Raw genomic sequence first — 57671 nt, forward strand, 5'->3', positions numbered from 1 at the left:
GGCGATGTTCGTCTACGGCCAGCGCCTGGACCCCGCGGCCCTCCTCGGTATCGGCCTGATCATCGCCGGCGTGCTGGTGATCCAGTTGTTCTCCCGCGCTTCGGGGCACTGAACGACCGTCGCGGGCGCAGGTTGTATACTGCGCCCTTTCCGTTCCCGATAAGGCAGCCCCATGCCCCAAGCCCTTTCCACCGACATCCTCATCGTTGGCGGCGGTATCGCCGGCCTCTGGCTGAACGCCCGCTTGCGCCGGGCCGGCTACGCCACCGTGCTGGTGGAAAGCGCCAGCCTCGGCGGCGGACAGAGCGTGAAGTCGCAGGGGATCATCCACGGCGGCGCCAAGTACGCCCTGCATGGCGCCCTGACCGGCGCCTCCGAAGCCATCGCCGACATGCCGCGGCGCTGGCGCGCCTGTCTCGGCAGCGACGGCGAACTCGACCTGCGGGGCGTACGCCTGCTTTCCGAGGCGCACTACCTGTGGTCGCCGGGCGGCCTGGCCGGCAGCCTTACCAGCTTCTTCGCCAGCAAGGCGGTGCGCAGCCGGGTCGAGCAGGCCAAGGGCGAGGATTTGCCTCCGGCGCTGCGCGACAAGGGGTTCAAGGGCAAGGCCTACCGCCTCACGGAAATCGTCTTCGACGTCCCCGACCTGATTCGCCGCCTGGCGGAACTGGCCGGCGACAGCCTGCTCGCCGGCGAGCGCATCGAACCGCTGCGCGAAGGCCGGGAACTGGCCGGCCTGTGCGTCGACGGCCGGGAGATCCGTGCCCAGCGCGTGGTGCTCAGCGCCGGTGCCGGCAACGAGGCGCTGCTCCGCGAACTGGGCCTGGAACAACCGGCCATGCAGCGGCGGCCGCTGCACATGGTGATGGTCAAGGCGGCGACCCTGAAACCGCTGTACGCCCACTGCCTGGGGGCCGGGCCGAAGCCACGGATCACCGTGACCACCCATCCGACCCGCGACGGCCAGTCGGTCTGGTACCTCGGCGGCGACATCGCCGAAGCCGATGGCGTGGCCCGCGACGAAGCCGCGCAGATCGCCGAAGCACGTCGCGAACTGGCAAAGCTGCTGCCCTGGATCGACCTCGGCCAGGCGCAGTGGGCCACCTTGCGGGTGGATCGCGCCGAGCCGGCACAGTCCAACCTGTTGCGCCCGGACAACGCCTTCCTCGCCGAACAGGGACGCCTGCTGGTCGGCTGGCCGACCAAGCTGGCGCTGGCCCCTGACTTCGCCGACCGGGTCTGCGCCCGCCTGGAAGAAGACGGCATCCGCCCCAGCGAACATGCCGCGCTGCCGCAACTGCCGCGTCCGCCGCTCGCCGAACCGGCCTGGGAGGTAGCCTTCGCATGATCAGGGATACCCTCCACGACCTGCACCGCCCGCTGGGCGACACCGGCCTGGCCGTTTCGCCGCTGGGCCTGGGCACCGTCAAGTTCGGCCGCGACCAGGGAGTGAAGTACCCTTCCGGCTTCACCATCCCCGACGACCGCGAAGCCGCCGACCTGCTGGCCCTGGCCCGCGACCTCGGCATCAACCTGATCGACACCGCCCCGGCCTACGGCCGCAGCGAGGAACGCCTCGGCCCGCTGCTGCGCGGCCAGCGCGAGCATTGGGTGATCGTCAGCAAGGTCGGCGAAGAGTTCGTCGACGGCCAGTCAGTCTTCGACTTCTCCGCCACGCATACCCGGCGCTCCGTCGAACGCAGCCTGAAGCGCCTGGAGACCGAGCGGATCGAGCTGGTGCTGGTGCATTCCGATGGCAACGACCTGGATATCCTCGAGAACAGCGAGGTCTACCCGACTCTCGCCGCGCTCAAGCGCGAGGGCCTGATCGGCGCCTACGGACTCTCCGGCAAGACCGTCGAAGGTGGCCTGCGCGCCCTGCGCGAGGGCGATTGCGCGATGGTCACCTACAACCTGAACGAGCGCGCCGAGCGCCCGGTCATCGAGTACGCCGCGGCCCATGCCAAGGGCATCCTGGTGAAGAAGGCGCTGGCCAGCGGGCATGCCTGCCTGGGCGCCGGACAGGACCCGGTGCGCGCCAGCTTCGAACTGGTCTTCGACCAGCCGGGCGTCGCCGCCGCCATCGTCGGCACCATCAATCCGCTGCACCTGGCCCATAATGTCGCGATGGCCGCGCAAGCCCTGAAAAAGGCCTGAACCATACATCGGCTGCAACATCCGCGGGTTGACACCCGCGGTGCATTCCGCTGCCATGTTCCTCCCGAACGAGCCGTATCCCGCCTGCCGCCCTCGCCTCCGGTGGCCGGTGCATCGAACGTGAGCCTCCGTCCCGCCCCGGCGCGATGACCCGACAAGGAGCCCCGTATGCCCCGCATGCTCGCCCGCAAGGATCCGTCCGCCTTCAAGACCCTGCCGCTGCTGGTGGAGGCCTCCCCGGACGGGCTGGTCTACCAGGCCCTCGGCCTGCCGCTGAACTTCCAGCAGATGCTCGTACGCCGCCGCCGCATGGAGGTAGCCGACCCGCAGCGCTTCGTCGCCGAGCTGGCCAACCTGGGGGTCTCGGTGCGCTTGACCCTGAACTGGCAGGGCCGCGACTACTGGGTGCTGGTCCGTCAGCGCCGGCTGGACCGCGGCGATACCGTGCTCAAGCTGATCTCCGGCTACGTACCGGCCCACGAACTGAACCTGCCGCTGCTCACGGCGATCCAGGAAGTCGCCGAGGAATGCCTGGTGGAGACCGCCGGCGGCTGGCTCGGCGGGCGCTTCGGCGACACCTGGCTGCCGACGCCCTACCAGGGTTCGCTACGCTACCGGGAGAACAGCCACTTCGTCCTCACCCCGCTGTCCGGCGCCGCCCGTCCGGTGCAAGCCGGCAGCCTGCGCTTGCTGGAGCGCCCACGCGCCTACGTACACCTGCCCACGGCCTCGCTGCAACTGGTCTACGACATGCGCCTGGAGCTGCCGCGCGATGCGCGCGAGCCGAGCCTCTACCATGTCGACGAGCGGCTCGAGAGCGGTCCGCTGGTGGCGCGCCTGGACCGTCGGCGCCCCGATCTCTACCTGCTGCCGCTGGACCAGGGGCGCCCCACCGGCGACCTGTTCACCCTGCGCAAGGGCCAGTTGCGCCCTGCGGCCACCCGCGGTCTGTGGTTGGCCGAGAGCTTTGCCGTACAGGACGGCTGGCTGGTGCATGAGGAACGCATCCGTTTCCGCGACTGGCTGGCACTGTGGCCATCCAGCAACGGCGACCAGGCCGGCGGTGGGCGCGACCGCGCCAGCGCCTGAACCGGGCGGGCTTTGCCGCCCTTTCTACTTCAACTGGCTGGAAGACTTGCCGAGCAGGCGGCGAGCGACGATGAGCAGCTGGATCTGCTGGGTGCCCTCGAAGATGTCGAGGATCTTCGAGTCCCGCGCCCACTTCTCCAACAGCTCATCCTCGGCGTAGCCGAGGGCACCAGCCAGCTCCACGCACTTCAGGGTGATCTCGTTGGCCACCCGTCCAGCCTTGGCCTTGGCGATGGACGCTTCCTTCGAGTTGGGCAGCTTGTTGTCGGCCATCCATGCCGCCTTCAAGGTCAACAGGCGCGCTGCCTCCCACTCCGCCTCCAGGCGATAGAGAGTGGCCTCGGCGTGGCTGACGGTGAGCAGCGGTTTCCTGTAGTCGAACTTGCAGCCAGCCTTCTTCAGCAATTCGCGGGTCCGGTCCAGCGCCGCCTTGGCCACCCCGACGGCCATGCCGGCCACCAGCGGGCGGGTATTGTCGAAGGTCTCCATGACCCCGGCGAAACCCTTCTGCACGTCGACCTCGGCGTTGCCCAGCAGGTTCGCGGCCGGCACCCGGCAATCATTGAAACTGATCGAAGCGGTATCCGAAGCCTTGATCCCGAGCTTCTTCTCCAGGCGCGTCACGGTCATCCCCGGCGTGCCCTTCTCGACCACGAAGGACTTGATCGCCGCCCGCCCCAGGTTGCGGTTCAGGGTGGCCCAGACCACCACGGCATCGGCCCGCTCGCCGGAAGTGACGAAAATCTTCTCGCCGTTCAGTACATAGTGGTCGCCATCCTGGGTCGCGGTGGTGCGAATCGCCGCCGAGTCCGAGCCGCAGCCCGGCTCGGTGATCGCCATCGCCGCCCAGGTGCCGCCGAAGCGCTGCAACTGCTCCTCGTTGGCCACCGCGGCGATCGCCGCGTTGCCCAGCCCCTGGCGCGGCATGGCCAGGAGCAGGCCGACGTCGCCCCAGCACAGTTCCATCACGCCGAGCAATGCCGACAGGTTGCCGCCGTTCTTGATGCCCTCCTCTACCTGCTTGCCGGCGCGCTTGCTCGCCGAGGTCGCGCCGACAGCCTCGGGCGAGCCGCTGTTCATGCCGTCCAGCAAGGCCGCGAGCAGGTCCAGCTCCTTCGGATAGGCGTGTTCGGCCTTGTCGTACTTGCGCGAGATCGGCCGGAAATAGTTTTCCGCGACCTGATGCGCCTGGTTAGCCAGGCTGCGGAATTTCTTCGGGGTTTCCAGGTACATGTCGATTCCTCGTTCACTCGTCGCGGCGGACCGCGCACTCGCTCGGGTTCACAGGTGCAGGCCGCCGGCCATCAGCGCTACCGCGCGCAGGTCGCGGTACCAGCGCTCGGCCGGATGCTCCTTGGTGAAGCCGTGGCCGCCGAGCAGTTGCACGGCGTCGGTGCCGATCTTCATCGCCTTCTCGGCGCACAGCAGACGCGCCAGGTAAGCCTCGCGCTGGAACGGCTGGCCGCGCTCGGCCAGGGCGCAGGCGCGCCAGACCATCAGGCGCATGGCGTCCAGTTCGATGGCGATGTCGGCGACCATGAAGGCGACCCCCTGGCGATGGCTGATCGGCTCGCCGAAGGCCTCGCGCTCGTTGCAGTAGGCGATCACGTAGTCCAGCGCCGCCTGCCCGGTGCCCAGCGCCAGGGCACACCAGGCCAGGGCCGCGTGATCGAGGAAGGCCCGGTAGTCGAAATGCTCGGCGGCCAGGCGGTTGTCCGCCGGCACCTTGACGCTCTTCAGGCGCAACCGAGCGGTGCCGCCGGCCTTCAGTCCCATCGCCGGCTCGGCACGTCGCTCGACGCCCTTGGCGGAGGCTTCCACCAGGAACAACGCAGGCCCCTCGTCGGTCTTCGCCGCGACGATCAGGCGGCTGGCCTCCAGGCCGCGCAGGACCAGGCATTTCTCTCCGGAAAGCAGGTAGTGACTGCCCTTGCGCCGGGCGCGGGTCGCCAGTTTCTGCGGGTCGAACAGCAGACTCGGCTCGTTGACCGCGATGGCGGTGAGCGGCGCCCCCTCTTCGCTGACGAACGCCGGCAGCCACTGCGCCTGCTGCGAGGGGCTGCCCCAGCGGCGGATGCAGTTGGCCGCCGACAACGGCACCAGCAGGGCCGCCGCCAGCGACAGATCGCCCTTGGCCAGGGCCTCGGCGATAAGGGCAGTGGTCACCGTGGTGCGCTCACCGGCCATGCCGCCGTGCACCTCGCCGACCCCATAGTGGGTCAGGCCCAGCTCCAGCGCCTGGTTGAGCAGTTCCGCCGGCAGGCTGGCCTCGGCATCCGCGTCATGAGCCAGCGGACGCAACACCTCCAGGGCGAAGCCTTCGAGCATGTCCACCAGCATCTGCTGGTCGTCGGAGAACGACAGGTCGAACAACCCGTCCGGATCGGCCTTGCGCGGTCCCTTCGCCTGCTTCGCCGAACGCTCGCTGGCCAGGCGGAAGCCGGTACGGCTGCCGCTGTAGAGCAGTTTCTCGAAGGGTTTGCGAAGATTGAAGCGATCCGGCCAGTCGGCCTGGGCGACACGGTTCAGTACAGCCAGGGCACGGCCCTGTACATCGGTGCTCATGGGCATCTTGCTCCACGCAGGATGGGATGCCCGGATCATGCGCCGCCGCATGGGCAGCGCCTATGACCGTCTCGCCGAAGGGAGTTGTCAGGCCAGCCAGTCATCCGCCAGGGGCGACCGGCCGGGGAAAGGCTCAGCCTTTCTGGCGGATCTTCTCGACGATGGCGGTGGTGGAGCTGTTCTCCACCAGGCCGAGCACCCGTACCTCGCCGCCGTAGGCCTTGACGATCTGCGCGCCGACCACCTGCTCGACGCCGTAATCGCCGCCCTTGACCAGCACGTCCGGACGCACCTGCTCGAGCAGGCGCTCGGGAGTGTCTTCGGCGAAGCTCACCACCCAGTCCACCGCGCCGAGCCCGGCGAGTACCGCCATGCGCCGGTCCACCGAGTTGATCGGCCGGCCAACGCCCTTCAGGCGAGTGACCGAGGCGTCGTCGTTGACCCCGACGATCAGGCGGTCGCCCTGGGCGCGCGCCTGTTCAAGGTAGGTCACGTGGCCGGCGTGAAGGATGTCGAAGCAGCCATTGGTGAAGACGATCTTCTCGCCGTGGGCGCGGGCGTCTTCGATTGCCAGCAGCAGTTGCTCCAGGCCCAGCACGCCACGCTCGGAACCCTGCTCGCGCTGCACCGCGCGACGCAGTTCGGGCGCGCTGATCGCCGCAGTACCCAGCTTGCCGACCACGATGCCGGCGGCCAGGTTGGCCAGGCCCACCGCGGACGGCAGCTCCTCGCCGGCGGCAAGCGCCGCGGCCAGGGTGGAGATGACCGTATCGCCGGCACCGGTGACGTCGAACACTTCCCGCGCCCGCGCCGGCAGGTGCATGGCCGGCTGGCCATGGCGGAGCAGGGTCATGCCATGCTCGCCGCGGGTCACCAGCAAGGCGCCGAGGTCGAGTTCGCTCATCAGCGCCTGGCCCTTGGCGACCAGTTCGGCTTCGTCGGCGCAACGGCCGACGATGGTCTCGAATTCGGACAGGTTCGGGGTGATCAGGCTGGCGCCGCGATAGATGGCGAAGTCCTTGCCCTTGGGATCGGCCAGTACCGGAATGTTGCGCGCCCGCGCCGCCTGGATCAGCACCTGGTGGTTCTGTAGCGCGCCCTTGCCGTAGTCGGACAGCACCAGCACCTTGACCTTGGCCAGCAGCGACTCGACGTCCACGGCCAGGGCCGCCGCGTCGGTGCGGAACGGTTCCTCGAAGTCGACCCGCAGCAGTTGCTGGTGACGACTCATGACCCGCAGCTTGACGATGGTCGGCTGGCTATCGATGCGCTGGAAGCGCGCGTCCACTCCAGCGGCCTTGAGGCTGTTGGCCAGGCTGTCGGCGGCCTCGTCGCGGCCGGTGACGCCGACCAGCAAGGCCTGTGCGCCCAGCGCGGCGATGTTCAGCGCGACGTTGGCGGCGCCGCCGGGGCGGTCCTCGTGCTGTTCGACGCGGACCACCGGCACCGGGGCCTCCGGCGAAATGCGCGAAGTCGCGCCATGCCAGTAGCGGTCAAGCATCACATCACCGACCACCAACACCGGGGCCTGGTCGAAACGGGGCATGGACAACTTCATGGGAACTCCAAACAACCTCTCGGGGCAGACGCCCAGTTTATCAGCCGACAGGCGCCGGCGCCTGCTCATCCAGTCCCATCGCGTGCAGCCGCGCATAGTGGCCGTTCTGCGCCAGCAGCTCGGCGTGGCTGCCGCGCTCGACGATCTGCCCCTGGTCCATCACCAGGATCAGGTCGGCCTTCTCGATGGTCGACAGGCGGTGGGCGATCACCAGGGTGGTGCGCCCTTTCATCACTTCGTCCAGCGCCGCCTGGATATGCCGCTCCGACTCGGTGTCCAGCGCCGAGGTCGCCTCGTCGAGGATCAGCAGGGGCGCGTCCTTGAGCAGCGCCCGGGCGATCGCCAGACGCTGGCGCTGGCCGCCGGAAAGCAGCACGCCATTCTCGCCGACCTCGGTGTCGAAGCCTTGCGGCAGGTTGTCGATGAATTCCTTGGCGTTGGCAGCCTTCGCCGCCCGCTCGATTTCCTCGCGCGGCGCGCCAGCCAGGTCGCCGTAGGCGATGTTGTTGGCCACGCTGTCGTTGAACAGCGTGACCTGCTGGGTCACCAGGGCGATGTGGCGGCGCAGGTTACGCAGGCGATAATCCTCGACCTCAACGCCATCAAGCATGATCTTGCCGTCATTGTGCTGATAAAAGCGCGGAACCAGGTTGGCCAGGGTCGACTTGCCGCTACCGGAACGGCCGACCAGGGCGATCATCTGCCCGGGTTCGGCGACGAAACTGATGTCATCCAGCACCTGCTTGTCGGTTCCGGGATAACGGAAGCTCAGGTTGCGCACTTCCAGGCGCCCGCTGACCCGCTCCTTCTCGACGCTCCCCTGGTCTTCCTCCGCCGCTTCGTCGAGCTGCTCGAAGATGCTCTCGGCGCCGGCGACGCCGCGCTGGACCGTGGAACTGACCTCGGAAAGCTGGCGGATCGGTTTGGGCAAAAGGCCCGCCGCGGTGATATAGGCCACCAGGTCGCCGGCCGAGGCGTCCCCGCGCAGCCACAGCACGAGGAACATCAGTATCGCCATGGCGACGTAGATCACCAATTGCAGCATCGGCGTGTAGACCGCGCCGGTCTTGGTCATCCGCAACTGCTTGTCGGTATTGCTCTGGCTGGCGTCGTGGAAGCGCTTCTCTTCATAGGCTTCGCCGCCGAAGCTGCGCACCACCCGGTAGCCCTGGATAGTTTCCGAGGCGACGTGGGTGACGTCGCCCATGGCCACCTGGATCTTCTTGCTCTGCTTGCGGAACTTGCGGCTGGCAGTAGTCACCATCACCGCGATGACCGGCAGGATCGCCAGCATCACCAGGGTCAGCTTCCAGTTCATCCACAGCAGGTAGAGGAACAGGAAGACCACGGTCAGGCCTTCACGGATCACCACCTTGATGGCATCCGTGGCCGCTCCGGTAACCATGGTCACGTTGAAGGTGATGCGCGAGATCAGGTGGCCGGAGCTGTGCGTGTCGAAATAGCGGTTCGGCAGCACCAGCAGCTTGTTGAACAGGGCGACCCGCAGGTCATGCACCAGCCCCAGGGAAACCTTGGCCAGGAAGAAGTTGCCGAGGAACGAGCCCAGCCCCTGCCAGGCAGCGATCAGGATGATCAGCAACGGCACCGCGTAGACCAGGTGCAGGTCGCGCAACCAGGGCCACTGCACATTCGGAAACAATGCCGCGTCAGGATTGGAGAGGCCGTCGACGAAATACTTGAGGATGCCCGCCAGCATCGGCTGGGTCGACGCGAAGATCAGGAAACCGACGATGCTGAGTAGGAACATTCCGATGTAGGGCTTCACGTAGCCCAACAGGCGGAAATAGATCTTGAGACTGGAAGGTCCGGGATTCTGAGGACTATCGCTCATGGTTTCTTACATGCTGAAAAGGTCCCGGAGTGTAGCACAGGACCTCCATCACTCTGCCTGGAAGGCGTGTTGGGGTAAGATGGCGGGCCGTTCGTTCAGGAGCTCGCATGCGAGTCATAGACTACCCCTCCTACTTGCAGTTGCGTGACAACGCAGAAGTGCTGGAAGCCGATGGTCATGGGGACAAGGTACTGCGTCTGCGCGACGGGTCCTTCCTCAAGCTGTTTCGCCGCAAGCGCCTGATTTCCTCCGCAGCCCTGTTCCCCTATGCGGAGCGCTTCGCCCGCAATGCCAGCGAACTGGCGCGGCGCGGCATCGTCTGCCCGAAGGTGCTGGACGTACTGCGGATCCCACATATCCAGCGCGACGCGGTGCACTACGAGCCGCTACCGGGGCAGACCCTCCGCCAACTCGACCGCAACGACCCGGAGTGCGGCGATACAGTCCGGACGCAACTGGGCGAGCTGATCGCCGCGCTGCACGCCAAGGGGGTGTACTTCCGCTCGCTGCACCTGGGCAACGTGGTGCGCACGCCGGAAGGCCGGATGGGCCTGATCGACATCGCCGACCTGCGGGTCCAGCGCTCGGCGCTCAGCGCCGCCCAACGCATTCGCAATTTCAAGCACCTGCTGCGCTACGAACAGGATCGAACCTGGTTCCTCGACGACAGCGAGCACCTGGTGCTCAAGGCCTATCTCCGCAGCAGCCAGGTCCACTGGACACTCGAGCAGCTCCTCAAGCAACTGCAACTGGATTGAGCAAGGAATGTTCGCAGCTACCCGACTGACCCGTCTTCGCCACGATACCAGCCGCATCCTCAGCCACTGGATCCTGCCGCTGGGCTGGCTGGCCCTGCTCACCGGAATGTTCTGGGTCGGCGACCGCTCCGACTACCACCGCCTCTTCTATATCCTCCTGGCGGCACCGACGCTACTGTACGTGATACTGCAACCGCGTCTGCTTCGCCCGCTAACGGGCTCGCCGCTGTTCATCGCCTTCCTCGCCTTCAGCAGCTATATGATGCTGAGCCTGTCCTGGTCGGCCCCCGAGAACTCCACCGGCTCGCTGCTCAAGCGCCCCCTGTACATCGCTCTCCTGTTCTTCTGCGCCGCCATCCTGGCGCTCGAAGCCCCCCTCCGCCTCAAGACCGCGACCTGGCTGGCAGCCCTTGGCGCGGTGATCTCCGCGGCAGCCACCTTGCTGCAATACTACTGGGACGCCAACCCGCTGCGCCTTACCGGTTATGGCGCTCTCTATAACCCATTACTGAGTGCCCATGTCTATGGCGCCTTCACGGCATTCTGGCTGGCTTATTGGATGCAGTCGCGCCCTATCCTGGCCCCCTTGCCACTGATTTCTCTGGCGCTGCTCGGTGGCCTTCTCATCGCGACCGGTTCGCGTACTCCCCTGGTAGGGCTCACAGCAGCCCTTATGTGGCTGGTCCTGGCCGGAGACAGGAAAAAGGCCCTCATCGCCCTGGCACTCGCTCTGGCTGGAGCGCTACTGGGCTACATCCTGTACCCGGAAGTGATCACCCAGAGAGGGGCATCGTTTCGCCCGGAAATCTGGGCCGACGCCCTACGCCAGATCGGCGAGCATCCATGGCTCGGACACGGCTACGATCATCCGATGCGAATCGTCCTGAGCAACGGCATGCTGCTCGCCGACCCGCACAACATCGAACTGGGTGTGCTTTTCGCTGGAGGGATCATCGGGCTCCTGCTGTGGGTGGCGATCTACGCCCTGGCCTTCGCCTTCTCCTGGAAAAACCGGAAGTCTCCAGCCGTTCTGCTAGCCTCGACCTGGCTGGTGTTCGGCCTGGCAGCCGGACTCACGGAGGGCAACGCCTTCCTGCCCCGTCCCAAGGAACACTGGTTCCTGATCTGGATTCCCATGGCGCTGCTGTATGCGCTGTGGATCCAGCAAAGGTTCGCCGCCAGCAGGCGCGGTGAAGATATCGCCGCGCCTTGAGCGCGGCGATATCAGCGGTCAGGAGAAAAACAGCCGCGCAATGCCGCGGAAGGTCTTCTCGTTCCAGTACTTCAGCGGTAAGCCGGAGAGCAGCTCCCGGGCCAGCACCTTGTCCCGGTTCGAGCACTTGAGGAACATCGAATTGCGGAAGCGCATGATCACCTGCTCGTAATCGGGGTGATCGCTGAACTGGCTGTACGTCTTGAATACGTTGTCCACCATGAAACGGGCGTTCTTGTACGTATTGGTGGGATGCTTGCGGTACTGGGCGAGGACCTCGCCAAGAATGTCGATGACGTAGCCAGCCTTGGTTACCGCCAGTTCGATGTAGACATCTTCCAGGCGTATGTCCGGATCGAAACCGCCGACCTTCTCCAGGGCTTCCCGCCGGAACATCAGGGTGGGCGCCATCGGGCCCGGCTTGCGGTCCAGGAACAGGTCATCGAAGTCGAGGCGGCGGAAAGGCAGGTCGCGTTTGCGCTGCTCCTTACCCGGCATGACCCGGCCACTGGAGTCGATGATCTCGATATTACCCGCGCAGATACCTACCTCGGGCTTGTCCCACATGTGCGCCACCTGTTTCTCCAGGCGTTGCGGCAACATGACGTCGTCCGACCCGAAAGGCACGATGAGATTTCCCCGGGCCCTGGCGATCGCCTCGTTGAGCGTTTTCGACAGTCCCTGGTTCTGCTGGACCCTGAGGTCGAAGCCGTACTTCGCCTGGAGCCCGTGCAAAAGCTCGACGCTGCCATCGCTGGAACCATCGTCCACCACCAGCAGTTCCACGTTGCGGTACGTCTGCGCAGCCACGCTGGCGATGCTCGCTTCTATGTACTTTTCATGGTTATAGGAAGCGATGATCACGGAAACCAATGGCTGCGAACCATCATCGACGAGCGTCATAACTACAACCTTACCTGTCCTTCACGTCCCCATTCAAAGCGCCAGACATGCATGAGCGATCCTGCGATCTTCATCGGTCCTACACCTCCCCCCAGCCCGGAAAAACAAGCTGAACAATAGCAAACACGCCTGAAGCCCCAGCTCTTTTCGGCTGCTACTCTCAGGTAAAAATACGTCGCCAGGTCTTCTCCAGCCATCCGGGACGCTCCGGCTCGCGCAACGCGGGCCGCATGGCCTCGACGATACTCTGACCGACAGCGGCGAAGCTGAATCGTTCGATGGCCAGAGCCTGGCCGCTTCGCGCGATCCGCTCGGCGAGGGCCGTGTCGAGGCGCAGGATCGCGAGCTTTTCCTGGATGTCCGCCACCGAGCGATACAGCACGATATTCTCCATGTCCCGGAAACCCAAGGCCTCGTTTTCCCGCTCGCCCTGGTCGTAGGCCAGCAGTACGCAACCGCAGGCCATCGCCTCGAAATTCTTGATCATGTATTCGCCCATGCCGACATCCGCGCTGACGAAGAAACGGATGCGGTTGAGCGTGCGCAGGTACTCCTCGCCGGACTTGGTCTTGGTCACCAGCAGGTTCTCCACTCCGCCCAACTCGTCGAGCAGCGCCTTGCGTCCACTGTAGGCCACGCTGCCGGTACTGCCGACGAAGCCCAGTTCGATATCGCGCGCCAGGCCCAGGTCATGCAACAGGGTCTGGTCGTAGCCCTTGGGCACGAATACCGCGTCGAATCCCTCCTGGCGCAGGCGTTCGCTGACCGTATGGCCCGAACTGATCACCCGTGCCCAGGGCAGGCGCCGGTAATGGGCGCTGAACTTGCCGGTGTACTTGCAGGGAATGTAGTTCTGGTAGGCATCGTGCTCGAGGATCACCAGGTTGGGCACGCTGCGGATGAAGCGGACCTGGCGCATTTCCTTCTTGAAACGGAGGAAGAACAGGATGCGGTCGTAGCGCGAGACATCCACGTGCTTGCGGAAGTAGCCGCGCAGGTCGGCCTGCTCCTCGCTGCTCAGCCAGCGGGTATCGCACTCGCAATGGGCGGCGATGCCGTCGTACAGGCGATCCAGGATCGCTCGCTGCTCTTTCTGGACCAGAAACAGAACTTTCATCAGACCTTCATCCTCGCGGCTGCTCCGAAGCAGCATGGCGGCTCGAACCTTGCCGAACGCTCGACCCAAGCATCATGCCTCCCCGTCCAGCGACTCCACCCAGAACAACTCGTGCCGACGCACCGCCTTGCGCATGAACTCGTCCTCGCCGTATGCCGGCCAGCGACGCCCGGCGAGCCAGCCCTGCAGACGGCGGCGCAGACGGCGCTTGAACGGCGGCCTGGGTTGCAGGTCGTGCATCATGCCCAAGGCCATGGCCTTGTCCACCTGGCGCGTGCGCTCCAGCGCCAGCGTCCATGGCAGCAACGGCGAGCATTCTTCGGTCAGCGGCGGCAGACTGACCCCCATGTGCGCATCGCCCATCGGCCAGCGATCGTTGTCGTGCAGGTGATTGGCATAGTGCAACAATGCCTGCGGCTGCCAGTCCAGACCCTGGAGCGCCTCGCGCACGGCCTCCTGGGCGCGGACATGGTCCGGGTGCGGATCGAAATGCGGATGAGGCAGGACGATGACCTCGGGACGTGCCAGCAGGATCAGCTCGCGGAGATCGGCCAGCAGATTGTTCCAGGTCGACAGGCCGTCGGCATCGCTGGCCAGGCGCAGGCGGTTGAACTGGCGGAACGGACGGATATCGGCGAGATCGGCCTCACGGGACGGCACCACCTCGCCCGGGTTCGCCTGCATGGCAGGCAATTGCAGGCAGAAATAACCCAGTTGCACGCAGCGCTCGGCCGGCACCCCACCCCACGCCGGCACGGCCTGGCTATCCCAGGCGCGCAGGCGGCCCTTCAGGCGCGCCGCAGCTATTCCGTCGAGGCCCATGCGGCGGTAATGCTCGGTTTCGATCTCGCCGGCGGTCAGGGTCACGATCCAGGCCTCGCGTGCCTGGCTGTAGAGGCCGAAGGCGGCCAGCTCGGCGTCGTCGGCATGCGGAGCGATGACCATCACCCGCCGGTCACGGTAGTCGGGATGGCGCGCACGCCACAGGGTCGGTTCGCCGACCAGCCGGCAATGCCGGCCGCGCAGGCGAATCCGGCCCTCGCCCAGCGACCCGGCCAGTCCCGTCAGGTTCAGGTAGCGCAAGCCGTTCACCCCACGTTCGAAAGCCTGGGCATCGGCCTCCGCGCCACCTTCCAGCAGCACCGAGGGTTCGAGGAAGCGCCCCAGCCAGCCAGCGCGCACGCCGATACCAAGCACCAGCGTATCGCCCTCGCGCAGCTCGCCGTCGACTCGCAGACGGCCATCCGCCAGGCGTACCGGCAGCGACTCGACCCCTTCCGCGAAACGGTAGCGGTAGTCCTCGCCCGGCGAATAGAACAGATGATCGGCGAACCAGGCTTCGTGGGCGACCCACAGGGCCACGAGGAGGATCGGCAACAACCAGGGGCTGACCAGCAGGCCGACGGCCAGCAACGCCACCAGCGCAACCAGTAGGCCGATCCGCTTGTTGCGTCGATGACGCTTGAGCAACTGCTGCTTGCGTGCGCTCATGCTTCAGACCTGAAAGACCGGAGAAGAATGGCACCAGCGATCCTTGTATTCGCGGTCGGCGCGACCGAACGAATAGCGCAGGGGTTTGCCCAGCGCTCGCGCATCCTCCCAGGCGGCCTGGGTGTTCAGGTAACTGAGCACGCTGCCTGGGCTAAACTCGCGGGTCTGCGGATCGACGCCGCCGTTGATGTACTCGACGCTGAGCCAGCCCGGCGCTTCGGCGCGATACAGCACCTGGACCGCGATGGGCTGGTCGTTGAGCAGCAGGACCGAGCCGCGCAGCAATTCGCGCAGCCGCTCGAAGACCTCGGCCATGCGCTCCGCGCCGGTGGCCGGGAAGCCCCAGCGACGCTGGAACAGTTCGAGATAGATGGCGGCGAACTCGGCCGGGGCGAAGCTGTCTGCCTGGCGCACCTGGCCACCAGCCTCCTCCACCAGGCGCACTTCGCGCCGCTGGTTGTAGCGGAACTTCTTGGAGAAATCCTCGGGGGCGCGGGCGAACGCCAGTTGCTCGGCCTGCGGGCGCAGCGTGACGATGTTCCGTTCATGCAGCGCCGACAGGTAGCGTCCCCCATGGCGGAGGGCGATGCGGGCATCGCCGGCCACCGGCAGGATCAATTCGGCGTTGCCCAGGTCGTACAGGCCCTTCTTGCCGCGCCGCTTGAGCACGTCCTTGGACAACGCCAGGTGGCGGCCCCAGGTCGGGATCGCCGCAACCAGTTCGCCAGCGCTCTCCCAACCCAGGTAACGCACCGGGATTCCAGCCATTTCGGCGAGTTGCTCGACCACCAGCGGGTGGGTCGCGACGCTGCCGCCGAAACGCTGCCATGCCTGGGCGTAGGTCGGCGCATCCACTTCGCGCCAACCGCGTTCGCGGAAGGCGCGCAACCTGTTCAGCATGCAGACTCCGAAGCGAAGCCGGCAATCGTCGGCAGGCGCCAGAATTCGCGGCGCACCGCGGCGTCGGAGAAGCGTGTCTCCAGGCGCTCGAGCATGAGTCGCGCACAGGCCTCGCGCTGGCGGCGGTCGAGCGCCGCCAGGTGGGTCAGGCCCTCGGCCAGGGCCGTCTCGTCGCCCAGCGGGAAGAGGATGCCGACCCCTTCCACCACTTCGCGGGCGCCGCCACAGGCGGTGGCGATCAGCGGTACGCCGGCGACCATGGCCTCCAGCAGGACCATGCCGAACGGCTCGTGGTCGGAACTCAGGGCGAAGGCGTCGAACGCCTTGAAGTAGCGCCGTGCCTCTTCGACCTGGCCGAGGAACAGCACGCGCTCGCCGATGCCCAGTTCGCAGGCCAGGTCCTTGAGCTGCTCTTCCAGGCGGCCGCTGCCGAGGATCGCCAGCAGGCTGTTCTGTGGCAGGCGCGGCAGCACGGCGGCGAAGCCGCGCAGCAGGGTAGCCTGGTCCTTGTCCGGATGCAGGCGGCCGACGTTGCCGACCACCCAGGCCTCGTCGGGCAGGCGCAGTTGCCGGCGCGCACTCAGGCGCTCGACCTGCTCGGCCTGCAGCGCAGCGACGTCGATGCGGTTGTAGAGCGTCTCGATCCGCTCCGCCGGCCACTTCGGCAGGCAACGGCGGATATCGTCGCGCACCGCGTCGGACACCGCCAGCAGGCTCAGGCGCTTGCTCATCAGGCCGGCGAAGACCTTGCGCGACAACCGCTGGTAATCGCCGAAGGCGTGGTGCACGCCAACGATCGGCAGACGAGTGGCCAGGCTGGCGATCCAGATCGGCTTGAAGCGGTGCGCGATGCAGAAGCGGAAGTCGCGCGAACGGGCGATCTCGCGCAAGTCGCGGATCGCCTTCAGCTTGAGGCCACGGATGTCCCTGGAGCCGTACTCGAGGAACAGTACCTCGTCGGAGGCGCAACGCGCCGCCACCTCAGGATCGGAACGCCCGGTGAGGAACACCGTGGTGACCTTGTACGGGGTTCCGGCGAACAGGCTGGCGTACTGACGGGCACAGTCGAGGAAAGGCCCGTCGTAGCCGTGACAGAACTGTAGGACGCGAGGTTCAGCCGACCGAGTCATACCAGTCCACGCCCTCCTTCACGACCAGGATGTCCTCCATGATCAGGTACTGCAGATCGGAGCCGAAGAACATGTTCAGGGCGTCGGTCGGCGAGCAGATCATCGGTTCGCCACGACGATTGAGCGAAGTGTTCAGGGCCACGCCGTTGCCGGTGAGGTTCTCCAGTTCCTTCATCAGGTCGTAGTAGCGCGGGTTGTACTCGCGCTTCAGCACCTGGGCGCGGGAGGTGCCGTCCTCGTGCACCACTTCCGGCACTCGCTCCTTCCACTCTTCGTTGACTTCGAAGGTGAAGGTCATGAACGGCGCCGGGTGGTCGATCTTGAACATCTGCGGGCCGACGGTATCCAGCATCGACGGGCAGAAGGGCCGCCAGCGCTCGCGGAACTTGATCTGCGCATTGATCCGGTCGGCCACGCCCGGCACGCTCGGGCAGCCGAGAATGGAGCGGCCACCGAGGGCACGCGGACCGAACTCCATGCGTCCCTGGAACCAGGCCACCGGGTTGCCGTCGGCAAGGATCCTGCCGATACGCCGGCTGCGGTTGTCGATCTTCTGCCACTGCGGCCTGGCCTCGTGACGGGCGCAGGCGGCGATGACGTCCTCGTTGGAATACTCCGGGCCGAGGTAGACGTGCTCCATCTTCTCCACCGGCACGCCGCGCTGGTGCGACACGTAGGCCGCCGCGCCGACCGCGGTGCCGGCGTCGCTGGCCGCCGGCTGGACGAACAGCTCCTTCACTTCGGGACGCGAGATGATCTTCTGGTTGAGCTTGACGTTCAGCGCGCAGCCGCCGGCGAAAGCGACCTTGCCGGTCTCGCGGATGATATCGCCGAGGTAGTAGTCCATCATCTCCAGCGCGAGCTTCTCGAACAGCGCCTGGATGCTCGCGGCGTAATGGATGTAGGGATCGTCGGCGATGTCGCCTTCGCGCTTGGGCCCCAGCCACTCGATCAGCTTGGGCGAGAAGTAGTAGCCCTTGCCTTTCTCCTTGTAGCGGCGGAAGCCGATGACGTTGGCATAGTCGGTGTTGATCACCAGTTCGCCGTTCTCGAACTTGGCGAGACGGGAGAAATCGTACTTGCTGGCGTCACCGTAGGGCGCCATGCCCATGACCTTGAACTCGCCGTCGAGCATGTCGAAGCCGAGGTACTCGGTGATCGCGCCGTACAGGCCGCCCAGCGAATCCGGATCGTAGAACTCCTTGATCTTGTGGATCCGACCGTTCTCGCCCCAGCCGAAGAAAGTGGTGGCGTACTCGCCCTTGCCGTCGATGCCGAGGATCGCGGTCTTTTCCTTGAACCCCGAGCAATGGTAGGCGCTGGAGGCATGGGCAAGGTGGTGCTCGACCGGCTGGATCTTGATTTTCTTCAGGTCGAAGCCGAGTTGCTGCAGGCACCACTCGATGCGCTTGTAGTAACGCTTGTAGCGGCGGTTGCCGAGCAGGATCGCATCCAGCGCGCGATCCGGCGCGTAGGCGTAGCGCTTGGCGTAGTGCCAGCGGGCCTTTTCCATGATGCTGATGGGAGCGAAGGGAATCGCCACCACGTCGACATCGGCCGGCTCGATCCCTGCCTGCTCCAGGCAGAACTTCGCCGATTCGTAGGGCATGCGGTTCTTCGCGTGCTTGTCGCGCACGAAGCGCTCTTCCTCGACGGCCGCGACCAGCTTGCCGTCGATGTACAGGGCGGCGGACGGGTCATGGCTTACGGCGCCAGACAGGCCTAGGACGGTCAATGCCACGGTAGAACCTCTTCAAAGCAGCTCGCGGTTGCGGAGTGGGACCGACAACCGCGGCTTTCGTTTAACTCGTCGACCGCCGCAGGCGGTGGTCGTCGCTTGTCGTTCAAGCCCCGGCGGCGTCGCCGAGGCGGGGAATCCGTTGCTCCAGCAGCCGGTAGAGGCCGCTGTCCTGCGGCCAGTTGCGCAGGAAGCGCGCGCGGTCGCGGGCGTAGGCGCGGGCAAAGGACACCTGGCTGTGATGCTTGCGCATCGCGTCCAGGTCGATCAGCGCCCATTCGCCGCCTTGTTCATGGGCCTGCCAGAACAGGTTGTGTCCCTTCAGGTCGCCGTGGCTGATGCGTTCGCGGATCAGCGTCGAAAACAGCCGATCCAGTGCCGCCAACTCGGCTTCCGGTGGCGAAACGGCGCCATCGGGCATGTCCAGGCAAGGCTTAAAACGAGCGATTATATCCTGACCGCCGAGATAATCGGTAATCAGGTAGGCGCGCCCGCGCAGCCAGCACCAGCGCCGCTCCAGCATCGCCAGCGGACGGGCGGTGGCGATGCCGAGGAATTCCAGGCGGTTGCCTTCGCGCCAGGAGGCCCAGGCCCGGCTCGGCCGCCAGAAGCGCTTCAGCCAATGGACCCAGCCCTTGATGTTGTAGCGTTTGATGATCAGCGTGCGGCCGTTCGCTTCGACCCGGGCGACGGTGGCCGCACCGCCGTCCTTGTAGACATGGCCGGCGGCGATCAGGCGGTCCGCGTCCGCCAGCAGCGGCGCCATCGTCTCGGCCTCGCTGCGGCGGGCGGCGAACAGGCGGAACGGACCGCGCACGACGCTGAACAGGCTACAGTCGCGACCGACCTTCCTCAGCAGGTCGCGTACCCGCCAGCGGCGAACCTTGGCGATTTCCTTCTGCAAGGCTTCCAGCGGCAGCGCATGTTCGCCGTTGGCCAGCAGGTAATGCACCAGCAACTCCTCCAGGAAAGGATCGAGGAGCGCCGGCAACTGGGCGAAGAACACCCCGAGGTTTTCCAGCACTTTCTGTCGCGACAGCGGCTGGCCGGGAGTTTCCGCACGCACGCCGCCACCGTCGATGAGATACAGGCGGCCGGCGTGGCGCAACAGGTTGTCCAGATGCAGGTCGTCCTGCCAGAGGCCCTTTGCATGCAGCTCGCCAATGGCTGCCAGGGCTTCGCCGAGCACCGCTTGCTGGGCATCGCCCAGCGGCGCCGGGGCCTCCACCGCACGCCAGGCGTCACCGAGGCTCTGCGCCGCGTCGAGGTAGTCGAACAGCAGCCAGCCGCCCTCGCCCTGCTGCAGCCCGTCGGCCAGCAGCGCCGGGGTGGTCAGCCCCTGGGCCGCGAGCAGACGCGCCCCTTCCAGTTCGCGCTGGAAATGCCGTGCGGCCTTGCCGCCCACCAGCAGCTTGGCCAGCACCTTGCGCCCACGCCATTCGCCGGCACCGACGTAGCGCTGCCCGGGCAGCACCCGCAGCAGACTGTCCAGGCGCAATTCGGCAGCGCCAGCGCCATCCGCCAGGGTCACCCGCAATGGCAGTTGCGGGTGGCGCCCGGCGGCTTGCAGTTCGGCCAGTCTCATCGGCGCGACTCCTTGCGCCGGCGGCGCTGGTCGAGAAGGCGATACCACTGCTCGACCTCGGCCGAGTCGAGGGGTTCGTCGACATAGGCGGAGATGAATTCGTGCACGTCCGCTTCGCTCCAGTCCGGGGCACGGCGCAGCATCGGCTCCAGGTCCTTGACCTGGTCGCGGCGGCCGAACCAGATCGGCCGGGTCTTCTCCAGGTCGATCAGGCAGGCCTCGAAGACACCATCGGCCCCCTCGCGGAGGAATACATGCTTGGGATAGAAGCAACCATGCATCTGTCCGGCCGCGTGCAGCTGGCGCGCCAGCCTGCCAACCGCCCGGAGAATCGCCCGGCGCCGCTCTTCGGCCAGGTCGTGCCAGGACGCCAGCCAGGTGTCCAGGTCCTGCCAACCGTCCAGGGCACGGGTCAGGAGGATCGCCTGGCGCTCTCCGCCGACCGCCTGCTGGGCGAAGAACGCCGCCTGCAGGGCGGGAATGCCCAGCGCCCGGTAGCGCTCGATGTTGCGGAACTCGCGGGCGAAGGTCGGCTCGCCCAGCGGATGGCGCAGGCTGCGGGTCAGGTGGTTGCTCTGGCGCTTCAGGTAGTAGGCGGAGTCGCCCAGGTCGAGGCGATAGACGCTGCTCCAGCCACCCCGTTCGGTATTCGGTTCGTCCACGGCATCCAGCTGCAAGGCCCACAGGGCGTCGAAGCTGTCCAGACGGTTGCGCTGGAGCAGGTCGTGGTCCTGCGCGGCGATGAAAACGCTCATTCGCGCCCCTCGAAGAAAGCCACCACCTGGCGAATACGCTTCTTGTCGGATTCGTTCAGGTGCCGGCGACGGCGATATTGCAGGTAGAAGCGCAGGCGCTGGGTGCGCGACAGGTGGTACTTGGCCACCTTGTCCAGGCAGGCCAGGTCCTTGGTGATCCGGTAGCGCAGCATGAAGCTCCACCAGAACGCGCCGTTCGGGCAGTCGATGAAATACACCAGCGGCTGGTCGTCCACCAGCAGGTTGCGCCACTTCAGGTCGTTGTGGGTGAAATGCTGGTCGTGCATCAGGCGCGTAGCCTTGGCGATCTGCCGGCTGACGCCGTCCACCCAGCGCGGGTCCTTCAGGCGCGGATCCCGGTTGCAGGCGAGCACCGACAAGTCCTCGGTGCCCGGCAGTTCGCGGGTAATCATGGCGCCGCGCTGGAAGGCGCCGGCCTTGCGCTCCAGCCCCCAGGCGACCACTTCGGCGGTGGGAATGCCCCACTTCTCGAAGCGCTTGAGGTTCTGCCACTCGGCCTTGATCCGCGGTCGCGCCAGGTAGCGGCGCAGGCCCTTGCCGGCGCTGCGGTAGCGCTTGACGTAGTAACGCACGCCGTCGCGCTCGATGCGGATGACTTCGGACAACGGGTCGCGGGTCAGGCGCTCGCCCTCCAGGGCGAACACACTATCGAGGCTACCGAAGTCGGCGGCCAGGTGACGGTAATCGGGTTCGAGGGTCCACCCCGCCATCAGAGCAGGTCTCCGTAACGCTGCTTGCGTTCGTAGAGTTTTTCCGCCTTGCGTTCCATCCAGGCCAGCAGGCCGGCCTCGTCGCGCAGTATCTCGCGCAACGGCCGGCGGAAATAGGTGCGCAGGAAGCGTAGCTTGTCGCGACGCGTCAGTCCGATGTCCAGCGCAGAGAAATACAATGCCGCCAGATCCTTGTTACGCCAGCGTTTCGGCGTGGCGTCGCGGGTCTGGGCACGGTGCAGGTCGATCACCGAGAGGCGGAAATCGTCCGCGCTCACCGGCTTGTCGGTGTGCAACAGGAAATGACAGATGTAGCAGTCGCGATGGTTGACTCCGGCACGGTGCATGTCGCCGACCATCCGCGCCACCGCCTCGACCAGCGCGCGCTTGAGCCGCGGCGGTGGAGGACGTTCGCGCCAGTCCTGGGAGAACACCTCGAGGTCCACGGTCGGCGCCAGTTCCTCGGTGACGATGAAGGAATGCTGCCGCGCCGGATCGCTGCCGCGCTCGCCGTAGGCGACCGCGGTCATGGTCGCTACGCCGGCCTCGTGCAGGCGCCGGATGGCCTGCCACTCCTGGCGCGCGCCGAGCACCGGGAGCTTGGCGGTGAGCAGGTTCTTGGCGATCTCGCCCCAGCCGATGCCACGGTGGATCTTGACGAAGTAGCCGCGCCCGTCGACCTCGGTGCGCAGGGTGCGGCGCCCCTCCAGTTCGCGGTAGACCTTGCCTTGCAGCGCCTCCACCGCCTCGAACGGGTCGCGCCCGCTCCACAGGCGCTTGAATGGCTCTTCCAGCACCAGCCTCATGAGGCCTCCCCGAGGATCAGGTCGGCGGCGCGCTGCGGCATGCTGTAGAGGTCGGCGTGATCGGCGTAGGCCAGGCCATTGCGCGACCAGGCGGCGCGCGCCGGAGCGTCCTCCAGCATTTCCGCGAGCAGGCGGTTGAGACTGTCCTGCTCGAAGGGACTCGGCAGCACCCGCCCGGCGTCGGCCTCGGCGATGTAGTGGGCGTAGCCGCAGACATCGGTCACCAACACCGGCAGGCCGGAGACCAGCGCCTCCAGCAGCACCGTACCGGTGTTCTCGTTGTAGGCCGGGTGGATCAGCAGGTCGGCGCCGAGCAGGAAGCGCGGGATATCGCTGCGACCCTTGAGGATCTGTACCTGGTCGTTGAGACCGAGGGCGGCGATCTGTAGCAGGAACGGCTTGGGATCGTCCTGGCCGATGGCGATCAGCCGGGTACGCCTGCGCAACGCCTTGGGCAGCGCGGCCAGCGCCTTCAGGCTGCGATCCAGGCCCTTGGTCTTGAAGCCGGAGCCGATCTGCACCAGCAGCAGGTCGTCCTCCTCCAGGCCGAACTCGCGGCGGAATTCCGCACGCACGTCCGCGGCGTTGGCCGGCGCCCGGCGATCCTGGCTGATCCCCGGCGGCAGCAGATGGAAACGCTCGGCCTGGGTGCCGTAGTGCTTGACGAAGAGCGGCTGCTGCACCTCGGAGATCATCAGGATCTCGGTCTTCGAGGCCGGGTCGAACACTGCCCGTTCGTAGCCGGCGAAGTGGCGGTAGCGGCCCCACTGGCGGTACAGCGGGTTGCGCAAGGTCTGGGCCTTTTCCTCGAAACAGGCGTCGGCGGCGTAGTAGACATCCAGTCCGGGCATCTTGTTGAAGCCGATCACCCGCTGCACCGGGCGCCTGGCCAGGTCGGCGCGGACCCACGCGGTGAACTTCTCGTTGCGCCGGTGGTTGAAGATCGAGCGCACCGGGGCCACCAGCACTTCGAAGCCGTCCGGCACGTCGCCCTCCCAGATCAGGGTATAGACGCGGATGTCGTGCCCGCGCCGCTGGCATTCCAGGGCGATGCGCATGAAGTCGCGCTGCAGGCCGCCGAAGGGGAAGTATTTGTAGAGGATGAACGCCAGGGTCATCGGAGGGTCTCCGGGGCCAGCAGCATGGCCTCCAGCTGGGTGGCCACGCGCTGGGGATTCAGCCGGGTGAAGCACAGCGGCTGCTCACGCTTGAGATCGAACAGTTTGCGATCCTCTTCGGTCGGCTGGTAGGTACAGGTCTTCTTCAGGCACGGCGCACAGGGGAAGTCGCTGCCCAGGTGGACCTGGGAGCGCCCGTAGGCGCCGGTGAAGCCAGGATTGGTCGGGCCGAACAGCGACAGCGTCGGCACGTCCAGCGCCGCCGCCAGGTGACCGAGGCCGGTATCCACCGCCACGCAGGCGCGCGCGCCGGCAAGCACCTTGGCCATGCCGGCCAGGGATAATCTGGGGAGTACCGCGGCATTTTCCAACCCCGCCGCCAGGCGCCCGGCCCGCTCCCGCTCGGCGGCGCTGCCCCAGGGCAGGCGCACCGACCAGCCGCGCTCGCACATGCGCTCGGCCAGTTCGCGCCAGTAGGCTTCCGGCCAATGCTTGGTGGCCCAGGTAGTACCGTGCAGGAACACCAGGTACGGCGCGCCAGGGTCGGCGTCGGCCAACTGCTCGCGGTCCAGGCCATAGTCACCGACCGACTCGGGCAACGGGTAGTCCAGCGCCTGGGCGAACAACTGGCGCGTGCGCTCCACCGCATGCTGTCCCCAGGCGACCGGATAGGCACGGCGATAGAAGCGGCTGGCGAGCGGCTCGCGCGCCGAATCGCGATCGAGACCGGCGACCGGCGTCTTGCCCACGTAGCGGGTCAGCCAGGCACTCTTCAGCAGCCCCTGGGCGTCGATCACCAGGTCATAGTCGACTTCCTTCAGGCGCTGTTTGAAGCGCCGCCATTCGCCGTTGCGCAGGGTCTGCCAGAGATTCTTGCGCCAGCGCCGGATCGCCACCGGGATCACCCGCGCCACCGCCGGATGCCAGGCGGGAATCTCGGCGAAACCTTCCTCCACCACCCAGTCGAACTGGATGCCGGGAATCGCCCGGGCGGCGTCGGTAAGCGCCGGCAGGGTGTGGATCACGTCGCCGAGGGACGAGGTCTTGACCAGCAGCACCCTCATCCGGCGACCTCGGCAGGGTCGCCGACCAGCCGCTCCAGGGCTTGCAATACCAGGCCAGGCGGCAGCTCGCGGAGGCAATTGTAGTGGCCGAAGCGACAGGTGCGCTCGAAGCACGGGCTGCACTCGAGACCGAGGCGGACGATCTCCACCCGGTCCGCCAGCGGCGGGGTGAACTGCGGCGAGGTGGAGCCATAGACGCCCACCAGCGGGCGATCCAGCGCGGCCGCCACGTGCATCAGGCCGGAATCGTTGGACACCACCGCGCCAGCGCAGGACATCAGGTCGATGGCCTCGGCCAGCGAAGTCTCCCCGGCAAGATTGAAGGACTCCTCGCGCAACCCCGGAATCAGGCGCTGGCGAATCTCCTCTCCACCGGGATGGTCGTTCTTCGAGCCGAACAGCCAGACCTGCCAGCCGGCACGGATCTTCGCCTCGGCGACCGCGGCGTAGTGTTCCGCCGGCCAGCGCTTGGCCTCGCCGAACTCGGCGCCGGGACAGAGCGCCAGCACCGGGCGGTCCAGGCTCAGGGCGAACTTGTCGAGCGCCGCCTGGCGGCTGCCGTCGTCGATCCGCAGGCGCGGCTGCGGATAGGGCTTCGGCAACTCCACGCCCGGCTCGAAGGCCAGGGCCATGAAGCGTTCGATCATCAGCGGATAGCGCTGCTTGTCGAGCTTGCGGATGTCATTGAGCAGCCCGTAGCGCATCTCGCCGCGCCAGCCGGTGCGCTTCGGTATTCCGGCGAACCAGGGCACCAGCGCCGACTTCAGCGAGTTGGGCAGCAGGATCGCCTGCTCGTACTGACCGCGCAGGCCGCGTCCGATCCGGCGCCGTGTGGCGACGTCCATCACCCCGTGGCCGAGCGGGAAGCTCAGGGCCTGGCGCACCTCGGGCATGCGCTCGAGGATCGGTCGGCTCCACTCGGGCGCCAGCACGTCGATCACGCACTCGGGATGCCGCTGGCGCAGACACTGGAACAGGGTCTGCGCCATCACCATGTCCCCCACCCAGGAGGGACCTACGATCAGAATTCTCATTCAGGCTCCGGAAATGATCAGGGAGGCTTTCGCCTCCCTGTCACACCCTTCTTCGGTGCTTACTTGACCAGGGTACGCCACTCGGCGTGGGCCTCGGTCTTGCCGCTGACCAGGTCGAAATAGGCTTTCTGCAGCTTTTCGGTGACCGGGCCACGGCGGCCGGCGCCGATCTTGCGACCGTCCACTTCGCGGATCGGCGTGACTTCCGCGGCGGTGCCAGTGAAGAAGGCCTCGTCGGCGATGTACACCTCGTCGCGGGTGATGCGCTTCTCGACCAGTTTAAAACCGTGTTCGGCGGCCAGGGTCAGGATAGTGTTACGAGTGATGCCGTTCAGGCAGGCGGTGACTTCCGGGGTGTAGATCACGCCATCCTTGATGATGAAGATGTTCTCGCCGGAGCCTTCGGCCACGTAGCCTTCCGGATCGAGCATCATGGCCTCGTCGGCGCCGCCGGAGATCGCTTCCTGGAGGGCCAGCATCGAGTTGATGTAGGCGCCGTTGGACTTGGCGCGGGTCATCGAGATGTTGACGTGGTGGCGGGTGAAGGAACTGGTGCGCACCTTGATGCCTTGCTGCAGGGCTTCCTCGCCCATGTAGGCGCCCCAGCTCCAGGCGGCGATGATCACATGGACCTTCAGGCCGCTGGCGCGCAGGCCCATGCCTTCGCTTCCGTAGAACACCATCGGGCGGATATAGGCGCTTTCCAGGTTGTTCTCGCGCACGGCGGCGCGGGTCGCCTCGTTGATCTCGTCGCGGCTGTACGGGATCTGCATGTTCATGATGTGCGCGGAGTCGAACAGCCGGTCGGTGTGCGCCTGCAGGCGGAAGATCGCCGTGCCCTGCGGGGTGTCGTAGGCGCGCACGCCCTCGAACACGCCCATTCCATAGTGCAGGGTATGGGTCAGCACGTGCGTGGTCGCATCGCGCCACTGCACCAGTTCACCGTCATACCAGATCACGCCATCACGATCGGCCATCGACATAGTTGCCAGCTCCTTCAGATATTCGTTACGTACTTGCGTTACGTGCCTGATTGGATCAGCCGAGCCGCAGCTCGCGCCAGATCCTGATCACTTCTCGCCGCTCCGTCTGGAAGTGCTCGCCGCTCACGACCCCGGCCTCCTTCTGTAGTGCCAGGCGGTGTGCGGCTGCGCGATAGGCCTTGTAGGCCTCCTGCAGGAGACGGACGTCCTCGCTGGCGATCAGGCCAGCCCGTTCCAGTCCTTCCAGAATGCGGATGTTATCGGTGAATTCGAGCAGCGCCGGGTGTTCTCCGGACCAAGCTAGAACCGCATATTGCACCATAAATTCGATATCGACGATACCACCGGCATCGTGCTTGAGATCGAAGGCTGCCGTGGCCTCGAAGGCATTCGAGGCGGTACCGGCGGCGGTCGCGCGGGTTCCCAGGTTGTCGCGCATCTTGGCGCGCATTTCGCTGACTTCGGTGCGCAACGCGTCGAGATCGCGCGGCCTCGCCAGCACCTCGGCACGTACCGCCTCGAAGCTCGCCTGCACCCGCCGGCAACCGGCCAGCACCCGGGCGCGGACCAACGCCTGGTGCTCCCAGGTCCAGGCCTCCTGCTCCTGGTAGCGCTGGAAGGCGCCCAGCGAACTCACCAGCAGGCCGGCCGCGCCGCTCGGACGCAGGCGCATGTCAACCTCGTAGAGGGTGCCGGATGGCGTCTGCGCGGTGAGGAAATGGATGATCTTCTGCCCCAGGCGGGTAAAGAACTGCGCGCCATCGATGGATTTGCCGCCATCGGTCTCGCAGTGGGGGTCGCCGTCATGGATGAACACCAGGTCGAGGTCCGAGCCATGACCGAACTCCAGCCCGCCGACCTTGCCGTAGCCGACGATGACGAAGTCCGGATCGCACGGCGTGCCGTCGGCGCGCAACGGCCGGCCGTGACGCTGCACCAACTGCCGCCAGGCCAGTTCGAGGACCTCGACGAGGATCGCCTCGGCCAGCCAGGTCAGGTAGTCGCTGACCTTCATCAACGGCAGCGTGCCGGCGATCTCCGAGGCCGCCACCCGCAGCCCGTGGGCCAGCTTGAAGTGACGAAGGGTCTCCATCTGCTGCTCGAGGTCGTCCTCGGGAATCCGCATCAGCCGTTCGCGCAGCTCGGCGGCCAGCTCGGCGGCCTGTGGAGGACGGAACAGGCGCCCCTCGTTGAGCAGTTCGTCGAGCAGGATCGGGAACCGCGCGATCTGCTCGGCAACCATCGGGCTGGCCGCGCAGAGGGTCAGCAGGCGCTCCAGCGCGCCAGGGTTCTCGGTCAGCAACACCAGGTAGGCGGAACGCCGCGCCACCGCTTCCACCAGCGGCAGGACCCGCTCCAGCACCAGGTCCGGCTGAGGGTTTTCCACGGTCATCGCCAGCAGGCGCGGAACGAAGGCATCCAGGCGTTCCCGGCCGAGACGCTGCATCGCTCGCACCTGGGGGCCGTGGCGCAGATCGCTGAGACGCTTCCAGGCCGCCTCGGCATCGACGAAGCCGGCGTCGGCCAGTTGCCGACTGGCCGACTCCTCGTCCAGCGCCTCCTCCCACAGCGGGATCCACTCGGCGCCGACGCTGCCGCAGGCCGCCTCGCCGCTTTCGTCCTCGTCCGGGTCGGCGATCACCTGGCGGAAGTGCCAGTCGATGCGCGCCCGCCAGTGGCTCAGGCGCTCGTGGAATGCGGCCCAACTGGCGAAGCCCATGATGAAGGCCACGCGGATGCGGTCGTATTCGTCGCTGGGCAGCATTTGCGTCTGCCGGTCGGCCAGCGCCTGGATGGCATGCTCGGCGTAGCGCAGGAACTCGTAGCCGCCGCGCAGCTCCTCGACCACCGCCGGCGGCAGGTAGCCCTGCCCCTCCAGGGTCGCCAGCACCTTCAGCAGCGGTCGTTGCTGCAAGCTCAGGTCGCGCCCGCCATGGATCAACTGGAAGGCCTGGGCGATGAACTCCACCTCGCGGATACCGCCTTCGCCCAGCTTGATGTTTTCCGACATCCCCTTGCGCCGGACCTCCTGCTGGATCAGTTGCTTCATGGTGCGCAGCGCCTCGATGGCGGAGAAGTCCAGGTAGCGCCGATAGACGAACGGCCGCAGCATGCCGAGCAGTTGCTCGCCTGCCTGCTGGTCGCCGCCGACCACCCGCGCCTTGATCATCGCGTAGCGCTCCCAGTCGCGCCCCTGGTCCTGGTAGTACTGCTCCAGCGCGGCGAAGCTGTAGACCAGCGGTCCGCTGGAGCCGTAGGGACGCAGGCGCATGTCGACGCGGAAGACGAAGCCGTCGACGGTGATCGCATCCAGCGCCTTGATCAGCTTCTGCCCCAGGCGGGTGAAGAACTCCTGGTTGTCCAGCGAACGCTTCGCCCCCTCGGTCTCGCCGCCCTCCGGGTAACCGAAGATCAGGTCGATGTCCGACGACAGGTTGAGCTCCACCGCGCCCAGCTTGCCCATGCCGAGGACCACCATCCGCTGCGGTTCGCCGGAGCGCCGGCCGATCGGCGTGCCGAACTGCTCGCACTGGCGCCGATGGAGCCACTCGCAAGCCAGGTCGATGCAGGCGTCGGCCAGGGCCGACAGGTCGCGACAGGTTTCCGCCAGCGCGGCGCGGCGGGTCAGGTCGCGCCAGATGATGCGCAGTTGCTGGCGTGTGCGGAAACGTCGCAGGCGCCGACCGAGTTCGTCCTCGTCGGCGCAATCCTCCAGCCGCGCCTGCAACTGGCTGCGCAATTCGCCGGGCGCGTGGGGGTTCTCCAGCTCGCCGCGTTCGGCCAGATCCAGCAGCATCGCCGGGTCGCGCACTGCCTGCTCGGCGACGAAATCGCTGGCCGCAGCGACCCGTCGGAAATCCTCCAGGCGCTCCTCAGGCCAGGCCTCCAGGCGGGCCAGGGCGGCGGCATCGAGGGCGGCGACAGCGGAGCGGAGGGCAGTCCCGGCGCGTTCGGCGGCGGGCAGCAGGGTGGCCGGCAGATTCGCCAGCGAAGGCAGGCTCATGGTCTATCCTGTTTGGGCTTCCGACCGAAGACCACAGGCTCGACGCACAACGTCGAAAAGGCTCTACATCGGGCCTTATAGCCTGACAGCGACAATCGAAATGTAGTTTTACTACTAAAAATTGTATCCAGAGGGCTGTTTCTCAGACTGATCTGTAGTAAAACTACAAGTCGCCGGGTACACCCCCGGAGAACATCCAAGAATTAGCTGCGGTCGCCCACGAGGCCGGCCGCTCACCTATGGCATCCGATTCTGGAAGCCTTTCCGCCCTGGAGCAAGCCATGCAAGACCTCGATCCCGTCGAAACCCAGGAATGGCTGGACGCCCTGGAGTCCGTACTCGACCGCGAAGGTGAAGACCGCGCTCATTACCTGATGACCCGCATGGGCGAGCTGGCCAGCCGTAGCGGCACCCAACTGCCCTACGCGATCACCACGCCCTATCGCAACACCATTCCGGTAACCCACGAAGCACGCATGCCCGGCGACCTGTTCATGGAGCGCCGGATTCGCTCCCTGGTGCGCTGGAACGCCCTGGCGATGGTGATGCGGGCGAACAAGCACGACCCGGACCTGGGCGGCCACATCTCCACCTTCGCCTCCTCGGCGACCCTCTACGACATCGGCTTCAACTATTTCTTCCAGGCTCCCACCGACGAACATGGCGGCGACCTGGTGTTCTTCCAGGGCCACGCGTCCCCCGGCGTCTACGCCCGCGCCTTCCTCGAAGGCCGCATCAGCGAGGAACAACTGGAGAACTTCCGCCAGGAAGTGGACGGCAACGGCCTGTCCTCCTATCCGCACCCCTGGCTGATGCCGGACTTCTGGCAGTTCCCCACCGTATCCATGGGCCTTGGCCCGATCCAGGCGATCTACCAGGCACGCTTCATGAAGTACCTGGAAAGCCGCGGCTTCATCCCCGCCGGCAAGCAGAAGGTCTGGTGCTTCATGGGCGACGGCGAGTGCGACGAGCCGGAATCCCTCGGCGCGATCTCCCTGGCCGGCCGCGAGAAACTCGACAACCTGATCTTCGTCATCAACTGCAACCTGCAGCGCCTCGACGGCCCGGTCCGCGGCAACGCCAAGATCATCCAGGAGCTGGAAGGCGTGTTCCGCGGCGCCGAGTGGAACGTCAACAAGGTCATCTGGGGTCGCTTCTGGGACCCGCTGTTCGCCAAGGACACCGCCGGCCTGCTGCAGCAGCGCATGGACGAGGTCATCGACGGCGAATACCAGAACTACAAGGCGAAAGACGGCGCCTACGTGCGCGAGCACTTCTTCGGCGCGCGTCCGGAACTGCTGGAAATGGTCAAGGACCTTTCCGACGAGGAAATCTGGAAGCTCAACCGCGGCGGCCACGACCCCTACAAGGTCTATGCGGCCTACCACCAGGCGGTCAACCACAAGGGCCAGCCGACCGTCATCCTGGCCAAGACCATCAAGGGCTACGGCACCGGCAGCGGCGAAGCGAAGAACATCGCGCACAACGTGAAGAAGGTCGACGTCGACAGCCTGCGCGCGTTCCGCGACAAGTTCGACATCCCGGTCAAGGACACCGACCTGGAGAAGCTGCCGTTCTACAAGCCTGAAGAAGGCAGCGCCGAGGCCAAGTACCTGGCCGAGCGCCGCGCCGCGCTGGGCGGCTTCATGCCGGTGCGCCGGCAGAAGAGCATGAGCGTGCCGGTTCCGCCGCTGGAAACCCTGAAGGCCATGCTCGACGGCTCCGGCGATCGCGAGATCTCCACCACCATGGCCTTCGTGCGGATCATCTCGCAGCTGGTCAAGGACAAGGAACTCGGCCCGCGCATCGTCCCGATCGTCCCGGACGAGGCCCGTACCTTCGGCATGGAAGGCATGTTCCGCCAGCTCGGCATCTACTCCTCGGTCGGCCAGCTCTACGAGCCGGTGGACAAGGACCAGGTGATGTTCTACCGCGAGGACAAGAAGGGCCAGATCCTCGAGGAAGGCATCAACGAGGCCGGCGCCATGTCCAGCTGGATTGCCGCCGGTACCTCCTACAGCACCCACAACCAGCCGATGCTGCCGTTCTACATCTTCTATTCGATGTTCGGCTTCCAGCGCATCGGCGACCTGGCCTGGGCCGCCGGCGACAGCCGCGCGCACGGCTTCCTGATCGGCGGCACCGCCGGTCGCACCACGCTGAACGGCGAAGGCCTGCAGCACGAGGACGGCCACAGCCACCTGCTGGCCTCGACCATCCCGAACTGCCGCACCTACGATCCGACCTACGCCTACGAACTGGCGGTGATCATCCGCGAAGGCTCGCGGCAGATGATCGAAGAGCAGCAGGACATCTTCTACTACATCACCGTGATGAACGAGAACTACGTCCAGCCGGCCATGCCGAAGGGCGCAGAGGAAGGCATCATCAAGGGCATGTACCTCCTCGAGGAGGACAAGAAGGAAGCCGCTCACCACGTGCAACTGCTGGGCTCCGGCACCATCCTGCGCGAAGTCGAGGAAGCGGCCAAGCTGCTGCGCAACGACTTCGGCATCGGCGCCGACGTCTGGAGCGTGCCGAGCTTCAACGAGCTGCGTCGCGACGGCCTTGCCGTCGAGCGCTGGAACCGCCTGCATCCGGGCCAGAAGCCGAAGCAGAGCTACGTCGAGGAGTGCCTGGGCGGCCGTCGCGGCCCGGTGATCGCCTCCACCGACTACATGAAGCTCTACGCCGAGCAGATCCGCCAGTGGGTTCCCTCCAAGGAGTACAAGGTGCTCGGCACCGACGGCTTCGGCCGCAGCGACAGCCGCAAGAAGCTGCGCAACTTCTTCGAAGTGGATCGTCACTGGGTGGTGCTGGCCGCGCTCGAAGCGCTGGCCGATCGCGGCGATATCGAGCCGAAAGTGGTGGCCGAGGCCATCGCCAAGTACGGTATCGATCCGGAGAAGCGCAACCCGCTGGATTGCTAATTCGCTCCATACTCCCCTCGGCAGCGAGGGGTTTCGAGCACGCCGGCGCCGCCAACGGGCGGCGCCGGCTCACAACGAACCAAGGACCAAAAGTCTTTGTTTTGCGCGCCGCACAGCGGTGGTGGCACGTAAAAGGAGAGGAATGTGAGCGAACTCATTCGCGTACCCGACATCGGCAACGGTGAGGGTGAAGTCATCGAGCTGCTGGTCAAGCCCGGCGACAAGGTCGAGGCCGATCAGAGCCTGCTGACCCTGGAATCCGACAAGGCCAGCATGGAAATCCCCAGTCCCAAGGCCGGGGTAGTGAAAAGCATCAAGGCGAAGGTCGGCGACACCTTGAAAGAAGGTGACGAAATCCTCGAGCTGGAAGTGGAAGGCGGCGAACAGCCTGCCGAAGCCAAGGCCGAGGCAGCGCCCGCCCAACCGGAAGCGCCGAAAGCCGAAGCGCCTGCTCCCGCCCCGAGCGAGAGCAAGCCGGCCGCCCCCGCCGCAGCCAGTGTCCAGGACATCAAGGTCCCGGACATCGGCTCGGCCGGCAAGGCCAACGTCATCGAAGTGATGGTCAAGGCTGGCGACACGGTCGAGGCCGACCAGTCGCTGATCACCCTGGAATCCGACAAGGCCAGCATGGAGATCCCTTCGCCGGCCTCCGGCGTGGTGGAAAGCGTCTCGATCAAGGTCGGTGACGAAGTCGGCACCGGCGACCTGATCCTCAAGCTGAAGGTGGAAGGCGCCGCTCTGGCAGCCGAAGAGCAGCCGGCAGCCGCTCCGGCCCAGGCCGCGGCGCCCGCCGCCGAGCAGAAGCCCGCCGCGGCGGCCCCTGCGCCAGCCAAGGCCGATACCCCGGCTCCGGTCGGCGCACCCAGCCGCGACGGCGCCAAGGTCCACGCCGGCCCGGCGGTGCGCATGCTGGCGCGCGAGTTCGGCGTCGAGCTGAGCGAAGTGAAAGCCAGCGGTCCCAAGGGCCGCATCCTCAAGGAAGACGTCCAGGTCTTCGTCAAGGAGCAACTGCAGCGCGCCAAGTCCGGCGGTGCCGGCGCCACCGGCGGAGCCGGCATCCCGCCGATCCCGGAAGTCGACTTCAGCAAGTTCGGCGAAGTGGAAGAAGTGGCGATGACCCGCCTGATGCAGGTCGGCGCCGCCAACCTGCATCGCAGCTGGCTGAACGTGCCGCACGTGACCCAGTTCGACCAGTCGGACATCACCGACATGGAAGCCTTCCGCGTTGCCCAGAAGGCCGCGGCGGAGAAGGCCGGGGTCAAGCTGACCGTACTGCCGATCCTGCTCAAGGCCTGCGCCCACCTGCTCAAGGAACTGCCGGACTTCAACAGTTCGCTGGCCCCCAGCGGCAAGGCGCTGATTCGCAAGAAGTACGTACACATCGGCTTCGCCGTGGACACTCCGGACGGCCTGCTGGTCCCGGTGATCCGCGATGTCGACCGGAAGAGCCTCCTGCAACTGGCCGCCGAGGCCGCCGAGCTGGCCGACAAGGCCCGCAACAAGAAGCTCTCGGCCGATGCCATGCAGGGCGCCTGCTTCACCATCTCCAGTCTCGGCCACATCGGCGGCACCGGCTTCACGCCGATCGTCAACGCGCCGGAAGTGGCGATCCTCGGTGTGTCCAAGGCGACCATGCAGCCGGTATGGGACGGCAAGGCCTTCCAGCCGCGCCTGATGCTGCCGCTGTCGCTGTCCTACGACCATCGCGTGATCAACGGCGCCGCCGCGGCGCGCTTCACCAAGCGCCTGGGCGAGCTGCTGGCGGACATCCGCACCCTGCTCCTGTAATACCTGCGCCGCTCCCCACGGAGCGGCCAGCCCCTCTCGCGAGCATGCCACGCTCGTCTCTCGGCCCCACCGGATGGTGGGGCTTTTTTTGCCTGCCTGACGGCTCGGCGAAACTGCGTCCCGTCGTACCGCCAGCGAATGCCACAGGACCCGCAGGCGCGAGTTCGACGCGCACGATGACAGGCACTCGACGCCAACCCTCCCGGCGAAGCCAACCCTACGAAAAACAGGGCTTTTCCAGCGGCGCCGCAGACCTCCGACCGTCCAGCGGTTTTTTCCCGGATCCGCTTAACTTGGGCCCTGCCGGGCCGATACAGAGTTACTTGTCAGACCAATCGGCATAATGCACCCTTTGCCTGCACCCCATCGAAACGGGTCGAGGCCTCCCCCTCGCTCAGTACCTGGAATCAGCCTCGCATGAAAAGTCATCCCGATGCCGCCAGCCGTTCGGCGGCCGAGGTTGTCACGCAGCTACCCGTGCCGTCGCGGCTCGGGCTGCTGCGTTTCGAGCGGCTGAACGAGCCGAGCTGGGCACTGCTGTTCCTCGATCCTGCCTGCGAGCGCCAGCTCGGGCTGCCGGCGACTACCCTCTGCGCACTGCTCGATGCGCCTTACGCCAGCCTGATGGAACCCGAGGCCCGCCACCGCCTGCACGAGCAGATCCAGCAGCAACTGGTGAAGCGCCCGCACTACCAGGTGAGCTACAAGCTGCACACACCCAACGGCGTGCTGACCATGCTGGAGTTCGGCGAAGCCTTCCAGCAGCATGGCCGCCAGTTGCTGCACGGCTACCTGATGGTCGAGGAGCGAGCGGAGAGCGCCGAGCGCAGCGAACAGTTGCTCGACCTGGAATCGCAGAACCTGCGCCTGAAGGCGTCCCTGGACCTCTACCAGCGCTCCCAGGACGACCACCTGCAACACCTGCTGCGCTCGCGCACCCAGCAGAACCTGATCGTCCGCCTGGCCCGCCATCGCTACCTGTCCAGCGACCCGCTGCTGGAGGCCGCGCAACTGATCACCCAGGCCGCCTGCGAAGCCTACGGCACCGCGCGCGCCGGCATCTGGCGCCTGCTCGACGACCAGCGCCTGGAAGCGGTGACCGTCTACCGCCGCGACCTCGACCAGTACGAGAAGCCCCAGAGCATCGACGCCAGCCGCTACCCCGCCTACCTCGAGGCGGTACACAGCGGGCGCGCCATCGACGCCCACAACGCCCAACGCGACCCACGCACCCAGGAACTCTACAAGGACTACCTGAAGCCGCTGGGCGTCAACGCCCTGCTCGACGCCACCATCCGCATCGGCGGCGAGGTGGTCGGCGTGCTGTGCCTGGAACACGCCGGCGAGAACCGCATGTGGCAGAGCGACGAGATCGCCTTCGCCGGGGAACTCGCCGACCAGTACGCGCAGGTCCTGATGAACCACGAGCGACGCAATGTCTCCAGCGCCCTGCACTTGTTCCAGCGCGCGGTGGAACAGAGCGCCAGCGCCTTCCTGCTGATCGACCGCGACGGCGTGGTGGAATACGTCAATCCGAGCTTCACCTCGATCACCCAGTACAGCGCCGACGAAGTGCGTAACCGACGTCTGTCCGAGCTTCCGGCGCTGGAGAACCTCAGCGAGCTGCTGTTCGACGCGCGTTCCGCGCTGACCCAGCAGAACAGCTGGCAGGGCGAGTTCCGCAGCCGCCGCAAGAACCACGAGCCTTACTGGGGCCAGTTGTCGCTGTCGAAGGTCTACGACGATCTCGGCGAGCTGACCCACTACATCGGCATCTACGAAGACATCACGCAGAACAAGCTGGCCCAGCAGCACATCGAGAAACTCGCCTACCGCGACAACCTCACCGGCCTGGCCAACCGGCACTATTTCATCGGCGCCCTCGAGGAACGCCTGGAAAGCAGCGGCGACCGCCCGCTCAGCCTGCTGCTGGTGGACATCGACAACTTCAAGCGGATCAATGACAGCCTCGGCCACCAGACCGGCGACAAGCTGCTGGTCAGCCTGGCCCGGCGCTTGCGCAGTTGCCTCGGCGACGGCGCCACCCTGGCGCGCTTCGCCAGCAACGAGTTCGCCGTGCTGCTCGACGACACCGCGGTGGAAAAGGGCGAAAGCATTGCCGCGCAGGTCCTGCACATGCTCGACAAGCCGCTGTTCGTCGACAACCAGTTGATCAACATCACCGGCTCCATCGGCCTGGCCAGCGCCCCGCAGCACGGCTGCGACCCGCAGACCCTGATGAAGTACGCCGGCCTGGCGCTGCACAAGGCCAAGGCCAACGGCAAGCACCAGGTCCAGGTGTTCACCGAGGCGCTGACCGCCGAGGCCAGCTACAAGCTGTTCGTCGAGAGCAACCTGCGCCGCGCCCTGGCGCAGAACGAACTGGCGGTGCACTACCAGCCCAAGCTGTGCCTGCGCAGCGGCCAGTTGCTCGGCCTGGAAGCCCTGCTGCGCTGGCAGCATCCGGAAAAAGGCATGATCCGCCCGGACCGCTTCATCAGCGTGGCCGAGGAAACCGGGCTGATCGTGCCGATCGGCAAGTGGGTGATCCGCGAAGCCTGTCGCCAGGCCCGCGAGCTGGCCGAGGCCGGACTGGGCGAGCTGCAGATCGCCATCAACCTGTCGCCCAAGCAGTTCACCGACCCGGACCTGGTCGGCTCGATCGCGGCGATCCTCCACGAAGAGAACATCCCGGCCAGCCAGCTGGAACTGGAGCTCACCGAAAGCCTGCTGCTGGACGCCACCGACGATACCCGCCAGCAACTCGAACGCCTGAAGAGCCTCGGCCTGACCCTGGCGATGGACGACTTCGGCACCGGCTACTCGTCACTGAGCTACCTGAAGAAATTCCCCATCGACGTGATCAAGATCGACCGCAGCTTCATCAAGGACATCCCGGACAGCCAGGACGACATGGAAATCACCTCGGCGGTGATCGCCATGGCCCACAACCTCAAGCTCAAGGTAGTCGCCGAAGGCGTGGAGAGCGCCGAGCAACTGGCCTTCCTCCGGCGCAACCGCTGCGACATCGGCCAGGGCTACCTGTTCGACCGGCCGATCCCCAGCGACCTGCTCAATACCAGCCTGCTGCGCTATCCCTGCCGCACCCTGCACTGATCGCCCCAGGCCTCCCCCGCCGGCGCGGAAAGGCTGTACTCTCTGTGCTCATCCGCGAGTCATTCGCCTACCCCCTGAGCAGGAGACGAGAGCCATGGTTCTGCGTTCTGAAATCCTCACCAAGAAAAGCGAGCTGCCCACGCCGGACCAGGCCCTGCCGGGTCGCGAAAGCGCCATGCCGGTGCCCGAAGCGCACTTCGTCAACGGCCGCCCGCTGACCGCGCCATTCCCCGCCGGCCTGCAACAGGTGCTGTTCGGCATGGGCTGCTTCTGGGGCGCCGAGCGTCGCCTCTGGCAGCAACCGGGCGTCTGGGTGACCGCGGTGGGTTATGCCGGCGGCTACACGCCGAACCCGACCTACGACGAAGTCTGCTCCGGCCTGACCGGCCACAGCGAGGTCGTGCTGGTGGTCTACAACCCGCAGGAGACCAGCTTCGAACAGCTGCTCAAGGTATTCTGGGAAGCCCACGACCCGACCCAGGGCATGCGCCAGGGCGGCGACATCGGCACCCAGTACCGCTCGGTGATCTACACCTTCGACGCGGCCCAGAAGGCCGCGGCCATGGCCAGCCGGGAGAGCTTCCAGGCCGAACTGGCGAAAGCCGGCTACGACCGCATCACCACCGAGATCGCCGACGTCCCGCCCTTCTACTACGCCGAGGCCTACCACCAGCAGTACCTGGCGAAGAACCCCAACGGCTACTGCGGCCTGGGCGGCACCGGGGTGTGCCTGCCGGCCTGACGACTATTCCGCCACCAGCCAGTCGAGACGCCAGCCGCCCTGGCTCTGGGCCATGACCTCGGCCAGCCAGGGCAGCAGGTCGCGCAGTTCGTCCTCCAGCGGCCACGGCGGATTGACGATGGCCAGCCCGGAGCCGTTGAAACGCTCGGCGTCGTCGATCGGATGCACGTGCAGCTCGGCACGCAGCAGCTTCGGCGCGACGCTACGTTCCAGGGCCTGGTAGAAACGCTTGAGCTGGCGCTCGTCCTTGATCGGATACCAGATCACCACCACCGTCTGGCGCATCCGCCCGATCGCCTCGTCGAGCGCAGCGACACAACGCTGCAATTCGTCGGCCTGCTCGAACGGCGGATCGATCAGCAGCACCGCGCGCTTTTCCGGCGCCGGCAGGAACGCCCGCGGCAGCAGCCAACCGTCGCCCTGGTGCACGGCGACCCGCCGTTCGCCAGCCATGTTGGCCTTGAGCAGGCGGCCGTCCTCGGGATGCAGTTCGTTGAGCAGCACGCGGTCCTGGGCGCGGGTCAGGCGCCGCGCCAGTTCCGGCGAGCCCGGGTAGTAGCGCAGGGAGCCGTCCGGGTTCAGGTGACGGATCACGTCCAGGTAATCGTCCAGTTGCTCGGGCAGGCCTTCGCGCTCCCACAGGCGGGCGATGCCCTGCTCCCACTCGCCGGTGCGGCTGGCCTCGTCACCCTGCAAGTCGTAGAGGCCGACCCCGGAATGGCTGTCCAGGTAGGCGTACGGCGTGTCCTTGCGCCCCAGCAGGGCGAAGATCCGCGCCAGCACCAGGTGCTTGAAGACATCGGCATGGTTGCCGGCGTGGTAAGCGTGACGATAGTTCATGATGACTGCTCCTTGGACAGCGCCAGGCAGCGCTGCTAGCCGGACCGCCCGGCCCCGGCGGATTCGCGCCGACCCCGCGTCGGCACAGGCCCTCGCCCATGGGCGAGGGGCGCGGATTCTACCAGCCTCCCGAGGCTTCGGCAGCGGTCTCGCCGTCGCAGGTTTGGCCCTTGTATCACGCATATCGATGTTGGTTGGCGACCTTCATTCACCAGCCTAGACTCGCTGGCACCCTGGCACCGCCTGCGACGGTCGATGCCTTCGCCGCGCCGCCCCACGATCCCCTTTCGCCGAGGTCGTCATGTCCGAAACCCTGCTCAGTTCCCGCAACCTGGCGTTCGAGCTGTACGAAGTCCTCGATGCCGAAGCCCTGACCCAGCGCCCGCGCTTCGCCGAACATAGCCGCGAAACCTTCGATGCCGCCCTCGGCACCGCGCGGAGCCTGGCGGAAAAGCTGTTCGCCCCGCACAACCGCAAGGGCGACGAACACGAGCCGCTCTATGAGAATGGCTCAGCCACGCTGATTCCGGAAGTGAAGCCGGCAGTGGATGCCTTCCTCGACGCCGGCTTCCTCAACGCCACCCGCAGCTTCGAGCAGGGCGGCATGCAGTTGCCGACCCTGCTGTCGCAGGCCTGCTTCGCCCACTTCCAGGCGGCCAACGTCGGTAGCTCGGCCTATCCGTTCCTGACCATGGGCGCCGCCAACCTGATCGAGAGCTTCGGCAGCGAGGAGCAGAAGCAGCGCTTCCTGCAACCGATGATCGAGGGCCGCTTCTTCGGCACCATGGCCCTCACCGAACCGCACGCCGGCTCCTCCCTCTCCGACATCCGCACCCGCGCCGAACCGGCTGCCGACGGCAGCTATCGGATCAAGGGCAACAAGATCTTCATCTCCGGCGGCGACCACCCGCTCTCCGAGAACATCGTACACATGGTCCTGGCCAAGCTGCCGGATGCCCCGCCGGGGGTGAAAGGCATCTCGCTGTTCATCGTGCCGAAGTTCCTGGTCAACGCCGACGGCAGCCTCGGGCCGCGCAACGACGTGATCCTCGCCGGCCTGTTCCACAAGATGGGTTATCGCGGCACCACCTCCACCGCGCTGAACTTCGGCGACAACGGCGCCTGCGTCGGCTACCTGGTGGGCAAGCCGCACCACGGCCTGGCCTACATGTTCCAGATGATGAACGAGGCGCGCATCGGCGTCGGCATGGGCGCGGTGATGCTTGGCTATGCCGGTTACCTCTATTCGCTGGAGTACGCCCGCGAACGCCCGCAGGGCCGCCTGCCGGACGGCAAGGACCCGAGCGCGCCACAGGTGGCGATCATCCGCCACGCCGACGTGCGGCGCATGCTGCTGACCCAGAAGGCCTATGTCGAAGGCGCCTTCGACCTGGGCCTGTACGCCGCGCGCCTGTTCGACGACAGCCAGACCCTGGAGGACGACGAACAGCGCCGCCAGGCCCACGAACTGCTCGACCTGCTGACCCCGATCGTCAAGTCCTGGCCCTCGGAGTTCTGCCTGAAGGCCAACGAGCTGGCGATCCAGATCCTCGGCGGCCACGGCTACACCCGCGAATACCCGGTGGAACAGTACTACCGCGACAATCGCCTGAACCCGATCCACGAAGGCACCCACGGCATCCAGTCCCTCGACCTGCTGGGACGCAAGGTCGGGCAGAACAACGGCGCCGGCCTGCGCCAGCTGACCCGCCTGATCCAGGACGCCTGCCGGCGCGCCGAAGCCCATCCATCCCTGGCCGCCCTGCGCCAGCCGCTGGAACGGCTGGTGGCGCGGCTGTCCGAAGTGACCCTGGCACTGCTCGGCGACCTGATGCAGGGCCAGGTCAACCAGGGCCTGGCCAACTCGGCGCTGTACCTGAAGGTGTTCGGCCATGCGGTGATCGGCTGGCGCTGGCTGGAGCAGGCGATCCGCGCCGAGGAAGGGCTGGCTCGCGGCGACTGCGCCGACGCCGACTTCTATCGCGGCAAGTTGCAGGCCGCTCGCTACTTCCTGACCTGGGAAGTGCCTGGCTGCCACCACGAACTGGCGCTGCTGGAGGCCCGCGACGACGTGTGTTCGAGCATGCAGGAAGAATGGTTCTGATCCTGCCTGCCCTTTCCCGCCCCGGTCACGTCCGGGGCTTTTTTATGTCCGGGCATGAACGCCGGGTTGCCGTTGCCTGGCGGCCACGCCAGCGAGTTTGCGCGCACTCGCCCGGACAACGCGAAAGCCTCGGAATTCCTTCGAAAAAAACCGCCGACGCCCCTTTACAGTCCGCCAAATCCGCAGGTTAGAATCACTTGGCATGCGGCCTGCATCCTGTCTACGTAATTCCCCTACGTAAAACCGACCCGTAGCGTCGCCTTCCCCCTGTCCCGCCGCGAGGAGGCCGACCTTGGACGCCGTCACCGTCAATAATTTCTTCCTGATCGGGGCGGTGCTGGTCGGCATGAGCATCCTCGTCAGCTCGCTGTCCTCCCGCCTGGGCATCCCGATCCTGGTGATCTTCCTCGCCGTCGGCATGATCGCCGGCAACGATGGGGTCGGCGGCATCGTCTTCGACAACTATCCGGTGGCCTACCTGGTGGGCAACCTGGCGCTCGCCGTGATCCTCCTCGACGGCGGCCTGCGCACCCGCGTCTCCAGCTTCCGCGTGGCGCTCTGGCCGGCATTGTCGCTGGCCACCCTGGGCGTGCTGGTGACCACCGGCCTGACCGGCATCGCGGCGGCCTGGCTGTTCGACCTGCACTGGATGGAAGGCCTGCTGATCGGCGCCATCGTCGGCTCCACCGACGCCGCCGCGGTGTTCTCCCTGCTCGGCGGCAAAGGTCTCAACGAGCGGGTCACCGCGACCCTGGAGATCGAATCGGGCAGCAACGACCCGATGGCGGTATTCCTCACCGTGACCCTGATCGAGATGCTCGCCAGCGGCCAGACCGGCCTCAGCTGGGGCTTCGTCCTGCACCTGGTGCAGCAGTTCGGTCTCGGCGCCCTGCTCGGTCTCGGCGGCGGCTGGTTGCTGCTGCAACTGATCAACCGCATGCACCTGGCCGGCGGCCTCTACCCGCTGCTGGTGATCAGCGGCGGCCTGCTGGTGTTCGCCCTGGCCAACGCCGTCGGCGGCAGCGGCATCCTGGCCATCTACCTGTGCGGCCTGCTCCTCGGCAACCGGCCGATTCGCAGCCGCCACGGCATCCTGCACATGCTCGACGGCATGGCCTGGCTGGCGCAGATCGGCATGTTCCTGGTCCTCGGCCTGCTGGTCACCCCCCACGACCTGTGGCCGATCGCCCTGCCGGCGCTGGCCCTGGCGCTGTGGATGATCCTGGTGGCACGGCCGCTGTCGGTACTGATCGGACTGATCCCGTTCCGCGCCTTCCACGACCGCGAGAAAGCCTTCATCGCCTGGGTCGGCCTGCGCGGCGCGGTGCCGATCATCCTCGCGGTGTTCCCGCTGATGGCCGGCCTGCCGAACGCCCAGCTGTTCTTCAACGTGGCCTTCTTCATCGTCCTGGTCTCGCTGCTGGTGCAGGGCACCAGCCTGCCCTGGGCGGCCAGGCTGCTGCGGGTGGTGGTGCCGCCGGACCCGGCACCGATATCCCGCGCCGGCCTGGAGATCCACCCGACCAGCGAGTGGGAGCTGTTCGTCTACCACCTGAACAAGGAAAAGTGGTGCATCGGCGCCGCCCTGCGCGAGCTGAAGATGCCCGGCGGGACCCGGATCGCCGCGCTGTTCCGCGGCACCGAACTGCTCCACCCGTCGGGCAGCACCATCCTCGAGGCCGACGACATCCTCTGCGTGATCGGCCACGAGCACGACCTGCCGGCCCTCGGCAAGCTGTTCAGCCAGGCGCCCGACCGCGGCCTCGGCGCGCGCTTCTTCGGCGACTTCGTGCTGGAAGGCGATGCCCAGCTGTCGGCGGTGGCCTCGCTCTACGGCCTGAAGCTCGACGGCATCGACGGCGAGCAAGCGCTGGGCCGCTTCATCGCCCACGAGATCGGCGGCGAAGCGGTGATCGGCGACCAGGTGGAGTGGAACGGCCTGACCTGGACCGTGGCCGCCCTGGAAGGCAACCGTATCCGCAAGGTCGGCGTGAAGTTTCCGGAAGGCCGCCCAGGGCCCGGACTTTTCCTCTGATTTCCTGTCGAATCCCCGTTCCGTGACGCCTTGCGGCGTCCCGGAGCCACCACTAACCTGCATTCACCCTTCTTCGAGTCTCTTCTCGACCATGCCTGCCCTCCGCTCCCTGATCGCTACTCTTTTCCTCGGCCTCTGCCTTGCCAGTCCGCCGCTCCTCGCCCAGTCCGAGCCGCCCTCGGCCGAAGCCGTCCAGCAAAGCCTCGACAAGCTGGCCGAACGCAAGCTCGCCGAAGCCGACCAGAAGGTCGTCAAGGCCAGACTTGAACAGACCCTCAAGTTCCTCGCCGCGCGCGACGAAGCGCTACAGAGCCTGGAAGACCTGAAAAAGCGCCTGAGCGACGCGCCCCGGCAGATCGAGGATAACCAGCGCGAACTGGAGCGCCTGAAGAAGACCCGCGAACGCCCGGTCAGCGAGCGCTACAGCGGCGAGAGCGTGGCCCGCCTGGAGATGCTGCTCAACGACCGCACCACCCAGCAGGCCGAGTGGCAGAAGGCCCTGGGCGAGGCCAACAGCCTGTCGATCACCGCCGAGACCCGCCCGGAACGAGCCCAGGCCGGCATCAGCAGCATGCAGGCACGAATCCTGGAGATCGGCTCGCTGCTCAAGGCCGGCAAGGAAAGCGGCAAGGCGATCAACGCCGACCGTCGCGGCGAGCTGCTCGCCGAGCAGGCCGCGCTGACCGTGCAGAGCCAGCTGTTGCGCCAGGAACTGGCCGGCAACAACCTGCTGCAGGACCTCGGCAAGAGCCAGCACGATCTGCTCACCGAGAAGATCTCGCGCCTGGAAAAAGAAACCCTCGACCTGCAGGCGCTGATCAGCGAGAAGCGCCGCGAGCAGTCGGAAAAGACCGTCGCCGAGCTGTCCAAGGAAGGCGCCCAGGGGGCCGGCACCGACAGCCTGCTGAGCCAGGAGAACGCCAAGAATCTGCGTCTCTCCGACTACCTGCTGCGCGCCACCGACCGCCTCAACGTGCTCACCCGGCGCAACCTCGAGACCAAGCAGCAACTGGACAACCTGACCCAGTCCAACCAGGCCCTTGAGGAACAGATCAACGTCCTGCGCGGCAGCCTGCTGCTGTCGCGCATCCTCTACAAGCAGAAACAGGCGCTGCCGAAGATCAAGACCGACCAGAGCCTGGCCGACGAGATCGCCGACCTGCGCCTCGGCCAGTTCGAACTGAACCAGGAACGCGACAAGCTGGCGACCCCGCAGCAATACCTGGACGACCTGCTCGCCCAGCAGCCCAGCGAGCAGGTCACGCCGGAACTGCGCAAGGATCTCGACACCCTGCTGGCAACCCGTTCCGAGCTGCTCGAACGGCTCAACCACGAACTCAACGCGCTGCTCAACGAAGCGATCACCTTGCAGTTGAACCAGAAGCAGCTGCTTTCCACCAGCGAGAGCCTGCGCACCACCCTCGACGAGCAGATGTTCTGGATTCCCAGCAACCAGCCGCTCGACCTGTCCTGGTTCAAGATGACCCCGACCCTGCTGAAGAACCAGCTCACCGAGATCCCCTGGGGCTCCGGGGTGCGTGAACTGGGCGAAGGCCTGGTCGATCGGCCGCTGCTGTTCCTGCCGCTGTTCCTGCTGATCGCCGCTCTGCTGTGGAAACGCCGCTACCTGTACGACAAGCTGGCGGAGCTGAACGACGACATCGGCCACTTCAAGCGCGACAGCCAGCTGCATACCCCGCTGGCGATCCTGATCACCATCCTCCTCGCCCTGCCCGGCACCCTGACCTTCGCCGTCGCCGGCCTGGCCCTGCTGCTGGACGCCCGCGGCCAGAACGCCACCCTCGGCAGCGCCCTGCTGGAAATGGCCCAGGTCTGGCTGCTGTTCTACACCGCCCATCGCATCCTCACCCCGGGCGGCATCGCCGAGCGGCATTTCCACTGGAGCCGCGAACAGGTCGGCTTCCTCGACAGGCACCTGGTCCGCCTCGGCGTTGTGGTCCTGGCGCTGGTCGGCGTGGTGACGGTGGCCGAGCACCAGCCGGCGAGTCTGGCCGACGACGTGATCGGCATCGCCGTGGTCCTGCTCGGCTACGCGGCCATGGCCTGGCTGCTCAGCCGCCTGCTGTTCAGCAGCCCCGGCGACGAGCGTCCGTCGCTGATCAAGATGATCGTCGGCCTCCTCTTCACCGCGCTGCCGCTGGTGCTCTTCGTCGCGGTCTGCTTCGGCTACTACTACACCTCGCTGAAGCTCACCGACCGTCTCATCGATACCCTCTACCTGCTGCTGCTCTGGTTCGTCATCGAAGCCGCCTTCGTCCGCGGCCTGGGCGTGGCGGCCCGGCGCCTGGCCTACGCCCGGGCCCTGGCGAAACGGCAGAACGCGGCGAAGGAAGGCGTCGACGGCGAGACCAACGTCGAGGAGCCGACCCTCGGCATCGAGCAGATCAACCAGCAATCGCTGCGGCTGATCCGCCTGGCCCTGCTGATCGGCTTCATCGTCTGCCTGTACTGGGTCTGGGCCGACCTGATCAGCGTGATCTCCTACCTCGACAACGTCACCCTGTACCAGTACACCGCCGGCACCGGCGAAGCGGCCACCAGCGTGCCGATCAGCCTGCGCGACTTCCTCGCGGCGCTGGCCATCGCGGTGGTCACCGTGGCCCTGGCGCGCAACCTGCCCGGCCTGCTGGAGGTATTGGTGCTACAGCGCCTGACCCTGGCCCAGGGCAGCGCCTACGCCACCACCACCCTGCTTTCCTATGCCATCAGCGGCATCGGCATCGTCAGCGCCCTGTCCACCCTCGGGGTCAGCTGGGACAAGCTGCAATGGCTGGTGGCGGCGCTCTCGGTGGGCCTCGGCTTCGGCCTGCAGGCGATCTTCTCCAACTTCGTCTCCGGCCTGATCATCCTTTTCGAGCGTCCGGTACGAATCGGCGACGTGGTGACCATCGGCAACCTGTCCGGCACGGTCAGTCGGATCCGCATCCGCGCCACCACCATCACCGATTTCGACCGCAAGGAGATCATCGTCCCGAACCAGACCTTCATCACCGGGCAACTGGTGAACTGGTCGCTGAGCGATACCGTGACCCGGGTCACCATCAAGATCGGCCTGGCCTACGAGACCGACCTGCCGCTGGCGCGCAAGCTGATGATGCAGGCGGTCAAGGAAAACCCGCGGGTACTGCGCGACCCGGAGCCGCTGCTGTACTTCCTGACCATCAGCGCCAGCACCTTCGACTACGAGCTGCGCTTCCACGTCCGCGAACTGGGCGACCGCAACCCCTCCACCGACGAGATCCTGACGAAGATCGCCACCAGCTTCCGCGAACACAAGATCGACATGGCTTTCAACCAGGTCGATGTGTTCGTCAAGAACCTCCAGGGCCAGCAGGTCCAGCTGTTCGTCGGCGAGCCGCAGCACAGCGGCGTCGGCAATCCGCCCGCGCTCAAGGGCCAGGACGGTCCCGCCGAACCGACCCGCTGAACCTCCGGGCCTGGACGCCCTCCGGCAATTCCCAGCACAATGCTCGGGAATTGCCGGAGGCCTCTCTTGAAATCACTCGACGACCTCGACTTCGACAACCGCTTCGCCCGCCTGGGCGACGCCTTCTCCACCGAAGTCCTGCCCGACCCCATCGCCGAGCCGCGCCTGGTGGTAGCCAGCCCCGCCGCCCTGGCGCTGCTCGACCTGCCAGCGGAAACCAGTGACGAAGCGCTGTTCGCCGAGCTGTTCGGCGGGCACAAGCTGTGGTCGGAGGCCGAGCCGCGGGCGATGGTGTATTCCGGCCACCAGTTCGGCTCCTATAACCCGCGCCTGGGCGACGGCCGCGGCCTGCTGCTCGGCGAGGTGATCAACCAGGCCGGCGAGCACTGGGACCTGCACCTCAAGGGCGCCGGCCAGACCCCCTACTCGCGGATGGGTGACGGGCGCGCCGTGCTGCGCTCGTCGATCCGCGAGTTCCTCGCCTCCGAAGCCCTTCCGGCACTGGGCATTCCCAGCAGCCGGGCGCTCTGCGTGATCGGTTCGAGCACGCCGGTCTGGCGCGAGAAGAAGGAAAGCGCGGCGATGCTGCTGCGCCTGGCGCCCAGCCACGTGCGCTTCGGTCACTTCGAATACTTCTACTACACCCGCCAGCACGACCAGTTGAAACAGTTGGCGGCGTTCGTCCTGGAACACCACTTCGCCGACTGCAACGCAGCCGAGCGGCCGTACGCGGCGATGTTCCGCCAGGTCGTCGAGCGCAACGCCGAACTCATCGCCCGCTGGCAGGCCTATGGCTTCTGCCACGGGGTGATGAACACCGACAACATGTCGATCCTCGGCATTACCTTCGACTACGGGCCCTACGCCTTCCTCGACGATTTCGACGCCAATCACATCTGCAATCACTCCGACGACGCCGGCCGCTACTCCTTCAGCAACCAGGTACCGATCGCCCATTGGAACCTGGCCGCCCTGGCCCAGGCGCTGACGCCACTGGTGGAAGTGGACGAACTGCGCGCCAGCCTCGACCTGTTCCTGCCCCTCTACCAGGCCCACTACCTCGACCTGATGCGCCGGCGCCTGGGCCTGGGCGTCGCCGCGGAGAACGACCAGGCCCTGGTCCAGGAACTGTTGCAGCGCATGCAGGGCAGCGCGGTGGATTACTCGCTGTTCTTCCGCCGACTCGGCGAAGAGACTCCGGAGCGGGCGCTGGCCAGCCTGCGCGACGACTTCGTCGACCGCGAGGCCTTCGACCGCTGGGCCGAGGCCTACCGCCGGCGCGTCGAGGAAGAAGGCGGAGACCAGGAGTCGCGGCGCCGGCGCATGCACGCGGTCAATCCGCTCTATGTACTACGCAACTACCTGGCACAGCAGGCTATCGAAGCGGCCGAGCAGGGCGACTACACGGAAGTCCGCTTGCTGCACCAGGTGCTGAGTCGCCCGTTCGAGGAACAGCCGGGCATGGAGCGCTTCACTCGGCGCCCGCCGGACTGGGGGCGGCACCTGGAAATCAGTTGCTCCTCCTGACGGGATGCCCTGACAGAACGGCGGCCGATAATGCCGCAATGGAATAAATACCTTCGGAAAACTTCTTAGACGCACTAAGAAAAGCCGATTATCTTCGCCGCCACACTTATTCCAGCCTGTTCTACCACCTCCTGTCAGGCGCCTTGCCGCATGAAGATACGCGACCTCGATCTCAGCCAGAGTTCGATCAACACCGAACACCAGGCGCTAGGTCTGCCTCCTGTCGAAGATTTCGTCACCCATCCGGACGACCACCCGGTACTGCGCGCCGCCATGTGGGCGGCGGTGCTGATCCTGGTCGGCCTGCTCGCCTTCCTGGCCTGGCGCCTGTTCTTCGACAACGGCGGCAGCAACGGCTTCGAGATCATCGAGCAGGCCCTGACCAGCCGGGGTTTCTGGAGCGCGGTGGCGGTGGGCTTCTTCGCCCAGGTGATCGACGGTGCGCTGGGCATGGCCTATGGCATCACCGCGACTACCTTCCTGCTCAGCGCTGGTGCCACGCCGGCCGCTGCCAGCGCCAGCGTGCACATCGCCGAAGTGTTCACCACCGGCTTTTCCGGGATTTCCCACGTCAAGCTCGGCAACGTCAACAAGTCACTCTTCCTCCGCCTGCTGCTGCCGGGAATGATCGGCGCGGTGCTCGGCGCCGTGCTGATCACCCGCTTCGACGGCCACCAGCTCAAGCCCTTCATCTCCGCCTACCTGCTGCTGATGGGCCTGTACATCCTGAGCAAGGCCTACCGCCACGTGATCAAGCGCCGGGCACCGCGCCACGTGGCCAAGCTGGCACTCTTCGGCGGCTTCGTCGATGCTGCCGGCGGCGGCGGCTGGGGCCCGGTGGTCACCAGCAGCCTGATCGGCTCGGGTAGCGACCCGCGCACCACCATCGGCTCGGTGAACTTCGCCGAGTTCTTCCTGACCATCGCCAGCGCCACCTCCTTCATCCTCCTCGCTGGCCAGCCGGACACCTGGAAGATGGTCGCCGGGCTGGTCTTCGGCGGCCTGTTCGCCGCACCGTTCGCCGCCCTGCTGTGCAAGAAGCTTTCGCCGCGCACCCTGCTGGTCATCGTCGGCACCCTGATCACCCTGATCAGCGCCTACAACATCTACATCGGCCTGCGCTGACAGGCATAAGCGGCGAACACAACAGTCTAACCAGGCACGCTTTTCCTTGCCCGGGCGCATTGACCCGCCCGGCGCGCTTTCCCATGCTGCGTCCTTCCAATCTGCCCGAAGGAACGCTGCATGAAACTGGAAACCCTGGCCGTCCACGCCGGCTACAGCCCTGACCCGACCACCCGCGCGGTGGCGGTGCCGATCTACCAGACCACCTCCTACGCTTTCGACGACACCCAGCATGGCGCCGACCTGTTCGACCTGAAGGTACCGGGCAACATCTACACACGGATCATGAACCCCACCAACGACGTACTGGAACAGCGCGTCGCGGCGCTGGAAGGCGGGGTCGGGGCGCTGGCGGTGGCCTCGGGGATGGCGGCCATCACCTACGCGATCCAGACCGTCGCCGAGGCCGGCGACAACATCGTCTCGGTGGCCAAGCTCTACGGCGGCACCTACAACCTGCTGGCCCACACCCTGCCACGCATCGGCATCCAGGCGCGCTTCGCCGCCCACGACGACATCGCCGCCCTGGAAGCGCTGATCGACGAGCGGACCAAGGCCGTGTTCTGCGAAACCATCGGCAACCCGGCGGGCAACATCATCGACCTGCAGGCACTGGCCGACGCCGCTCACCGCCACGGCGTGCCGCTGATCGTCGACAACACGGTAGCCACCCCGGTGCTCTGCCGGCCGTTCGAGCACGGCGCCGACATCGTCGTGCACTCGCTGACCAAGTACATGGGCGGCCACGGCACCAGCATCGGCGGGATCGTGGTCGACTCCGGCAGATTCGACTGGGCGGCGAACAAGTCGCGCTTCCCGCTGCTGAACACGCCCGATCCGTCCTACCACGGCGTCACCTACACCGAGGCCTTCGGACCCGCCGCCTTCATCGGCCGCTGCCGGGTAGTACCGCTGCGCAACATGGGCGCGGCGCTCTCGCCGTTCAACGCCTTCCTCATCCTGCAGGGCCTGGAGACCCTGGCGCTGCGCATGGAGCGCCACTGCGACAACGCCCTCGCCGTAGCCCGCTACCTGCAACAACATCCGCAGGTGGCCTGGGTGAAATACGCCGGCCTCGCCGACAACCCCGAGCACGCCCTGGCCCGGCGCTACCTGGGGGGCCGCCCGGCGGCGATCCTGTCCTTCGGCATCCAGGGCGGCAGCGCCGCCGGCGCGCGCTTCATCGACGCCTTGAAGCTGGTGGTGCGGCTGGTCAACATCGGCGACGCCAAGTCCCTGGCCTGCCACCCGGCGAGCACCACCCACCGCCAGTTGAACGCGGAGGAACTGGCCCGCGCCGGAGTCTCCGACGACATGGTGCGGCTGTCGATCGGCATCGAGCACATCGACGACATCCTCGCCGACCTCGACCAGGCCCTGGCCGCCGCCGCACGCTGAGCGGATCGGTCAGTCCGGGCGAGCGTTTCGGTCCTTGCCCGGCCTGGCCGGCCGGCTAGTCTGGCTGGGATCCCCGACATGGAGAGCGCCATGCCACTGCCCACCGAACTCGCCAGGCACCTGACCGAAGAAAAGATCGCCTTCGTCCAGCGCAGCGGACTCAGGGCGGAAGTCCTCGAACCCGGCTACGTGCGCCTGCGCATGCCGGGCGCCGGCAACGAGAACCACATCGGCAGCATGTACGCCGGGGCGCTCTTCACCCTCGCCGAACTTCCCGGTGGCGCGCTGTTCCTGACCAGCTTCGACAGCGCCCGCTTCTATCCCATCGTCAAGGAGATGACCTTGCGCTTCCGCCGTCCTGCCAAGGGCGACATACGCGTCGAGGCACGCCTGGATGCCGAGCGCATCCGCCAACTGGAAACCGAGGCCGGGGAGCGCGGCAAGGCCGAATACAGCCTCGAACTGCAACTCACCGACGAGCAGGACGAGGTAGTGGCGGAAAGCGCCGCGCTGTACCAGCTACGCAGCCACGCGCGACCCTGACTGGCAGATTTCGCAGGGCCCGGCGAAGGTTTTTTCTGCCGTGGATCAAGGTCCGTAGCGAGCTGCGGCGCGACAGTGGGGAAGCCAGCGTAGCCATCCCACGGAGTCCGCCATGATCCGCCACCTCCTGGTCGCCCACGACCTCACCCCGGAAGCCGACGTCGCCCTCGCCCGCGCCGCCCAGTTGGCCCGCCAGCACGATGCGCGGGTCAGTCTGCTGCACGTGTACGACCCGGGGCTATCGGCGTCGGCGGTGAAGACCGTCAGCGCCATGCTGCAACTCAAGCGCAAGGAGGCCGGCCTCGACGAGGACAGCGCCATCCACCTGTTCAGGGGCCAGCCGATCGACGGCATCCTGCAGCAGACCCGGGCGCTCGAACCGGACCTGCTGCTGATGGGCGCACACCACCAGAAGACCTTCGAACGCTTCGGCAACACCACCCTCGACCAAGTGGTGCGGCGCAGCCGGGTGCCGGTGCTGCTCGCCGTGCGCGAGGCGGACGAACCCTACCGCCAGGCGCTCAGCGCCCTGGACTTTTCCCAGTGCGCCTGTACCGCGCTGCGCCAGGCCTACCGCCTGCTGCCGGTGGAAGCCGACCTGCACGCCCTGCACGTGTTCGAGTCCCCCGACGACGGCGTGCTCGGCCTGCCCCGGCAGAATGCCGCGCACCTGGCCACCCAGGCCGGGCTGATCGAACAATTGCTGAGCGACGAGCAGGAGCGCCTGCCGGGCGTCGGGCCGCAGCTGAGCCACGAAGTGGTTCCCGGCGTGCTGCCGTACAGCCTGGACGCCGCGTTGAAGCAGCGCCAGCCGGAGCTGCTCGCCCTCGGCCGGCACAGCCGCAACGCGCTGATGCAGGCGCTGCTCGGCAACCTGGCGCAACGTTACCTGCGCCAGCCGAGCTGCGACGTCCTGGTTACCTCGTAGAAGCGCTGCCGCAGAGGCTGCTCAGCTTTCGAGCAGCCCGTGCAACTCGACGAACTGCTGGGTCAACTTGTGCCGCGGTTCGAGGAAGATCAGCGGGGTGCAAGCCTGGTGCGACTCGCGCATCTTCACCGAGCTCATCAGGTACACCGGCAGCACCGGCAGTTCCTCCGCCACCAGCTCGTCGAGCAGTTGCTGCGGCAGGCTGGCGCGCGGCTGGAACTGGTTGACCACGATGCCCTCGACCTGCAGGTCTTCGTTGTGGTCGTCGCGCAGTTCCTCGATCTCCTGGAGAAGGCCATACAGCGCCTGGCGGGAGAAGCTGTCGCAATCGAAGGGAATCAGGCAGCGATCGGCAGCGATCAGCGCAGATACCGTGTAGAAATTCAGTGCCGGCGGGGTATCCAGGTAGATCCGGTCGTAGTCTTCGTCCAGTTCGTCCAGCAATTTGCGCAGCTTGTTGATCTTGTGCTTCGACTCCAGCTTCGGCTGCAGGTCGGCCAGTTCGGGGCTGGAGGTGACGATGTGCAGGTTGTCGAACGGCGTCTCGTAGATGTCGACCCTGCCCTTCTTGCTGAAGGGCCCGGAAGACAAGGTCTGCTTGAAGAAGTCGGCGATCCCCACCGGCAGGTCCTCGCCGGTCAGTCCGGTCAGGTAGTGCGTGGAGTTGGCCTGGGCGTCCAGATCCACCAGCAGGGTGCGATAGCCCTCCGCCGCGCTGACCGCCGCCAGGTTGCAGGCGATGCTGGACTTGCCTACCCCGCCTTTCTGATTGAACACCACGCGCCGCATGGGAAATCTCCGTGAGCCGAGCCTGATCCCGGATGATAGGCAAAGCCGCGGGCAAGCGCGAGCGCCGTCTCGGTCCTGACATAGAGCGGTTCAGCGCCGGCGCAGGCTGGCCGCCTCGCGGGTCACCAGGTCGATGAAGGACAGCGCCAGCGGCGAGCCCTCGTTCTGCCGGCGGACCAGCCATACCGCAGTCGTCGCCTCGGGATCGCTCAGGGTGCGGTAGACCACGCCGTCGACCCGGGTGCGGCGGAACGACGCCGGCAGGATCGACACCCCCAGTCCGGCCGAGACCAGGCCGATGATGGTCATCGCCTCGCTGGCCTCCTGGGCGATGCGCGGGCTGAAGCCGGCCTGTCGGGTCAGGGCGATGACCTGGTCGTAGAGCCCGGTGCCGTAGCTGCGCGGGAAGAACACGAAGGGCTCCTCGGCCAGGGCGGCGATGGCCAGGCCATCCTCGCTGCCGGCCGCCAGCGGATGGTCGGCCCGCAGCACCGCCACCAGCGGTTCGCGGAACAACTCCACCCAATGCACCGCATCCGGCAGCGCCAGCGGGCGGATCACGCCCACCTGCAGGCTTTCCTCGAGCAGCGCCTTGAGTACCTGGCGGCTGCTCATTTCCTGCAGGTCGAGGTGTACGTCCGGATAGGCCTTGCGGAAGGCATGGATGCTGCTGGGTATGGTCGAGGTGAAGGGTGCCGAGGAAGTGAAACCGATCTTCAGCTCGCCCAGTTCCCCCAGGTGGGCGCGACGCGCCAGCAGCACCGCCTTGTCTACCTGGGCCAGCACCTGGCGGGACTCGTCGAGGAACAGCCGGCCGGCGTCGGTGAGTTCGACGCGGCGGTTGGTGCGCTCGAACAGGCGCGCACCGATTTCCTCCTCCAGCGCCTGGATCTGCTGGCTCAACGGCGGCTGGGAGATCCCCAGGCGCTCGGCGGCGCGGCCGAAGTGCAGCTCCTCGGCGACGGCGATGAAATAGCGCAGGTGCCTGAGTTCCACACGGCCCCTCCAATTAGGTCTTTTTACATATCAATCGTGTCGATCAATATATTGGAAATCATATAAACCTATCTATATCCTTTGCCACATAACCTCCAACAACGACCCCTTGTCCCTGAAATCCAGGTGGCGCGGCCTCGTTGTGCCTGCTCGCCACCGTCCCCAGAGGTGCCCCGTGAGCAATCCGCAAGTCCGGCCACAGGCCGAAGAAGAACCCGCGTTAATCGAGGCGGCCCGCGAAGCAGCCAACGAGGTGCTGGAAGCCGCCACCGAAGTCGAACGCTATATCGAAAAAGGCACCCCGCAGTTCATGCGCACCTCCCTGGCGCTGTTCTCCGGCGGTTTCGCCACCTTTGCCCTGCTCTACTGCATCCAGCCGATGATGCCGGTGCTGTCCAAGGCGTTTTCCATCAGCGCCGCGGAAAGCAGCCTGGCATTGTCCGTCGCCACCGCCATGCTCGCCCTTGGCCTGCTGGTCACCGGCCCGATCTCCGACGCGATCGGCCGCAAGCCGGTGATGGTCGTCTCGCTGCTGGCCGCCGCGCTGTTCACCCTCGGCAGCGCGGTGATGCCCACCTGGCATGGCGTGCTGCTGATGCGCGCGCTGGTCGGGCTGTCCTTGAGCGGCCTGGCCGCGGTGGCGATGACCTATCTCAGCGAAGAGATCCATCCGCAGCACATCGGCTTGTCGATGGGCCTGTACATCGGCGGCAACGCCATCGGCGGGATGAGCGGACGCCTGATCAGCGGCGTCCTGGTCGATTTCATCTCCTGGCATGCCGCACTGGCGGTCCTCGGCGGCCTGGCCCTGGTCGCCGCGCTGGTGTTCTGGCGCGTGCTGCCCGAGTCGAAACACTTCCGGCCGGCACCGCTGAAGCCGGCGACCCTGCTCAACGGCTACCGCTTGCACTTCCGCGACGCCGGACTGCCCTGGCTGTTCCTGATCGGCTTCCTGCTGATGGGCAGCTTCGTCACCCTGTTCAACTACATCGGCTACCGCCTGCTGGCCGAGCCCTACCACATGAGCCAGGCGGTGGTCGGCGTGCTCTCGGTGGTTTACCTCTCGGGCATCTACAGCTCGGCCTGGGTCGGTTCGCTGGCCGACAAGCTGGGGCGACGCAAGGTGCTCTGGGCGGTCATCCTGCTGATGCTCGGCGGCCTGCTGCTGACCCTGTTCGAGCCGATCCCGCTGATGCTCGCCGGCCTGTTGCTGTTCACCTTCGGCTTCTTCGGCGCGCACTCGGTGGCGAGCAGCTGGATCGGGCGCCGCGCCCTGCGCGCCAAGGGCCAGGCCTCGTCGCTCTACCTGTTCAGCTACTACGTCGGCTCGAGCCTGGCCGGCACCCTCGGCGGGGTGTTCTGGCATTACTACGGCTGGAACGGCATCGGACTGTTCATCGGCTCGCTGCTGGTGGTCGCGGTATTGGTCTCGCTGCACCTGGCGCGCCTGCCGGCCCTGCCTGGCAACACTCTGGCGCAGGCCGCCCACTGAGTTCGAGGCGCCGGTCTCCCGGCGCCTTCACTCCGACCAGAAGCGTACTCCGGTCAGTTCTTCCGATAGCGCCCACAGCCGCGCGGCCAGCCCCAGGTCGCGCGCATTCCGCGGAATCCGCGCCGCCGCCGGATAACCGCGGGTTTCCAGCCAGCGATCTGGGCCGACATAGGCGCCGCCATACCAGCGCTGTTCGGTCAGCGCGGAAAGTGCCGGCAGCGCCCCCATCTCAGCCGATTGCGCGAACGCTCCGTTGGCCACCTTCATCGCCCAGCGTCCCAGGCGCGAACCAGACATCGCCGGCGCCGCGTACTGCAGGTTGGTCGCCGCGTAGCCCGGATGCGCCGCCAGGCTCTGCAGAAGCACGCCCCGCTGGCCGGCGCGGCGCTGCAACTCCAGGCTGAACAGCAGATTGGCCTGCTTGCTGTGGCAATAGGCGAGATAGCGGTTGTAGCCGCGCTCGGCGTTGAGGTCGTCGAGCGGCAGCCGGCCGAACTGGTTGAAACCGCTGGTCATGCCCACCACCCTGGGCCGTGGAGCGGCCAGCAACGAGTCCAGCAGCAGTCCCGTAAGCGCGAAGTGGCCAAGGTGATTGGTGCCCATCTGCATCTCGAAACCGTCGCGGGTACGCCGCAGGGGCAGGAACATCACTCCGGCGTTGTTGAACAAGAGATCGAGGCGTTCGTGGCGCTGGCGGAAACCGGCGGCGCAGGCGCGGATCGAGGCGAGGTCGGCCAGGTCGAGATCGGCCAGCTCCAGGCGTGCCTGGGGATACTCGTCGAGGATCGCCCGCCGCGCCCGCTCCGCCTGTTCGCGATTGCGGCAGGCCATCACCACGGTCGCCCCTTTGCCGGCCAGCGTGCGCGCCGCCTGCCAACCCAGGCCGCTGTTGGCGCCGGTGACCAGCGCCAGGCGCCCGGCCAGTTGCGGAATGTTGCGTCGTACCCAGGGATGCATCGCTCGTTCTCCGCTTGACTGCGTTGCCGGGCAGTATCGCGGCGCCAGCCAATGCAGCGGCAGACGCGCTCGCGCCAGACTGCCGATCATTTCGGGCCAGGACACGCCAGCATGAGCCGCCGCACGGACTCCGACGCACCGACCATCACCGCCGCCTATCCGCGCCTGCTGCTCGGCCTGCTGGAGGAACGCGGCCTGGACGGACGCGCGCTGCTGCGGGAAATCGGTCTGTCGACGCTGCGACTGGAAGAGCCGGAAGCACGCGTAACATCGCAGCAGTACCAGGCGATCGCCGCCACGGCGCTCGCGCTGAGCGGCGACCCCGGCCTGGGCGCACAGCTCGCCTTGCGCACGCCTCCCACCGCCCATGGCAGCCTGGGCTACGCGATGATGGCCTCGGCGACGCTCGGCGATGCCTTGTGCCTGGCGCTGCGCTACATGCCGCTGCTGCAGGGCAACGTCGAAATCAGCCTGCTGCGCGAGGACGAGCAGGTGATCCTGCGCCTGCTGCCAGGCCCTGCGCTCCCGCCGGCGCTGCACCGGTACTTCAGCGAAGCCCTGCTGATCGGCCTGTATCGCTCCGGCGCCTGGCTGCTCGGCGAACCGGCCCTGGCCGGCAGGCTCGACTTCGACTATCCCGAACCTGCCGTGCCTGTGCCGCTGCCGCAGTGCCGCTACGACCAGGCCCACGTCCAGCTGGTGTTCCCCGCCATCCTGCTCGCCCGCTCGCTACCGATGGCCGATCCGGCTGCATTGCGCCGCGCCCGCGAACACTGCGAACGCGAACTGGCGCTGCTCGATGCCGGCCGCCGGGACATCTGCGCCCGCGTGCGGCTGGAGCTGGAACGCCAGGAACAGCGTTTCCCCAACCTGGAGGAAGTAGCCACGCGCCTGCACCTGTCCAGCCGCAGCCTCAAGCGGCATCTGCATGACGCCGGCACCAGCTTTCGCCAGTTGCTCGGCCAGGCTCGCCAGCGCCAGGCCTTGCGATTGCTGCGGCGTCCCGAGGTGTCGTTGCAGCGTATCGCCCTGTACCTGGGCTACAGCGATCCAACCAACTTCACCCGCGCCTTCAAGCGCTGGACCGGCGAGCCGCCGAGCGACACCCGCGCCCGCCTGCTGGGCGGGCAACCAGTTTCACGAACAAATGCCAAGCGCTCGACAAATCCCTCGCGTTTCCCTTGAGCGCGGCAAGCGCTGTCCTATGCTGCTGCGGCCGGCATCCGGCCGGCCTCGACAGCGATATGAAAGGGACTTTATGAAACCAGCGATCAAGCGCGCCTGCCTGCTCGGCACGGCACTGTTCTCCCTCTGCGCCAGCGCAGCCCAGGCGGCCGGCGTTCTGGTAGGAACCTGGGACC

At 66.6% G+C, this 57671-nt stretch carries 44 protein-coding genes (2 of these 44 running past the window's edge); 21 read left to right on the forward strand and 23 right to left on the reverse strand.

Translation table 11 applies throughout. The features are described 5' to 3' along the window. From M6E97_RS21970 to M6E97_RS21985, 4 genes are all read left to right on the forward strand, one after another. A protein-coding gene (locus M6E97_RS21970; protein ID WP_003095735.1) for a DMT family transporter crosses the window boundary here: on the forward strand, positions 1-112 show its end. 221 nt of this gene lie to the left of the window's left edge; 112 of the gene's 333 nt are visible here — the last part of the coding sequence; its start codon lies off the left edge, out of view; it ends in the stop codon at positions 110-112. A gap of 60 nt (positions 113-172) precedes the next feature. Continuing rightward, the gene (locus M6E97_RS21975; RefSeq protein WP_003109889.1) at positions 173-1348 is read left to right on the forward strand and encodes an NAD(P)/FAD-dependent oxidoreductase; all 1176 of its coding nucleotides are present in this window, start codon (positions 173-175) and stop codon (positions 1346-1348) included. Then, a complete protein-coding gene (locus M6E97_RS21980; protein ID WP_003095738.1) occupies positions 1345-2157 on the forward strand; it encodes an aldo/keto reductase in 813 nt (270 codons plus the stop codon). Before M6E97_RS21975 ends, M6E97_RS21980 begins: the two co-directional genes overlap by 4 nt. A 168-nt stretch (positions 2158-2325) precedes the next feature. After that, positions 2326-3246 carry a hypothetical protein gene (locus M6E97_RS21985; RefSeq protein WP_003114542.1) on the forward strand — a complete coding sequence of 307 codons (921 nt, stop codon included), beginning with the start codon at positions 2326-2328 and terminating at the stop codon, positions 3244-3246. A 24-nt stretch (positions 3247-3270) separates the two neighbouring features. On the opposite strand, the gene M6E97_RS21990 is transcribed toward M6E97_RS21985, so the two are convergent. From M6E97_RS21990 to msbA, 4 genes are all read right to left on the reverse strand, one after another. Then, entirely contained in the window at positions 3271-4479 is a 1209-nt protein-coding gene (locus tag M6E97_RS21990) for an acyl-CoA dehydrogenase family protein (protein ID WP_003095742.1), read from the reverse strand. Between the two features lie 48 nt (positions 4480-4527). Next, complete coding sequence (locus tag M6E97_RS21995) at positions 4528-5817, reverse strand: acyl-CoA dehydrogenase family protein (protein WP_003135655.1); 1290 nt, start codon at positions 5815-5817, stop codon at positions 4528-4530. Between the two features lie 127 nt (positions 5818-5944). Then, a complete protein-coding gene (gene hldE / locus M6E97_RS22000; protein WP_019485811.1) occupies positions 5945-7369 on the reverse strand; it encodes a bifunctional D-glycero-beta-D-manno-heptose-7-phosphate kinase/D-glycero-beta-D-manno-heptose 1-phosphate adenylyltransferase HldE in 1425 nt (474 codons plus the stop codon). A gap of 40 nt (positions 7370-7409) precedes the next feature. Next, positions 7410-9221 (reverse strand): lipid A export permease/ATP-binding protein MsbA, encoded by a 1812-nt coding sequence (msbA, locus tag M6E97_RS22005; protein WP_003095749.1) that lies wholly within the window; start codon positions 9219-9221, stop codon positions 7410-7412. A gap of 107 nt (positions 9222-9328) precedes the next feature. Here msbA and M6E97_RS22010 point away from each other — a divergent pair, with 107 nt between their 5' ends. Further along, positions 9329-9979, forward strand: coding sequence for a hypothetical protein (locus M6E97_RS22010; protein WP_003109893.1), 651 nt, complete (start codon positions 9329-9331; stop codon positions 9977-9979). Between the two features lie 7 nt (positions 9980-9986). After that, complete coding sequence (waaL, locus tag M6E97_RS22015) at positions 9987-11192, forward strand: O-antigen ligase WaaL (RefSeq protein WP_023092695.1); 1206 nt, start codon at positions 9987-9989, stop codon at positions 11190-11192. An 18-nt stretch (positions 11193-11210) separates the two neighbouring features. On the opposite strand, the gene wapR is transcribed toward waaL, so the two are convergent. The 15 genes from wapR to glnE form a co-directional block, all read right to left on the reverse strand. Further along, on the reverse strand, positions 11211-12095 hold the full coding sequence (wapR, locus tag M6E97_RS22020; RefSeq protein WP_033937846.1) for an alpha-1,3-rhamnosyltransferase: 885 nt from the start codon (positions 12093-12095) through the stop codon (positions 11211-11213). 160 nt (positions 12096-12255) lie between these two features. Further along, the gene (locus M6E97_RS22025; RefSeq protein ID WP_003114548.1) at positions 12256-13212 is read right to left on the reverse strand and encodes a glycosyltransferase; all 957 of its coding nucleotides are present in this window, start codon (positions 13210-13212) and stop codon (positions 12256-12258) included. Positions 13213-13284: 72 nt separating this feature from the next. Further along, positions 13285-14703 carry a PIG-L deacetylase family protein gene (locus M6E97_RS22030; protein ID WP_033937848.1) on the reverse strand — a complete coding sequence of 473 codons (1419 nt, stop codon included), beginning with the start codon at positions 14701-14703 and terminating at the stop codon, positions 13285-13287. A gap of 3 nt (positions 14704-14706) precedes the next feature. Next, positions 14707-15603 carry an antimicrobial resistance protein Mig-14 gene (locus M6E97_RS22035; protein WP_033937850.1) on the reverse strand — a complete coding sequence of 299 codons (897 nt, stop codon included), beginning with the start codon at positions 15601-15603 and terminating at the stop codon, positions 14707-14709. Continuing rightward, complete coding sequence (locus M6E97_RS22040; protein ID WP_033937852.1) at positions 15597-16733, reverse strand: glycosyltransferase; 1137 nt, start codon at positions 16731-16733, stop codon at positions 15597-15599. The genes M6E97_RS22035 and M6E97_RS22040 overlap by 7 nt, the downstream gene beginning before the upstream one ends. Further along, positions 16717-18474, reverse strand: coding sequence for a carbamoyltransferase (locus tag M6E97_RS22045; protein ID WP_003095766.1), 1758 nt, complete (start codon positions 18472-18474; stop codon positions 16717-16719). The genes M6E97_RS22040 and M6E97_RS22045 overlap by 17 nt, the downstream gene beginning before the upstream one ends. Before the next feature lie 103 nt (positions 18475-18577). Continuing rightward, complete coding sequence (locus M6E97_RS22050; RefSeq protein ID WP_034005283.1) at positions 18578-20056, reverse strand: lipopolysaccharide kinase InaA family protein; 1479 nt, start codon at positions 20054-20056, stop codon at positions 18578-18580. Continuing rightward, positions 20053-20811 carry a lipopolysaccharide kinase InaA family protein gene (locus M6E97_RS22055; RefSeq protein ID WP_003095770.1) on the reverse strand — a complete coding sequence of 253 codons (759 nt, stop codon included), beginning with the start codon at positions 20809-20811 and terminating at the stop codon, positions 20053-20055. The genes M6E97_RS22050 and M6E97_RS22055 overlap by 4 nt, the downstream gene beginning before the upstream one ends. Then, positions 20808-21542 (reverse strand): lipopolysaccharide kinase InaA family protein, encoded by a 735-nt coding sequence (locus M6E97_RS22060; RefSeq protein WP_003095773.1) that lies wholly within the window; start codon positions 21540-21542, stop codon positions 20808-20810. The genes M6E97_RS22055 and M6E97_RS22060 overlap by 4 nt, the downstream gene beginning before the upstream one ends. After that, a complete protein-coding gene (gene rfaP, locus M6E97_RS22065) occupies positions 21542-22348 on the reverse strand; it encodes a lipopolysaccharide core heptose(I) kinase RfaP (RefSeq protein WP_003095775.1) in 807 nt (268 codons plus the stop codon). Before rfaP ends, M6E97_RS22060 begins: the two co-directional genes overlap by 1 nt. Beyond that, the gene (locus tag M6E97_RS22070; RefSeq protein WP_003135667.1) at positions 22345-23466 is read right to left on the reverse strand and encodes a glycosyltransferase family 4 protein; all 1122 of its coding nucleotides are present in this window, start codon (positions 23464-23466) and stop codon (positions 22345-22347) included. The genes rfaP and M6E97_RS22070 overlap by 4 nt, the downstream gene beginning before the upstream one ends. Next, the gene (waaC, locus tag M6E97_RS22075) at positions 23463-24530 is read right to left on the reverse strand and encodes a lipopolysaccharide heptosyltransferase I (protein WP_031756859.1); all 1068 of its coding nucleotides are present in this window, start codon (positions 24528-24530) and stop codon (positions 23463-23465) included. Before waaC ends, M6E97_RS22070 begins: the two co-directional genes overlap by 4 nt. Beyond that, positions 24527-25564, reverse strand: a complete 1038-nt coding sequence (waaF, locus tag M6E97_RS22080; protein ID WP_003109905.1) for a lipopolysaccharide heptosyltransferase II — start codon at positions 25562-25564, stop codon at positions 24527-24529. Before waaF ends, waaC begins: the two co-directional genes overlap by 4 nt. A gap of 59 nt (positions 25565-25623) precedes the next feature. Further along, positions 25624-26547 carry a branched-chain-amino-acid transaminase gene (ilvE, locus tag M6E97_RS22085; RefSeq protein ID WP_003095783.1) on the reverse strand — a complete coding sequence of 308 codons (924 nt, stop codon included), beginning with the start codon at positions 26545-26547 and terminating at the stop codon, positions 25624-25626. A 55-nt stretch (positions 26548-26602) separates the two neighbouring features. Next, entirely contained in the window at positions 26603-29551 is a 2949-nt protein-coding gene (gene glnE, locus M6E97_RS22090; RefSeq protein ID WP_003109906.1) for a bifunctional [glutamate--ammonia ligase]-adenylyl-L-tyrosine phosphorylase/[glutamate--ammonia-ligase] adenylyltransferase, read from the reverse strand. A gap of 281 nt (positions 29552-29832) precedes the next feature. Here glnE and aceE point away from each other — a divergent pair, with 281 nt between their 5' ends. The 4 genes from aceE to msrA all read left to right on the forward strand — a co-directional run bounded on the left by aceE (position 29833) and on the right by msrA (position 38128). Beyond that, on the forward strand, positions 29833-32481 hold the full coding sequence (gene aceE / locus M6E97_RS22095) for a pyruvate dehydrogenase (acetyl-transferring), homodimeric type (protein WP_034005282.1): 2649 nt from the start codon (positions 29833-29835) through the stop codon (positions 32479-32481). A gap of 144 nt (positions 32482-32625) precedes the next feature. Continuing rightward, entirely contained in the window at positions 32626-34269 is a 1644-nt protein-coding gene (gene aceF / locus M6E97_RS22100; RefSeq protein ID WP_033937854.1) for a dihydrolipoyllysine-residue acetyltransferase, read from the forward strand. Positions 34270-34686: 417 nt separating this feature from the next. Continuing rightward, positions 34687-37386, forward strand: coding sequence for a phosphodiesterase DipA (gene dipA / locus M6E97_RS22105; RefSeq protein ID WP_003106476.1), 2700 nt, complete (start codon positions 34687-34689; stop codon positions 37384-37386). Positions 37387-37480: 94 nt separating this feature from the next. Further along, complete coding sequence (msrA, locus tag M6E97_RS22110; protein WP_003095789.1) at positions 37481-38128, forward strand: peptide-methionine (S)-S-oxide reductase MsrA; 648 nt, start codon at positions 37481-37483, stop codon at positions 38126-38128. Between the two features lie 3 nt (positions 38129-38131). Here msrA and M6E97_RS22115 read toward each other — a convergent pair whose 3' ends face one another. Then, entirely contained in the window at positions 38132-38968 is an 837-nt protein-coding gene (locus M6E97_RS22115; RefSeq protein ID WP_003095790.1) for a 23S rRNA (adenine(2030)-N(6))-methyltransferase RlmJ, read from the reverse strand. Positions 38969-39269: 301 nt separating this feature from the next. On the opposite strand from M6E97_RS22115, the gene M6E97_RS22120 reads away from it, so the two are divergent. The 8 genes from M6E97_RS22120 to M6E97_RS22155 all read left to right on the forward strand — a co-directional run bounded on the left by M6E97_RS22120 (position 39270) and on the right by M6E97_RS22155 (position 52076). After that, the gene (locus M6E97_RS22120; protein ID WP_003095792.1) at positions 39270-41072 is read left to right on the forward strand and encodes an acyl-CoA dehydrogenase; all 1803 of its coding nucleotides are present in this window, start codon (positions 39270-39272) and stop codon (positions 41070-41072) included. A gap of 292 nt (positions 41073-41364) precedes the next feature. After that, complete coding sequence (locus M6E97_RS22125; protein ID WP_003095795.1) at positions 41365-43107, forward strand: potassium/proton antiporter; 1743 nt, start codon at positions 41365-41367, stop codon at positions 43105-43107. A 91-nt stretch (positions 43108-43198) separates the two neighbouring features. Then, on the forward strand, positions 43199-46555 hold the full coding sequence (mscK, locus tag M6E97_RS22130) for a mechanosensitive channel MscK (protein WP_003095799.1): 3357 nt from the start codon (positions 43199-43201) through the stop codon (positions 46553-46555). Between the two features lie 66 nt (positions 46556-46621). After that, on the forward strand, positions 46622-48082 hold the full coding sequence (gene selO, locus M6E97_RS22135; protein ID WP_015503766.1) for a protein adenylyltransferase SelO: 1461 nt from the start codon (positions 46622-46624) through the stop codon (positions 48080-48082). A gap of 150 nt (positions 48083-48232) precedes the next feature. Then, entirely contained in the window at positions 48233-49207 is a 975-nt protein-coding gene (locus tag M6E97_RS22140) for a sulfite exporter TauE/SafE family protein (protein ID WP_003095804.1), read from the forward strand. 120 nt (positions 49208-49327) lie between these two features. After that, positions 49328-50605 (forward strand): bifunctional O-acetylhomoserine aminocarboxypropyltransferase/cysteine synthase, encoded by a 1278-nt coding sequence (locus tag M6E97_RS22145; protein ID WP_021263524.1) that lies wholly within the window; start codon positions 49328-49330, stop codon positions 50603-50605. Between the two features lie 90 nt (positions 50606-50695). Then, positions 50696-51148, forward strand: a complete 453-nt coding sequence (locus M6E97_RS22150; RefSeq protein ID WP_021263523.1) for a YiiD C-terminal domain-containing protein — start codon at positions 50696-50698, stop codon at positions 51146-51148. 112 nt (positions 51149-51260) lie between these two features. Then, complete coding sequence (locus M6E97_RS22155) at positions 51261-52076, forward strand: universal stress protein (RefSeq protein WP_003095811.1); 816 nt, start codon at positions 51261-51263, stop codon at positions 52074-52076. Positions 52077-52097: 21 nt separating this feature from the next. On the opposite strand, the gene M6E97_RS22160 is transcribed toward M6E97_RS22155, so the two are convergent. Both M6E97_RS22160 and M6E97_RS22165 read right to left on the reverse strand, forming a co-directional pair. Continuing rightward, on the reverse strand, positions 52098-52865 hold the full coding sequence (locus tag M6E97_RS22160; RefSeq protein WP_003095812.1) for a ParA family protein: 768 nt from the start codon (positions 52863-52865) through the stop codon (positions 52098-52100). Between the two features lie 90 nt (positions 52866-52955). Continuing rightward, positions 52956-53861 carry a LysR family transcriptional regulator gene (locus tag M6E97_RS22165; protein ID WP_003095817.1) on the reverse strand — a complete coding sequence of 302 codons (906 nt, stop codon included), beginning with the start codon at positions 53859-53861 and terminating at the stop codon, positions 52956-52958. Positions 53862-54036: 175 nt separating this feature from the next. On the opposite strand from M6E97_RS22165, the gene M6E97_RS22170 reads away from it, so the two are divergent. Further along, positions 54037-55353: an MFS transporter gene (locus tag M6E97_RS22170; RefSeq protein WP_003103690.1), complete on the forward strand. Its 1317-nt coding sequence runs from the start codon at positions 54037-54039 to the stop codon at positions 55351-55353. A gap of 27 nt (positions 55354-55380) precedes the next feature. Here M6E97_RS22170 and M6E97_RS22175 read toward each other — a convergent pair whose 3' ends face one another. Then, on the reverse strand, positions 55381-56310 hold the full coding sequence (locus M6E97_RS22175) for an oxidoreductase (RefSeq protein ID WP_019486040.1): 930 nt from the start codon (positions 56308-56310) through the stop codon (positions 55381-55383). Positions 56311-56421: 111 nt separating this feature from the next. On the opposite strand from M6E97_RS22175, the gene M6E97_RS22180 reads away from it, so the two are divergent. Beyond that, complete coding sequence (locus M6E97_RS22180) at positions 56422-57495, forward strand: AraC family transcriptional regulator (RefSeq protein WP_021263522.1); 1074 nt, start codon at positions 56422-56424, stop codon at positions 57493-57495. A gap of 73 nt (positions 57496-57568) precedes the next feature. Further along, positions 57569-57671, forward strand: partial view of a hypothetical protein gene (locus tag M6E97_RS22185; RefSeq protein WP_003114568.1) — the start only. 878 nt of this gene lie beyond the right edge of the window; the window shows 103 of its 981 coding nt (coding positions 1-103); its start codon is at positions 57569-57571; its stop codon lies beyond the right edge, outside the window.

The sequence above is a fragment of the Pseudomonas sp. B111 genome, assembly GCF_026428275.1.
GTDB lineage: Bacteria > Pseudomonadota > Gammaproteobacteria > Pseudomonadales > Pseudomonadaceae > Pseudomonas > Pseudomonas aeruginosa.

Excerpts from the sequence above, each read along its gene's own strand:
- wapR (WP_033937846.1), bottom strand. The coding sequence starts at position 12,095 with ATGACGCTCGTCGATGATGGTTCGCAGCCATTGGTTTCCGTGATCATC.
- waaF (WP_003109905.1), bottom strand. The coding sequence starts at position 25,564 with ATGAGAATTCTGATCGTAGGTCCCTCCTGGGTGGGGGACATGGTGATG.
- M6E97_RS22040 (WP_033937852.1), bottom strand. The coding sequence starts at position 16,733 with ATGACTCGGTCGGCTGAACCTCGCGTCCTACAGTTCTGTCACGGCTAC.
- aceE (WP_034005282.1), top strand. The coding sequence starts at position 29,833 with ATGCAAGACCTCGATCCCGTCGAAACCCAGGAATGGCTGGACGCCCTG.
- M6E97_RS22120 (WP_003095792.1), top strand. The coding sequence starts at position 39,270 with ATGTCCGAAACCCTGCTCAGTTCCCGCAACCTGGCGTTCGAGCTGTAC.
- msrA (WP_003095789.1), top strand. The coding sequence starts at position 37,481 with ATGGTTCTGCGTTCTGAAATCCTCACCAAGAAAAGCGAGCTGCCCACG.
- mscK (WP_003095799.1), top strand. The coding sequence starts at position 43,199 with ATGCCTGCCCTCCGCTCCCTGATCGCTACTCTTTTCCTCGGCCTCTGC.
- waaL (WP_023092695.1), top strand. The coding sequence starts at position 9,987 with ATGTTCGCAGCTACCCGACTGACCCGTCTTCGCCACGATACCAGCCGC.
- M6E97_RS22030 (WP_033937848.1), bottom strand. The coding sequence starts at position 14,703 with ATGAGCGCACGCAAGCAGCAGTTGCTCAAGCGTCATCGACGCAACAAG.
- M6E97_RS22035 (WP_033937850.1), bottom strand. The coding sequence starts at position 15,603 with ATGCTGAACAGGTTGCGCGCCTTCCGCGAACGCGGTTGGCGCGAAGTG.
- M6E97_RS22070 (WP_003135667.1), bottom strand. The coding sequence starts at position 23,466 with ATGACCCTGGCGTTCATCCTCTACAAATACTTCCCCTTCGGCGGCCTG.
- M6E97_RS22150 (WP_021263523.1), top strand. The coding sequence starts at position 50,696 with ATGCCACTGCCCACCGAACTCGCCAGGCACCTGACCGAAGAAAAGATC.
- hldE (WP_019485811.1), bottom strand. The coding sequence starts at position 7,369 with ATGAAGTTGTCCATGCCCCGTTTCGACCAGGCCCCGGTGTTGGTGGTC.
- M6E97_RS21995 (WP_003135655.1), bottom strand. The coding sequence starts at position 5,817 with ATGCCCATGAGCACCGATGTACAGGGCCGTGCCCTGGCTGTACTGAAC.
- M6E97_RS22160 (WP_003095812.1), bottom strand. The coding sequence starts at position 52,865 with ATGCGGCGCGTGGTGTTCAATCAGAAAGGCGGGGTAGGCAAGTCCAGC.
- waaC (WP_031756859.1), bottom strand. The coding sequence starts at position 24,530 with ATGAGGGTGCTGCTGGTCAAGACCTCGTCCCTCGGCGACGTGATCCAC.
- M6E97_RS21975 (WP_003109889.1), top strand. The coding sequence starts at position 173 with ATGCCCCAAGCCCTTTCCACCGACATCCTCATCGTTGGCGGCGGTATC.
- M6E97_RS22145 (WP_021263524.1), top strand. The coding sequence starts at position 49,328 with ATGAAACTGGAAACCCTGGCCGTCCACGCCGGCTACAGCCCTGACCCG.
- M6E97_RS22140 (WP_003095804.1), top strand. The coding sequence starts at position 48,233 with ATGAAGATACGCGACCTCGATCTCAGCCAGAGTTCGATCAACACCGAA.
- M6E97_RS22155 (WP_003095811.1), top strand. The coding sequence starts at position 51,261 with ATGATCCGCCACCTCCTGGTCGCCCACGACCTCACCCCGGAAGCCGAC.
- glnE (WP_003109906.1), bottom strand. The coding sequence starts at position 29,551 with ATGAGCCTGCCTTCGCTGGCGAATCTGCCGGCCACCCTGCTGCCCGCC.
- M6E97_RS21980 (WP_003095738.1), top strand. The coding sequence starts at position 1,345 with ATGATCAGGGATACCCTCCACGACCTGCACCGCCCGCTGGGCGACACC.
- M6E97_RS22025 (WP_003114548.1), bottom strand. The coding sequence starts at position 13,212 with ATGAAAGTTCTGTTTCTGGTCCAGAAAGAGCAGCGAGCGATCCTGGAT.
- M6E97_RS22060 (WP_003095773.1), bottom strand. The coding sequence starts at position 21,542 with ATGGCGGGGTGGACCCTCGAACCCGATTACCGTCACCTGGCCGCCGAC.
- M6E97_RS22115 (WP_003095790.1), bottom strand. The coding sequence starts at position 38,968 with ATGAACTATCGTCACGCTTACCACGCCGGCAACCATGCCGATGTCTTC.
- M6E97_RS22175 (WP_019486040.1), bottom strand. The coding sequence starts at position 56,310 with ATGCATCCCTGGGTACGACGCAACATTCCGCAACTGGCCGGGCGCCTG.
- rfaP (WP_003095775.1), bottom strand. The coding sequence starts at position 22,348 with ATGAGGCTGGTGCTGGAAGAGCCATTCAAGCGCCTGTGGAGCGGGCGC.
- ilvE (WP_003095783.1), bottom strand. The coding sequence starts at position 26,547 with ATGTCGATGGCCGATCGTGATGGCGTGATCTGGTATGACGGTGAACTG.
- dipA (WP_003106476.1), top strand. The coding sequence starts at position 34,687 with ATGAAAAGTCATCCCGATGCCGCCAGCCGTTCGGCGGCCGAGGTTGTC.
- M6E97_RS22055 (WP_003095770.1), bottom strand. The coding sequence starts at position 20,811 with ATGAGCGTTTTCATCGCCGCGCAGGACCACGACCTGCTCCAGCGCAAC.
- msbA (WP_003095749.1), bottom strand. The coding sequence starts at position 9,221 with ATGAGCGATAGTCCTCAGAATCCCGGACCTTCCAGTCTCAAGATCTAT.
- M6E97_RS22010 (WP_003109893.1), top strand. The coding sequence starts at position 9,329 with ATGCGAGTCATAGACTACCCCTCCTACTTGCAGTTGCGTGACAACGCA.
- M6E97_RS21990 (WP_003095742.1), bottom strand. The coding sequence starts at position 4,479 with ATGTACCTGGAAACCCCGAAGAAATTCCGCAGCCTGGCTAACCAGGCG.
- M6E97_RS22180 (WP_021263522.1), top strand. The coding sequence starts at position 56,422 with ATGAGCCGCCGCACGGACTCCGACGCACCGACCATCACCGCCGCCTAT.
- M6E97_RS22050 (WP_034005283.1), bottom strand. The coding sequence starts at position 20,056 with ATGAGACTGGCCGAACTGCAAGCCGCCGGGCGCCACCCGCAACTGCCA.
- M6E97_RS21985 (WP_003114542.1), top strand. The coding sequence starts at position 2,326 with ATGCCCCGCATGCTCGCCCGCAAGGATCCGTCCGCCTTCAAGACCCTG.